This window comes from Pseudomonas sp. LF020, from assembly GCF_053456425.1.
In genome coordinates, this window is record NZ_JBRFIX010000009.1 from 1 (window position 1) to 54,463 (window position 54,463).

A 54,463-nucleotide genomic window follows, 5' to 3' on the forward strand; every position below is an offset into this window, starting at 1 on the left:
ACGTGACTGGTAACTGCGAGCTGCCAGAAGGCGTTGAAATGGTAATGCCAGGTGACAACATTCAGATGACTGTTACCCTGATCAAAACCATCGCGATGGAAGACGGTCTGCGTTTCGCTATCCGTGAAGGCGGTCGTACCGTCGGCGCTGGCGTCGTAGCCAAAATCATCGAGTAATTCTCTTTTATAGAGTCTGCTTGATGAATTGAAAAAGCCCCCGCTCAGCGGGGGCTTTTTTATTGGGTTGACACCTATCTGGGGCGTCTATAGAATTGCGCCTCCTTTTAACGGGCGTATTGCGCCCGGTGGGAATAGCAGCCGGAGTCTGAAATCCAATGCAAAATCAGCAAATCCGTATCAGGTTGAAGGCTTTTGACCATCGCCTGATCGACCAATCAACCCAGGAAATCGTGGAAACCGCGAAACGTACTGGTGCTCAAGTGCGTGGTCCAATTCCACTGCCTACCCGTAAAGAGCGGTTTACCGTTCTGGTTTCCCCGCACGTCAACAAAGACGCGCGTGACCAGTACGAAATCCGCACTCATAAGCGCGTTCTGGACATCGTCCAGCCAACGGATAAAACCGTTGATGCTCTTATGAAGCTTGATCTTGCGGCCGGTGTGGAAGTGCAGATCAGCCTCGGCTAAGACTCGGTCTTGGTCGTGTAACGCTCTGAAATGGGCGGCCATAGCGGGTGAAAGCCCCGTACACTCATGAGGTTTACAACATGACTATTGGTGTAGTCGGTCGTAAATGCGGTATGACCCGTATTTTCACCGAAGAAGGTGTCTCCATTCCGGTCACGGTCATTGAGATCGAGCCGAATCGCGTCACCCAGTTCAAAACTGAAGAGACCGATGGCTATCGTGCAGTGCAAGTCACTGTCGGCGAGCGTCGTGCTTCGCGTGTAACAGCAGCTCAAGCTGGCCACTTCGCTAAAGCGAACGTTGCCGCTGGTCGCACCACCATGGAATTCCGTCTTGAAGAAGGCGAGTACCAGGCAGGCGATCTGATCAACGCTGAAATCTTCGCCGCTGGCCAACTGGTTGATGTAACCGGTCAGTCCAAGGGTAAAGGCTTCCAGGGTACGATCAAGCGTTGGAATTTCCGCGGGCAAGATAACACCCACGGTAACTCCGTATCCCACCGCGTCCCAGGCTCTATCGGCCAGTGCCAGACTCCTGGTCGTGTATTCAAGGGCAAAAAAATGTCCGGTCATATGGGCGCTGAGCGCGTGACCGTGCAGTCCCTGGAAGTAGTGCGCGTGGACGCTGAACGCAATCTGTTGTTGGTCAAGGGCGCTGTTCCTGGCGCTACTGGCGGCAACCTGGTTGTACGTCCAGCAGCCAAGGCTCGCGGTTAAGGGGAAGCTGACATGCAATTAAATGTAAATGACGCTCAAGCGATCGAAGTTTCCGAACTGACATTTGGCGGCGAGTTCAACGAGACGCTGGTTCACCAAGCAGTCGTGGCCTACATGGCCGGCGGCCGTCAAGGTAGCAAGCAGCAAAAGACCCGTTCCGACGTTCGTGGTGGCGGCAAGCGCCCATGGCGTCAGAAAGGTACTGGCCGTGCTCGTGCCGGTACTATCCGTAGCCCAATCTGGCGTGGCGGCGGTACCACTTTCGCAGCTCGTCCACAGGATCACTCCCAGAAGCTGAACAAGAAGATGTATCGCGCAGCAATGCGTTCCATCCTTGCTGAGCTGGTGCGTACTGATCGTCTGGTCGTGGTTCAGGATTTCGCTGTTGAAACTCCGAAAACCAAAGATCTGCTGGGCAAACTGAACAACATGAGCCTGACCGATGTTCTCATCGTGTCGGACGCTGTTGATCAGAACCTGTACCTGGCTGCTCGTAACCTGCCACACGTAGATGTACGTGACGTGCAAGGTTCCGATCCAGTTAGTCTGATCGCATACGACAAGGTGTTGATCACCGTGTCGGCCGTGAAGAAATTCGAGGAGCTGCTGGGATGAACCAGGAACGCGTATTTAAAGTTCTGCTTGGCCCGCACGTTTCCGAGAAGGCTACGGTTCTGGCAGACAAGAAAGGCCAGTTCGTTTTCAAGGTTGCTACTGATGCAACCAAGCTGGAAATCAAGAAGGCCGTCGAAAGCCTGTTCAGCGTGAAAGTAGAGCGCGTCACTACCCTGAACGTTCTGGGTAAGAGCAAGCGCACTGCTCGCGGTCTGGGCAAGCGTAATGACTGGAAGAAGGCAGTTATCTCCCTTCAGCCAGGCCAAGATCTCGATTTCAGCAGCAGTGCTGAGTAAGGAAGGGGTGCATCATGGCAATCGTTAAATGCAAACCGACTTCCCCTGGCCGCCGTTTTGTGGTCAAGGTGGTCAACCAGGAGCTGCATAAAGGCGCTCCTCACGCACCGCTGCTCGAGAAAAAATCGAAGACTGGTGGTCGTAACAACAATGGCCGTATTACCACTCGTCACATCGGTGGTGGTCATAAGCAGCATTATCGTATGGTCGATTTCCGTCGCAACGACAAAGATGGCATCGTCGCCACTGTCGAGCGTATCGAATACGATCCAAACCGTACTGCTCACATCGCACTGCTCTGCTACGCAGACGGCGAGCGTCGCTACATCATTGCCCCTAAAGGCGTGAGTGCTGGCGACCAGCTGATCGCAGGTGCTCTGGCTCCAATCAAGCCAGGCAACGCTCTGCAACTGCGCAACATTCCAGTCGGTTCTACCGTACACGGCATCGAACTGAAGCCAGGTAAAGGCGCACAGATCGCTCGTTCCGCTGGTGCTTCGGCTCAGCTGATCGCTCGTGAAGGCGTGTACGTTACCCTGCGTCTGCGTTCCGGTGAAATGCGTAAAGTCCTGGCTGAATGCCGTGCGACCCTGGGCGAAGTCTCGAACTCCGAGCACAGCCTGCGTTCGCTGGGTAAAGCTGGTGCCAAACGCTGGCGTGGCGTTCGCCCAACCGTTCGTGGTGTTGCCATGAACCCGGTTGACCACCCACATGGTGGTGGTGAAGGTCGTACCTCTGGTGGTCGTCATCCGGTATCGCCATGGGGCTTCCCGACTAAGGGCGCGAAGACTCGTGGTAATAAGCGTACCGACAAAATGATCGTCCGTCGTCGCAAGTAAATAGAGGGATACGACAGTGCCACGTTCTCTGAAAAAAGGTCCTTTTATTGATCTTCACCTACTGAAGAAGATCGAAGTGGCGGCGGAAAAGAACGATCGCAAACCAATTAAGACTTGGTCGCGTCGTTCGATGATCCTGCCACAAATGGTCGGTCTGACCATCGCAGTACACAACGGCCGTCAGCACGTCCCAGTTCTCGTGAACGAAGACATGGTTGGCCATAAACTGGGCGAGTTCGCCGGTACCCGCACTTATCGTGGGCACGTGGCAGACAAGAAAGCCAAGCGTTAAGGGGTAAGGAAATGGAAGTAGCCGCTAAGTTGTCGGGCGCTCGAATCTCCGCCCAGAAAGCCCGCTTGGTCGCCGACCAGATCCGCGGGAAGAAGGTGGGCGAAGCGCTCAACCTGTTGGCTTTCAGCAGTAAGAAAGCCGCCGAGATCATGAAGAAAGTGCTGGAGTCGGCCGTAGCCAACGCCGAGCATAACGAAGGCGCAGACGTTGATGACCTGAAGGTCAGCACTGTTTTCGTCAACGAAGGGCGTTCGCTGAAGCGCATCATGCCACGTGCCAAAGGCCGTGCTGATCGCATCGTCAAGCGGTCTTGCCATATCACTGTCAAGGTTGCTGACAAGTAACGGAGTCGAAGAGATGGGTCAGAAAGTACATCCCATTGGCATTCGCCTGGGAATCGTCAAGGAGCACACCTCCGTCTGGTACGCAGACGGTCGGACTTATGCGGACTACTTGTTCGCAGATCTGAAAGTGCGTGAGTATCTCCAAGACAAACTAAAAAGCGCGTCCGTAAGCCGTATCGATATCCATCGTCCGGCCCAAACTGCACGCATCACCATCCACACCGCTCGTCCAGGTATCGTTATCGGGAAGAAAGGTGAAGATGTTGAGAAACTGCGTCAGGACCTGACCAAGCAAATGGGTGTGCCTGTGCACATCAATATCGAAGAGATCCGCAAGCCGGAGCTCGACGGTATGCTGGTTGCGCAGAGCGTAGCTCAGCAGCTGGAGCGTCGTGTAATGTTCCGTCGCGCTATGAAGCGCGCAGTTCAGAACGCCATGCGCATTGGTGCCAAAGGCATCAAAATCCAAGTGAGCGGTCGTCTCGGCGGTGCTGAAATCGCACGTACTGAATGGTATCGCGAAGGTCGTGTGCCACTGCACACCCTGCGTGCCGACATCGACTATGCCAACTACGAAGCTCACACCACCTACGGTGTGATCGGTGTAAAGGTTTGGATCTTCAAAGGCGAAGTAATTGGTGGTCGCCAAGAAGAGCTGAAGCCACAAGCACCAGCGCCTCGTAAAAAAGCTGCTAAGTAAGGGGTACGCCAAATGTTGCAACCAAAGCGTACGAAGTTCCGCAAGCAGATGACCGGCCACAACCGTGGTCTGGCACTGCGCGGTAGCAAAGTCAGCTTCGGCGAGTTCGCGCTGAAGTCTGTTGCTCGTGGTCGTCTCACCGCTCGTCAGATCGAGTCAGCGCGTCGTGCTCTGACCCGTCACGTAAAACGTGGTGGCAAGATCTGGATCCGTGTATTCCCGGACAAGCCGATCTCCAAAAAACCTCTCGAGGTTCGTATGGGTAAAGGTAAGGGTAACGTGGAGTACTGGGTTGCCCAGATTCAGCCAGGCAAAGTCCTGTATGAAATCGAGGGTGTTTCTGAAGAGCTGGCGCGTGAGGCTTTCGCCCTGGCTGCTGCAAAGCTGCCGCTCGCCACCTCCTTTGTTAAACGGACGGTGATGTGATGAAAGCGAATGAACTTCGTGAAAAATCCGCACAGCAGCTGAACGAGCAACTGCTCGGCTTGCTGCGCGACCAGTTCAATCTGCGCATGCAGAAAGCAACTGGCCAGTTGGGGCAGTCTCATCTGCTCTCGCAAGTTAAGCGTGACATCGCTCGCGTGAAGACTGTGCTCAACCAGCAGGCAGGTAAGTGATCATGGCTGAAGCCGAAAAAACTGTCCGTACGCTGACTGGCCGTGTTGTCAGCGACAAGATGGACAAAACCATCACCGTTCTGATCGAGCGTCGCGTTAAGCACCCGATCTACGGTAAATACGTTAAGCGTTCGACTAAGCTGCACGCGCACGACGAAACCAATCAGTGCCACATCGGCGACAAAGTCACTATTCGTGAAACTCGTCCGATGGCCAAGACCAAGTCTTGGGCGCTGGTTGATGTTCTCGAACGCGCTGTGGAAGTCTAAGGGCTAGGGGTCGGAGAAATTATATGATTCAGACTCAATCCATGCTCGATGTGGCCGATAACAGCGGCGCTCGCCGTGTTATGTGCATCAAGGTGCTGGGTGGCTCCCATCGTCGTTACGCTGGTATCGGTGACATCATCAAAGTTACCGTGAAGGAAGCAATTCCTCGCGGTAAGGTGAAAAAAGGCCAAGTGATGACTGCTGTTGTAGTCCGCACTCGTCACGGCGTACGTCGTGCTGATGGCTCCATTATCCGCTTTGATGGCAACGCTGCTGTTCTTTTGAACAACAAGCAAGAGCCGATCGGCACCCGTATCTTTGGGCCAGTGACCCGTGAACTTCGTACTGAGAAGTTCATGAAGATCGTCTCGCTCGCCCCAGAAGTGCTGTAAGGAGATCCGACATGCAAAAGATTCGTCGTGACGACGAGATCATCGTGATCGCCGGCAAAGACAAAGGTAAGCGCGGTAAGGTGCTGAAGGTTCTTGCTGACAACCGTCTGGTTGTTGGTGGTCTGAACCTGGTCAAGCGTCATACCAAGCCTAACCCGATGTCGGGCGTACAGGGCGGTATCGTCGAGAAAGAAGCGCCACTGCACGCTTCCAACGTCGCCATCTTCAACGGCGAAACCAACAAGGCTGACCGCGTTGGTTTCAAAGTAGAAGACGGTAAGAAAATTCGTGTCTTCAAGTCGACCCAAAAAGCGGTTGATGCTTGAACACTGCTAGGTAGAAGACCATGGCACGACTAAAAGAGATTTACCGGAAGGAAATCGCTCCGAAACTTAAGGAAGAACTTAAGCTTTCGAACGTGATGGAAGTTCCGCGCGTTACCAAAATCACCCTGAACATGGGTCTGGGCGAAGCGATCGGCGACAAAAAAGTCATCGAGCACGCTGTTGCTGACCTGGAAAAGATCACCGGCCAAAAAGTCGTTGTGACCTACGCTCGTAAATCCATCGCTGGCTTTAAAGTCCGTGAAGGATGGCCGATCGGCGTCAAAGTGACTCTGCGCCGTGAGCGTATGTACGAGTTCCTGGATCGTCTGCTGTCGATCTCCCTGCCTCGGGTTCGCGACTTCCGCGGCCTGAATGCCAAGTCCTTCGATGGTCGTGGCAACTACAGCATGGGCGTGAAAGAGCAGATCATTTTCCCGGAAATCGACTACGACAAGATCGATGCTCTCCGCGGTCTGGACATTACCCTGACCACCACTGCCAAGAACGATGATGAAGGCCGCGCTCTGCTGCGTGCTTTCAAATTCCCGTTCCGCAACTGATTGGAGTAGGAAAATGGCCAAGAAGAGCATGAAAAACCGTGAGCTGAAGCGTCAGCTCACTGTTGCCAAGTACGCCACCAAGCGTGCAGCGCTGAAAGCTATCATCGTTGATCTGAACGCAAGTCCAGAAGCGCGTTGGGAAGCTACCGTAGCTCTGCAGAAGCAACCACGTGACGCAAGCGCTTCGCGCATGCGTAACCGTTGCCGCCTGACTGGTCGTCCGCACGGCGTTTACCGCAAGTTCGGCCTGGGCCGTAACAAACTGCGTGAAGCGGCAATGCGTGGTGACGTTCCAGGTCTGGTTAAAGCCAGCTGGTAATCGCTGTCAAAGCCTTGATGGTCGGGATCGCAAGAACCTGACCATCGGTGGCCTTGAATCTGAATCAAGCCCCTTTTGGGGCTTGATTCATTTCTGGGGTGTGTCTAGAATGACCGGCTCGCCTGAGCCCGTGTTTTTCTGCCCGGAGTTTCTCGGCGACATGTAGTAGCCGCAAGGCTAATTTTTCTGTATTAGGAGCGTCTAGCCCATGAGTATGCAGGACCCGTTAGCGGACATGCTAACTCGAATCCGTAATGCCCAGATGGCTGAAAAGTCTGTCGTAAGCATGCCGTCTTCCACGTTGAAGGTGGCTGTAGCAAAAGTCCTGAAGGACGAAGGTTACATCGCGGATTTTCAGATCACCACCGACGCTAAGCCGTCGTTGTCCATCTCGCTGAAATACTTCGAAGGCCGTCCGGTCATCGAGGAAGTGAAGCGCGTTAGTCGTCCAGGCCTGCGTCAGTACAAGTCCGTTGAAGATCTGCCGAAAGTTCGTGGCGGTCTTGGCGTGTCTATCGTCTCCACCAACAAAGGTGTGATGACGGATCGTGCTGCGCGCGCTGCCGGTGTCGGCGGCGAAGTTCTTTGCACTGTGTTCTAAGGGGGGATAAGCATGTCTCGCGTCGCTAAGAACCCCGTTAAGCTGCCAGCCGGTGTCGAAGTAAAATTCGCAGGCCAACAGCTTTCGGTGAAGGGTGCCAAGGGTACTCTTGAACTGAACATCCATTCGTCCGTTGAGATCGTTGAAGAAGCTGGTGAGCTGCGTTTCGCTGCTCGCAATGGCGATCAACAGACTCGCGCAATGGCCGGTACCACGCGTGCGTTGGTAAACAACATGGTCCAAGGCGTTAGCCAAGGCTTCGAGCGCAAGCTCCAGCTGGTCGGTGTTGGTTACAAAGCGCAAGCAAAAGGTCAGGTGCTGAACCTGGCTCTTGGCTTCTCGCACCCAGTGGATTACGAACTGCCGCAAGGCATCACCGCTGAGACTCCTAGCCAGACCGATATCCTGATCAAGGGCATCGATAAACAGCTGGTAGGTCAAGTGGCCGCTGAGATCCGCGACTTCCGTCCACCAGAGCCGTACAAAGGCAAAGGTGTGCGCTACGCGGACGAAGTCGTCCGTCGTAAAGAAGCCAAGAAGAAGTAGGGCATAGCAAATGACCGACAAAAAAGTTACTCGACTGCGTCGCGCTCGCAAAGCACGCCTGAAAATGCACGAACTCGAAGTCGTGCGTCTCTGCGTGTTCCGCTCGTCGCAGCACATCTACGCCCAGGTCATCTCGGCCGACGGCAACAAAGTCCTGGCAAGCGCCTCGACTTTGGATAAAGAACTGCGTGATGGTGCCACTGGCAACATCGACGCGGCCACAAAGGTTGGCCAGCTGGTCGCTACGCGTGCTAAGGCCGCTGGCGTCTCGCAAGTGGCTTTCGACCGCTCTGGCTTCAAGTACCATGGCCGCGTTAAAGCGCTGGCTGATGCTGCTCGTGAAGCTGGGCTGGAGTTCTAAGTTATGTCAAATAACGACCAAAAGCGCGACGAAGGCTACATCGAGAAGCTGGTTCAAGTTAACCGCGTAGCCAAAACCGTTAAAGGCGGCCGTATCTTCACTTTCACCGCGTTGACCGTGGTTGGTGATGGTAAAGGGCGTGTTGGCTTCGGCCGTGGCAAGTCGCGTGAAGTGCCTGCTGCGATCCAGAAGGCAATGGAAGCTGCTCGCCGCAACATGATTCAAGTTGACCTGAACGGCACCACTCTGCAGTACGCAATGAAGTCCGCTCACGGCGCTTCGAAGGTGTACATGCAGCCTGCTTCTGAAGGTACCGGTATCATCGCTGGCGGCGCTATGCGTGCTGTCCTCGAAGTTGCTGGCGTTCAGAACGTTCTGGCCAAGTGCTACGGCTCGACTAACCCGGTAAACGTGGTTCACGCCACTTTCAAGGGTCTGAAAGCCATGCAATCTCCTGAGTCCATCGCTGCCAAGCGTGGCCTGACTGTCAAGGAGATCTTCTGATCATGGCTACCGTTAAAGTTACGCTGATCAAAAGCATGACCGGCCGCATCCCTAACCACAAACTGTGCGTTAAGGGTCTGGGTCTGCGTCGCATCGGTCACACTGTAGAAGTCCAGGATACTCCCGAGAATCGCGGGATGATCAACAAGGCTTACTACATGCTGCGTGTCGAGGGTTAATCGATGAAACTCAATGATCTGAGTCCAGCGCCGGGTTCCCGTCGCGAAAAGCATCGTCCGGGCCGTGGTATCGGTAGCGGTTTGGGTAAGACTGGTGGCCGTGGTCACAAAGGTCAAACCTCCCGCTCCGGTGGCACTATTGCTCCAGGCTTTGAAGGCGGTCAACAGCCGCTGCATCGTCGCCTGCCGAAGTTCGGTTTCGTTTCCCTGAAAGCCATGGATCGCGCAGAAGTGCGTCTGTCCGAGCTGGCTAAAGTGGAAGGCGACATCGTCACCGTGCAGTCCCTGAAAGATGCCAACGTGATCAACGTCAACGTACAGCGTGTGAAAATCATGTTGTCCGGTGAAGTGACTCGCGCTGTCACTATCGGCAAGGGAATCGGCGCCACCAAAGGTGCGCGTGCGGCTATCGAAGCAGCTGGCGGCAAGTTCGAGGAATAAATGGCTAAGCAAGGTGCTCTCTCTGCGCTCGGCAAAGGCGGTATGTCTGAACTTTGGGCTCGTCTGCGTTTTCTGTTCCTGGCGATTATCGTCTACCGAATAGGCGCACACATCCCGGTTCCAGGTATCAACCCGGACCGACTCGCAGACCTGTTTCGACAGAATGAGGGGACCATTCTTAGCTTGTTCAACATGTTCTCCGGCGGCGCGCTGGAACGGATGAGCATCTTTGCACTGGGGATCATGCCGTACATCTCGGCTTCGATCATCATGCAACTGATGACTGCCGTCAGTCCGCAGCTGGAGCAGTTGAAGAAGGAAGGTGAAGCTGGCCGTCGCAAGATCAGCCAGTACACCCGCTACGGCACCGTCGTCCTCGCTCTCGTTCAGGCTATTGGCATGTCCATTGGTCTGGCGGGGCAGGGCGTTGCGTTCACTGGTGACTTTGGCTTCCATTTCGTCGCGGTATCCACTTTTGTGGCTGGTGCGATGTTCATGATGTGGCTGGGTGAGCAGATTACTGAGCGTGGTGTAGGCAACGGTATCTCGATGTTGATTTTTTCGGGTATCGTCGCCGGTCTTCCGAGGGCAATCGGGCAGTCTTTCGAGTCTGCGCGTCAGGGGGATATCAATATCTTCGCCCTGGTTGCCATCGGTTTGCTGGCAGTAGCGATTATCGGTTTCGTGGTGTTCATTGAGCGTGGCCAGCGTCGTATCGCTGTTCACTACGCCAAGCGTCAGCAGGGCCGTAAGGTTTTCGCTGCGCAGACAAGCCACTTGCCGCTGAAGGTGAACATGGCCGGTGTTATTCCGGCTATTTTCGCGAGCAGCATTTTGCTGTTCCCGGCTTCGTTGGGTGCCTGGTTTGGTCAGTCTGAAGGTTTGGGCTGGTTGCAGGACATCTCGCAGTCGATCGCTCCTGGTCAGCCGTTGAATATTCTGCTGTTTAGTGCAGGGATTATTTTCTTCTGCTTCTTCTATACGGCGTTGATGTTCAATCCGAAAGACGTAGCGGAAAACCTGAAGAAGTCCGGTGCCTTTATTCCGGGTATCCGTCCAGGTGAGCAGTCTGCGCGCTATATTGATGGCGTTTTGACTCGCTTGACCATGTTCGGTGCTCTTTACATGACGGCCGTGTGCCTGTTGCCCCAGTTCCTGGTGGTTGCAGCAAACGTTCCGTTCTACCTTGGCGGGACCTCGTTGCTGATCGTGGTCGTGGTTGTGATGGACTTCATGTCCCAAGTACAATCGCACCTCGTTTCGCACCAGTACGAATCCCTGATGAAGAAAGCCAACCTGAAGGGTTACGGCAGCGGCATGTTGCGCTGAGTACCCATAAGGTTCGAGGAGTTGGTGATGAAAGTTCGTGCATCGGTGAAAAAGCTGTGCCGTAACTGCAAGATTATTCGCCGCGAAGGTGTTGTTCGAGTAATTTGCAGCGCGGAACCGCGTCACAAACAGCGCCAAGGCTGAGTGTGATTGTGCTTCAAGCCCGGCAGCTAGTGCGCTGCCGGGTTGATTATTTGTTATTACAGCGATATTATCTCGCGCCCTATTTCTTGGCTTCCGGGGCGTAGGTAGCTGTCAATTGGAGTCCCACTGAATGGCCCGTATTGCAGGCGTTAACATTCCAGATAACAAGCATACTGTTATCTCGCTGACCTACATCTATGGTGTCGGTCGCACTACTGCGCAGAAAATCTGTGCAGACACTGGGGTAAACCCAGCAGCAAAGATCAAAGATCTGAGCGACGAGCAAATTGAACAGCTGCGTGGCGAAGTGGCGAAGTTCACCACTGAAGGTGACCTGCGTCGCGAAATCAACATGAAAATCAAGCGCTTGATGGACCTCGGTTGCTATCGCGGTCTGCGTCATCGTCGCGGTCTTCCAGTGCGCGGTCAGCGTACCAAGACCAACGCGCGTACCCGTAAAGGTCCGCGTAAGCCGATCCGCAAGTAATCGCCCCAGCGAATCGACAGGAATTTAATCATGGCAAAACCTGCTGCTCGTCCTCGTAAAAAAGTTAAAAAGACAGTGGTTGATGGCATCGCCCACATCCATGCTTCTTTTAACAACACCATCGTGACCATTACCGACCGTCAAGGTAACGCTCTTTCCTGGGCTACCTCCGGTGGTTCGGGTTTCCGCGGTTCCCGCAAGTCCACCCCGTTCGCTGCTCAAGTAGCTGCTGAGCGTGCTGGTCAAGCTGCGCTGGAATACGGCCTGAAAAACCTCGACGTTAACGTCAAGGGTCCAGGTCCAGGTCGTGAATCCGCAGTCCGCGCTTTGAACGGCTGTGGCTACAAGATCGCCAGCATCACCGACGTGACGCCAATCCCGCACAACGGGTGCCGTCCGCCGAAGAAGCGCCGCGTGTAATCCAGGAGATTGTAAAGAATGGCTCGTTACATTGGTCCAAAATGCAAACTCGCTCGTCGCGAAGGCACCGATCTCTTCCTGAAGAGCGGCGTGCGCGCGATCGAATCGAAGTGCAACATTGAAGCAGCACCTGGTATCCACGGCCAACGCCGCGGTCGCCAGTCCGACTACGGCACCCAACTGCGTGAAAAGCAGAAGGTCCGTCGTATCTACGGCGTTCTCGAGCGTCAGTTCAGCGGCTACTACAAAGAAGCTGCTGGCAAGAAAGGTGCAACCGGTGAAAACCTGCTGCAACTGCTCGAATGCCGTCTGGACAACGTTGTATATCGTATGGGCTTTGGTTCGACTCGTGCCGAATCCCGTCAGCTGGTATCGCACAAGTCGATCAGCGTTAACGGTCAGACCGTAAACGTTCCGTCGTATCAGGTTCGTGCTGGTGACGTGGTCGCAGTTCGCGAGAAAGCAAAAAACCAACTTCGCATTGTCCAAGCTCTCGATCTGTGTGCCCAACGTGGCCGCGTAGAATGGGTAGAAGTAGACACTGAGAAGAAGTCGGGCGTTTTCAAGAACGTTCCTGCTCGCAGTGATCTGTCCGCCGACATCAACGAAAGCCTGATTGTCGAGCTCTACTCCAAGTAAGGGCTAGAAAATAGGTGCATCCATGCAGATTTCGGTAAATGAGTTCCTGACACCCCGCCACATTGATGTGCAGGTTGTCAGTCCAACCCGCGCCAAGATCACTCTCGAGCCTCTCGAGCGTGGTTTTGGCCACACCCTGGGCAACGCGCTGCGCCGCATCCTGTTGTCCTCAATGCCCGGCTGCGCAGTAGTCGAGGCCGAGATTGACGGTGTGCTCCACGAGTACAGCGCCATCGAAGGTGTACAGGAAGACGTAATTGAAATCCTGTTGAACCTTAAAGGTCTGGCCATCAAGCTGCACGGTCGTGACGAAGTTACGCTGACCTTGTCGAAGAAGGGTTCGGGGGTGGTTACCGCTGCCGATATTCAGCTGGATCATGATGTCGAGATCGTTAACCCCGATCACGTAATCGCTAACCTGGCGTCTAACGGCGCCCTGAACATGAAGCTCACCGTAGCTCGTGGTCGTGGTTATGAACCAGCCGACTCGCGTCAGAGCGATGAAGACGAAAGCCGCAGCATTGGTCGCTTGCAGCTCGACTCTTCGTTCAGCCCGGTTCGCCGTATCGCATACGTGGTGGAAAACGCCCGTGTCGAGCAGCGCACCAACCTGGACAAGCTGGTTATTGATCTGGAAACCAACGGTACTCTGGATCCTGAAGAGGCTATCCGCCGCGCTGCAACCATCCTGCAACAGCAGTTGGCTGCGTTCGTCGACCTCAAAGGTGACAGTGAGCCAGTGGTTGTCGAGCAGGAAGACGAGATCGATCCGATCCTGCTTCGCCCGGTTGACGATCTGGAACTGACTGTACGTTCGGCTAACTGCCTTAAGGCGGAAAACATCTACTACATCGGCGACCTGATTCAGCGTACCGAAGTAGAGCTGTTGAAGACTCCGAACCTGGGCAAGAAATCCTTGACTGAAATCAAGGACGTTCTGGCCTCCCGCGGTCTGTCCCTCGGCATGCGCCTCGACAACTGGCCGCCTGCAAGTCTTAAGAAGGACGACAAGGCGACTGCCTGATCGTCGTAATCACCGAACGTAGTGTTTGGTAAGGAATGAACCATGCGTCATCGTAAAAGTGGGCGTCACCTGAGCCGCACCAGCTCGCACCGCAAGGCCATGTTCCAGAACATGGCGGTGTCGTTGTTCGAGCACGAGCTGATCAAGACTACTCTGCCAAAAGCCAAAGAACTGCGCCGCGTTGCCGAGCCGCTGATCACTCTGGCCAAGACAGACAGCCTGGCTAACCGCCGTCTGGCTTTCGACCGTACTCGTTCGAAAGCTATCGTTGGTAAGCTCTTCAACGACCTGGGCAAGCGTTACGCTACCCGTGAGGGTGGCTACCTGCGCATCCTCAAGTGCGGTTTCCGCGCTGGCGACAACGCGCCTATGGCGTACGTCGAGTTGGTTGATCGTGCTACTGCTGGCGAAGCTGTATCCGCCGAGTAAGACGTCAGTCTGAAACAAAAAACCGGGCCTAGTGCCCGGTTTTTTGTGCCTGCAAAAAATGCGCTGTTCATACAAGCTTCTGACATTGTTCTGTTGGCACTATGTGCTGGAACGCATAATTAGTAATTATCTATCGGTGACTACAAGTTAATGAATTTGTAGGTGTCACATCGATGATCAATACTTCCCAGCAAGCCGATTAGCCGGCAGTTTCAAGACTGACAGAGGAAGAAGACCGCATGAGCCAGATCAAAACGCTTACGACCGCCAGTGGCGCACCTGTCGCTGATAACCAGAATTCTCGCTCCGCCGGCCCACGTGGCCCGCTGCTGCTCGACGATTTTCATCTGATCGAGAAGCTTGCCCATTTCAACCGTGAAAACATTCCTGAGCGCCGCGTGCACGCGAAAGGCTCGGGTGCTTACGGTACGTTCACCGTGACTCGTGATATCACCAAGTACACCAGCGCCAAACTGTTTGAATCCGTGGGCAAGCAAACCCCAACGTTCCTGCGCTTCTCCACTGTAGGCGGCGAACGCGGTTCGGCCGACACCGAACGTGATCCGCGTGGTTTCGCCCTCAAGTTCTACACCGAAGAAGGCAACTGGGACATCGTTGGCAACAACACCCCTGTGTTCTTCATTCGTGATCCGCTGAAGTTTCCCGACTTTATCCACACCCAGAAACGCCTGCCGCAGAGCAACCTGAAAAGCGCGCAAATGATGTGGGACTTCTGGTCGCATTCGCCTGAAGCGCTGCACCAGGTAACTATCCTGTTTTCGGATCGGGGCATCCCTGACGGCTACCGTCACATGCACGGCTTCGGTAGCCACACTTACAGCCTGATCAACGCACAGGGCGAACGTCACTGGGTGAAATGGCACTACAAAACCCAACAAGGGATCAAGAACCTCGCGCCGGCCGACGCTGCACGTCTGGCGGGTACCGATCCGGATTACGCTCAGCGTGATCTGTTCGAAGCCATCGAGCGTGGTGATTTCCCGAAATGGCGCGTATGCATTCAGATCATGACCGAGGCTCAGGCAGCAGCGCACTACGAAAACCCGTTCGACGTGACCAAGACCTGGTCGCAAAAGGAGTTCCCGCTGATCGAAGTCGGTGAACTGGAGCTGAACCGCAACCCGCTGAACTATTTTGCTGAGGTTGAGCAAGCGGCATTCGGTCCGAGCAACATGGTGCCGGGTGTAGGTCTGTCGCCGGATCGCATGCTACAAGGTCGTGTCTTTGCCTATGCGGATGCGCATCGCTACCGTGTTGGTACCAACCACCAGCAATTGCCGGTGAATGCTCCACGCAGCCCGGTGAACACTTACCAGCGCGACGGTTCGATGGCCTTCGGCAGCAATGGTGGTGCAGCACCTAACTACGAACCGAACAGCTATATCGAATCGCCGAAGCAAGCGCCGCACTACGCCGAGCCTGCGCTGGCCTTGAGCGGTGCCGCTGACCGTTACGACCATCGCGAAGACACCGATTACTACAGCCACGCCGGTGCGCTGTTCCGTCTGATGAGCGACGAGCAGAAAGCCTTGCTGGTCAGTAATATCGCCGGCGCCATGAGCGGTGTTTCACCTGATGTGGTTGATCGTCAGTTGCAGCATTTCTACAAAGCCGACCCGGCGTATGGAGAAGCAATCGCAAAGCTGCTCAACGTACAGCTTAACGAAGTCTAAACGAGAAGCAGAACCGCCCTCATTAGGGCGGTTTTTGCGTTATTTAGGCCGCTTTTCTCAGAATATCTTCGCTTTTATTGCGCGAAACGGGGTGACCTTCCGGTCAGCTTGGTTCAAACTACAGACTTTCAGGCAGGGAGATGTAGGGCGATGCAAGGCCACCCAGACGTTATCGATTACCTCAACACGTTGCTGACCGGCGAACTGGCCGCGCGTGACCAATATTTTGTGCACTCGCGGATGTATGAGGACTGGGGTTTCACCAAGCTCTACGAACGAATCAACCATGAGATGGAAGAAGAGGCTGGTCACGCCGACGCACTGATGCGCCGGATCCTGATGCTCGAAGGCACGCCGCGCATGCGTCCGGACGATCTGGATGTCGGCACCACCGTGCCGGAGATGCTCGAAGCCGATCTGCGTCTTGAGTACAAAGTCCGCGCCGCACTGTGCAAAGGCATTGAGTTGTGCGAGCAGCACAAGGATTACGTCAGTCGCGAAATCCTGCGTGTTCAGCTCAACGACACCGAGGAAGATCACACCTACTGGCTGGAAAAGCAGTTGGGCCTGATCAAGCTCATCGGTCTCGAGAATTACCTGCAGTCTCACACCTGATTGCCAGATACAAAAAAGCCCCTGTCACGGTTGAAGTGACAGGGGCTTTTTCATGCCTGGGGATCAGGCCCGATCGCGAATCAGCAACGGCTTGAGGTAGTGACCGGTGTGAGACTGTTTCATCTCGGCCACTTCTTCCGGCGTACCGGTGGCGATGATCTGCCCACCCTTGGAGCCGCCCTCCGGCCCCAGATCCACCAGCCAGTCGGCAGTCTTGATCACGTCCAGATTGTGCTCGATTACTACCACGGTATTGCCGTGGTCGCGCAGGCGATGCAGCACGTCGAGCAGTTGCTGGATATCCGCAAAGTGCAAGCCGGTGGTCGGCTCATCGAGGATATACAGAGTTTTGCCGGTGTCGCGCTTGGACAGCTCGCGTGACAGCTTGACCCGCTGCGCTTCACCACCGGAGAGCGTGGTTGCCGACTGCCCGAGCTTGATGTACGACAGGCCCACATCCATCAACGTCTGCAGCTTGCGCGCCAGCGCCGGTACCGCGTCGAAGAACTCCCGGGCTTCCTCGATGGTCATCTCGAGGGTTTCGTGGATGCTCTTGCCCTTGTATTTGATCTCAAGGGTTTCGCGGTTGTAGCGCTTGCTCTTGCACACATCGCACGGCACGTAAATGTCCGGCAGGAAGTGCATTTCCACTTTGATCAGGCCGTCGCCCTGACACGCCTCACAGCGCCCGCCCTTGACGTTGAACGAGAAGCGCCCCGGGCCGTAACCACGGGAGCGCGACTCAGGCACACCGGCAAACAGTTCGCGGATCGGTGTGAACAGCCCGGTGTAGGTCGCCGGGTTGGAACGCGGCGTACGGCCGATCGGGCTCTGGTCGATGTCGACGACCTTGTCGAGATGCTCCAAGCCCTTGATGCTGTCATGTGCGGCCGCTTCCAGCGTGGTCGCACCATTGAGTGCAGTAGCGCTCAATGGGAACAGCGTGTTGTTGATCAGCGTCGACTTGCCGGAGCCGGAAACGCCGGTCACGCAGGTCAGCAAGCCGATCGGAATTTCCAGATCGACGTTGCGCAGGTTGTTGCCGCGCGCGCCCTTGAGCGACAGCGTCAGCTTCTTGTTGCGCGGCGTGCGTTTGGCCGGCACTTCGATCTTCACCCGGCCCGACAGGTATTTGCCGGTCAGGGAGTCCGGGTGTGCCATGACTTCGTCCGGCGTACCTTCAGCGACGATCTGCCCGCCGTGCACCCCGGCGCCAGGCCCGATATCCACCACATAGTCGGCCAGACGAATAGCGTCTTCGTCGTGCTCGACCACGATCACCGTGTTGCCGATGTCGCGCAGGTGCTTGAGGGTGCCAAGCAAGCGGTCGTTATCGCGCTGGTGCAGGCCAATGGACGGTTCGTCGAGGATGTACAAAACCCCGACCAGACCGGCGCCGATCTGGCTCGCCAGACGAATACGCTGCGCTTCACCGCCGGACAGGGTGTCGGCGCTGCGATCCAGCGACAGATAATCGAGGCCGACGTTGACCAGAAATTGCAGACGCTCGCGGATCTCCTTGAGGATCTTGTCAGCGATCTCGCCGCGACGTCCGGTCATCTTCAGCTCGCCGAAGTATTCACAGGCATCGCCGATCGGCAGGTTGGTCACCGCCGGCAGGGTTTTCTCACCCACCCACACGTGCCGCGCTTCACGTCGCAGACGGGTGCCACGGCAATCCGGGCAGGCCTGGGTACTGAGGAATTTGGCCAGTTCTTCGCGCACGCTGGCCGATTCGGTTTCGCGGTAGCGGCGCTCAAGGTTCGGCACGATACCTTCGAAGGGATGCGAACGTTTGACGATATCTCCGCGATCGTTGAGGTACTTGAAGTCGACATTCTGTGAGCCGCTGCCGTGCAGGATTTGCTTCTGCTGTTCGGGAGTCAGTTCGTTGAACGGCTTCTCAAGGCTGAACTTGTAGTGCGAGGCCAGTGAGCCGAGCATCTGGAAGTAATAGACGTTACGCCGGTCCCAGCCACGAATCGCGCCCTCGGCCAGGGTCAGTTCACCATTGACCAGGCGCTTGATGTCGAAGAACTGCTTCACGCCCAGGCCATCGCAGGTCGGGCAGGCGCCGGCCGGGTTGTTGAAGGAGAACAGCTTCGGCTCAAGCTCGCTGATCGCGTGGCCGCAGATCGGGCAGGCGAAGCGCGCGGAGAAGATCATCTCTTCACCCGGCTCGTCGTCCATCGGCGCCACCAGGGCAATGCCGTCCGCCAGTTTCAGTGCGGTTTCGAACGATTCGGCCAGACGCTGCTGCAGGTCGGCACGGACCTTGAAACGGTCGACGATCACATCGATCGAATGCTTTTTCTGTTTATCCAGTTTCGGCAGTTCATCGAGTTCGCAGATGCGGCCGTTGACCCGCGCACGGACGAAGCCTTGGGCGCGCAGTTCTTCGAACACCGACAGGTGCTCGCCCTTGCGCTCGCGGATCACCGGCGCCAGCAACATCAGCTTGCTGCCTTCCGGTTGCGCCAACACCAGATCAACCATCTGGCTGACGGTCTGCGCTTCCAGCGGAATATCGTGATCCGGGCAGCGCGGCGTACCGACGCGCGCATACAGCAGACGCAGGTAATCGTAGATTTCGGTGATGGTGCCGACCGTGGAACGCGGGTTGTGCGAGGTCGACTTCTGTTCGATGGAAATCGCCGGCGACAAACCTTCAATGGTGTCGACGTCGGGCTTTTCCATCATCGACAGAAACTGTCGGGCGTAGGCCGACAGGGATTCGACATAGCGGCGCTGACCTTCGGCGTACAGCGTGTCGAAGGCCAGGGACGACTTGCCGGATCCGGACAGGCCGGTGATGACGATCAGTTTGTCCCGTGGCAGGGTCAGGTCGATGTTCTTCAGGTTGTGGGTACGGGCCCCACGTATCAGGATCTTGTCCAAAGTGGCCTCGCTCGGCGGGCGTCGAAAACGTAGGAGTATACGGGCAAATACTGGATGGATGCACACTATCAAACGAAGGGTTTTTTACCTTGCGTGAAGAGAGTTTCATCTATACGCGTCATAGCGTCGCGATATACCCCGTCTTTCGATGGGACTGGTAGAATCGCCGCCGGTTCACACGAGGTTTTTCCATGCACGATCCCCACAGCGAACGCATGAGTGGCAGCGAGACCCGCGCAGCGAGCGGTCTGGCCTTGGTGTTCGCCTTCCGTATGCTTGGCATGTTCATGGTGTTGCCGGTGCTGGCGACCTACGGCATGGACCTGGCGGGAGCGACCCCGGCCCTGATCGGGCTGGCGATTGGCGCTTACGGCCTGACCCAGGCGATTTTCCAGATTCCGTTCGGGATCATTTCCGACCGTATCGGCCGGCGTCCGGTGATTTTCCTCGGGCTGGTGGTCTTCGCCCTCGGCAGTGTGCTGGCGGCTCAGGCCGATTCGATCTGGGGCGTGATCGCCGGACGCATCCTGCAAGGTGCCGGGGCAATTTCCGCGGCGGTGATGGCGTTGCTTTCCGACCTGACTCGCGAACAGCACCGCACCAAAGCCATGGCCATGATCGGCATGACCATCGGTCTGTCGTTCGCCGTGGCCATGGTGGTCGGGCCGTTGCTGACTCGTGCGTTCGGCCTGTCCGGGCTGTTCCTCGCCACGGGCGGCATGGCCCTGTTCGGGATCGTCATCGTGATGTTCATGGTGCCGAAATCCACCGGGCCGTTGAGTCATCGTGAATCCGGCGTGGCGCGTCAGGCCTTGATGCCGACGCTCAAACATCCCGATCTGCTGCGCCTGGACCTGGGCATTTTCGTGCTGCACGCGATGCTGATGTCGAGCTTCGTCGCACTGCCGCTGGCGCTGGTGGAAAAAGCCGGTTTGCCCAAGGAGCAGCACTGGTGGGTTTACCTGACCGCGCTGCTGATTTCTTTCTTCGCCATGATCCCGTTCATCATCTACGGCGAGAAGAAACGCAAAATGAAACGAATTTTGCTCGGCGCCGTCCTGACGCTGATGCTCACTGAGCTATTCTTCTGGCAGTTCGGTGACAGCTTGCGGGCTCTGGTGATCGGTACGGTGGTGTTCTTCACCGCGTTCAATCTGCTGGAAGCTTCGTTGCCGTCGCTGATCAGCAAGGTTTCACCGGCAGGCGGGAAGGGCACGGCGATGGGCGTGTACTCCACCAGTCAGTTCCTCGGTTCGGCACTCGGCGGGATACTCGGCGGCTGGCTGTTTCAGCATGGCGGTCTGTCGGTTGTGTTCCTTGGATGTGCGGGTCTGGCTGCCATCTGGCTGGCCTTTGCTGTTACCATGCGCGAACCTCCCTACGTGACGAGTCTGCGCTTGCCGTTGTCGCCCGAGGCGATCCGCGAAGCGGGTCTGGTCGAGCGCCTCAAGGCCCTCGTAGGGGTAACAGATGCAGTGATAGTTGCTGATGAAGCGGCTGTTTACATCAAACTGGACAAAGAATTAGTGGATCGCGACACCCTCGAACGCCTGGTGAACAACCCGGCCGAGGCTGCTTGCGAAGCCTAGGAGAACGTTATGGCCCGTGGGGTTAACAAAGTCATATTGGTCGGCACTTGCGGCCAGGATCCCGAAGTTCGCTACCTGCCTAACGGTAACGCCGTGACCAACCTGAGTCTGGCAACCAGCGAACAGTGGACCGACAAGCAAACCGGTCAGAAGGTCGAGAAGACCGAATGGCACCGTGTTTCGATGTTCGGCAAGGTTGCGGAAATCGCCGGCGAATACCTGCGTAAAGGTTCGCAGGTATACATCGAAGGCAAGCTGCAGACCCGCGAGTGGGAAAAAGACGGTATCAAGCGTTACACCACTGAAATCGTGGTCGACATGCAAGGCACCATGCAGCTGCTCGGCGGCCGTCCACAACAGGGCGACCAACAAGGCGGTGGCAACAACTACCAGCAGCAGGCGCCACGTCAACAGGCTCCGCGTCCGCAGCAGTCGGCTCCGCAACAGCGTCCGGCCCCGGCTCCACAGCAGGCTGCACCGCAACCGGCCCCGGATTTCGACAGCTTCGATGACGACATTCCGTTCTGATTCGACGCTGCATCCGCGCTGAATAAAAAAGGCCCGTCGTTCAACACGACGGGCCTTTTTTGTGGCGCGCGATTTTACGGTCATCACCTGTAGGAGCTGCCGAAGGCTGCGATCTTTCGATCTTTTAAATCAAAGTCAAAAGATCGCAGCGTGCCGCAGCTCCTACAAGTGCACGTGTTTCAGTCGAGGATCAGGTGCGGCAGAAACCGGCTCGAATCTTTGGTGATCAGACTGTTGTCTTCCCGCACACCGATCCCCGCCGCCTGATCACCAATCACCCAAGAGCCGACTAGCGTGTAGCTGTCGTCGAACTTCGGCAATGGCGCAAATTCCTGCAGGATGAATGGCGCATCGGTGTAGGGCCCGTCCTCTTTGACGATCAGACCTTCTGCCGTTTGCAGCTCGATATTCGCGCCTTCGCGGGAGAAGTACGGTTTGCGTACCCAGCCCTTGGGCACTGCACTGGCAGGATTCGGATCAAGATGCGCCGCGAGCAGATTCGGATGGCCCTTGTGCAGTTCCCACAGCAGCGGCAGTACACCTTTGTTCGACAGGATCGATTTCCACGCCGGTTCAAAGAACTGCGTATCGCTCTCGGCGATTGCTGCGCCGAACGGCTCGTGGAAGATGAATTCCCAGGCGTGCAGTTTGAACAGGTGCGGGATCCAGCGATCCTGCAGATCGACAAAGCGACCCTCAGCGGTCAGGCCGATGTCCTCGATGTCGATATGCCTTGATTCGATGCCGACCTTTTCCGCGATCAGGCGCAGGTAGTCGGTGGTGCCCTTGTCTTCGACCGAGTCTTTCATCGAAGCAAAGTAGAACGGCCGCTTGAGCTGCAATTCGGCAAACGCTTGATGCAGCTTGGTGTCGATGCTGTTGAACTGGTCGGCGTGGCGCGGCAGCATTCGGCGCTCGATGCACTGCTCCAGCCAGCCCCATTGAAACGCCGCCGCTTCATAGAGACTGGTCGGCGTGTCGTAGTTGAGTTCCAGCAACTTGGCGGGGCCGTTACCACTGTAGGAAAAGTCCATGCGCCCGTACAGATGGGGATGACCTTCCAGCCAGGAAGTGCGAATCATGTCGTAGTACGGCGCCGGGATGCTCAGGCGATCCAGCAGCTCTTCGCTGTGCACCACGCGGTCGACCAGGTCCATGCACATCTCGTGCAGTTCGGTGGTCGGATCCTCCAGGTCGTTTTCAATCTGCGCGAGGGTGAACTGGTAGTAGGCGCTTTCGTCCCAGTACGGCTCGTCGTCGATAGTGTGGAACAGAAAGCCGAGGCTTTCGGCCGTCTGTTTCCAGTCGGGGCGCTCGGCGCAGTGGATCTTCTTCATGGTCAGCTGCTCGAACGACCGGAGCTGCTGCCCCATCCGCCCCAACCGCTACGGGCGGATGACTGGCTGCCAAAGCCACCCCGGGAGGTCGACGAAGCGACGTTCACCGGTTTGCTTTTGCTGCTCTCGTAGTCTGGTTGACTGCGTGGCGCCGATTCGATTTTGCGGTACTGCGTCGACGTGTTGTAGGTCTGGCGCGTGTCGCGGTCGCGATAGACCGTGCGGTTGGCGTTGTTGCTCATCGCATTGCCGATCAACCAGCCCGAGAGCCAACCGTTGCCGCTACCGGAAGCGTGTGAAGTGCTTTGTACGTTTTGCGCGGCCGTCGCTTCACCGGCAGGCAACTGCGCATTGGCAATCGCATCCAGATCCTGCGGTGCCTCGCCATTCTGCGGCACTTTGAAGCCGCCGAGTTTCGGCACGAAACGGCCGTCGGAATTTTTCTGACACCAGTCGGCGGCGAAGTCGGCGTCGCACTTGGCCTTGTCGTCGTAAGCCGGCGCAATGCGTCGGTGTTCAGTGAGTGCCGCGACGTAGGCGTTCGAGCAAACGTCGGCCGCGACCGAGGCATCGACGCACTGTTCGACCGTTTGAAAGCGTTGCGGATCCAGCGCTGCCGCTTCGCCGGAAATGGCCATGGCCACCGAGGCGGCGAGAGACAGTTGGACGTACTTGCTGCGTTTCATCGAAGGCTTCCTGCCGATCAGTTGGACGGGGTCATGCACGCGGCGTTGAGCATGCCGACGCTGATGGCCACTGCGGCCACATAGATACCCGAAGCGATTTCACCGTTGGCGATACGCTGCGACGTGCCCTTGAGCACCATCCCCGTGGCGAGGAAGGCCAGCAGTTGCACCACGGCTGCAATCACCGCCCACAGCACGAAATCGAGAACGTTGACCGAAAACGCGATCACATTGCTGGCCGGAATCGCAAAGCCAATGATCGCGCCAGCCAAAGCAATGGCGGCGGCAATGTTGCCGGAGCGGATCAATTCGAACTCTTTGTGCGGCGTGATGCGGGTGTAGACGAACTGGAACAGCATGAACAGCAGCACGGCGCCGATCAGGTAGACGACGAAACCGACCAGCGCGGTCTTGTTCAGGGAAACGGCCAGCACTTCCAGCATGGAAAACTTCCTTTTTTAAATGGTGCTCAAATCAGTCGTGTACAGCGAAATACCCAGCGAAGTGCTCAGGCTGACGGTGCCTTCCTCGTCCTGTTCGACGGAGAACAGCAGCAGTTCGCGGCGATCGGTCAGGCCGGTCTCGCGCGCGTAAAGCATCGAGTGGTGTTCGATGGTGTAGCTCTCGTCCGGGTTGACCACGTGTTCGGTCAGCGGCACCAGTTCGGTCTGGCCTTGCTCGGTACCCCATTCACGGCTGTACTGGATGCCGCCATGGGTGTAGGTCGGCAGACCGATCGGGCTTGCCGGGCCGGCCAGGCGCTGCAGTTCGGCGTCACTGTTGACGGTCACGTAACTGAGGTAGTTGAACAGGGTGACCGACTCGATCTGATCGTCACCGGTGACGTGGATCTGCAGCCAGAAGTCCTCATTATTGAGGTAGTAGCGATGCAGTTTGTTGGATTGGCCGAGATCGATCCAGCCGGCGCTCCAGATTGCCTCTGCCGCCGGAACCTGTACCGAGGTGCTGCCATCGAGCAGCAGCGCCAGAGTCGAATCGAAACGCACGCCTTTGCCTTGTGCCATTCCGAGTGGGCCGCCGGCCACTGGAGCGGGCGCGGCAGTCTGCCAGTTGCTGGTGCCCAGCAAGTCTTTGAACCATCCCATGGGTACATTCCTTGAGGCGGGTGGAGGTGTTCGTCGTAAAAAGCGCCGCTAGTGTACCGGGCCGGGCGACGAACGAGCAGGCAAAATGCAAATGTTGTGGGTGCGAAAAACTGCAGGAGCTGCCGCAGGCTGCGATCTTTTGATCTGGGTTCAAGATCAAAAGATCGCAGCCTGCGGCAGCTCCTGCAGGAGGGCGGTTTTACTGAGCTGATTTTTGCTTCAGGCGCTCAAGGATCGCATTGGCGCTGCCTTCGTTCGGCGTGATGCCGGCGTCGCGCAGTTTGCGTTCCAGATCGTTGCCGGCCGACGCGTCAGCCAACTCGTCCGCCGCGCTCAGCTCGGCAGCGCGTTGCTGCTGCTTGGCCTGCAGGCGGTTCAGGGTGCCGACGGCGGTTTCCAGCTTGCCGTTGGCGCCGCCGCTGGCGATGGATGCGCTGACTTGTGCTTTCTGCACGCTTTCACGGGCCTTGGCCATGTCCACCTGCTGGCGCAGGCTCTTGATCCGCGACTCGGCCTTGCTGATGTCCTTGCGCATGTTTTCGGCGTAGGTGCCGAACTCGTCGCTCTGGGCTTTCTCGGCGGTCAGGTCGTTGGTCAGGGTCGAAATCGCTTCGGCCACTTCCATGGCCAGGTCTTCGCGGCCAGCGTTCAGCGCGGAAACCGCCTTGGCTTCCAGATCCTTGATCTTGGCGTCGTACTCGCTTACGCGGTCAGCGGCCAGTTTGTGCTTGGCCATGATGGTGACCAGCTCACGGCGGGCGTTGGACAGCGCGGTGTCGGCGTCGCGGATTTCCTGGTCGAGGATGCGCAGGGCCTGTTGGTCGACGATCGCTTCGCCGACTTCATTGGCGCCGCCGCGCAGAGCGGTGAACAACTTGCTCCAGATGGACTGAGTCATTGGATATTCCCTGTTGATTACTTGAAGAAGTGTTCGAAGGCTTCGCTCGCGCGCTGCACGTTGTCGACCAGGGTTTTCACCTCGGTGACGACGTTGGTCAGGCTCGAGTCGGCGCTGAGGGCGCCAAACATGTTGTAAACGGTCTGGCCGTTTGGCATCGACTCGATGCCGATCGACGACAGCGGGAACATTTCCCGGCTGCGCAGCACGGCGTCGTTGAAGGCGCGCACATCAGTGATCGAATCGATATCCACCAGCACGGTGTCGACGATGATCTGTGCACCGGCCAGGGCAATGTGAATCGGCAGACCGCCGAATTCGTTCATTTCCAGCTTGATGCTGGGTTCGGAGCTCTGGATCAGCGACAGCGTGATCTCCTGCGAAGCCACCTCGTCCAGTGCCTTGAGGGCGTTGAAGAGGCTATCGATGTTCCAGTTGTTGCCTGCGCTCATGTAATTCTCCGACATGAATGAGCCAGCCAGAATCGGTTGGCGTAGCTGTTGCTCCATTTGCTTGAGCAAGCTTCGGTTTTCCGGAAGCACCCAAGTTTCGTGTTTCACATAACCGGCAGCAGCCAGGCCCGCGCGCATCTGCTTCATATAGAAGCTCGACGGTTTTTTCGCGGACGGTTTCGAGCGCTCTCCCTGTGGGCTCTCTGACGCAACAGTGGGGGAGCGGCTTTTCATGGCAATGACTCCGTTATGAACATCTCACGCGTGAGCCACACTACAACCAATTCAAAATGCCATCAATGGCTCACGCGTGAGATTTTTTCGGCCTGTGGAAATCGCTGATGAGGTGTGGTCGCAAGCGTTGTCCCGGGTGGAGAGTGTGTTTCTGATTAATCACTGATGTTTATTGTCTGGCAGGCGAATTTATTTTCAATTCTCCCGCTGTGAATCTTCACTGTTTAAATATTGAAGATAATTCCTACATTGTTTTTGCATGTTTCCGTAAGAAGTAATAGCGATACTTCTTAAGATCGTAGGAAGTGTATTTGGTGTGAGTAATATTAAGAAACAAGCTCGGTTCGCAACCACTGAAAACTTATTCTAGTTTTGGGGGTGTGCACACCTTCACCCCGGTGGAAAATAGCTTGGACTACCGGCCCTTCAACTTTTGAGGAAATCATTATGACTTTCGAAAAAACATCTTCCGCTGGCGATTCTCAGATCGGCTGATCTGATCAGTAAGAACCGGGGCCTTAATGGCCCTGGTTCTTTATCAAGTTGTTTTAATAGCGATTGAGGCTCGAATATGAAGCTTTTTCTTAAACCGACGATTATTCCGTTCAAACTTGATGGTCAGGTAGTTCTGCGTTTTAACGGTCAATACGCAAAAATCCCCGACCCCCATGGTGCTGTCTGGGAGTTCGTCAGGGCACTTGATGGCCATACACCCTACGAAGCGTTGATTACCCAGGTGGCAGGCCGTTATCCCGGGGTGGATCAGGACGAAATCCGAAGCGTCGCGCAAGATCTGATCAAATACCGGTTGGTCGAGAGTCCGGATGCTTTTGAAATGACTTCTCTTTCGGATCATGATCGCATCAGATTTTCCCGCAACATCGACTTTTTCGGGTCGATGGCGGCTGTGGGCGAGAACAAGTTCACCCACCAGGAAAAACTGCGCGCGGCCAGGGTCTGTGTCCTGGGCTGCGGCGGTCTGGGCACCCATATCCTGTTCGACCTGGTGGCGCTGGGCGTCCACCACTTGACGATCCTCGATTTTGACACGATCGAGTTGAGCAATTTGAACCGGCAGATCCTTTACAAGGAAACCGACGTCGGCATGCCGAAGGTTGCAACGGCCAGGCGCAGGTTGCTTGAATTCAACAGTCACCTCGACATTACTGCTCACGAAACCCGCCTCCAGTCGGCGCAAGACGTCGCCGGCATCGTACGCGGTCACGATATTGTGATTTGTGTCGCCGATAAACCCGCGAACTACATGGCCGACTGGCTGAATGAGGCCTGCGTTGAACAGGGCGTACCCTTCATTTCAGGCGGGCTTGATGTACGCCGCTCGGTGTTTTATTCGGTGGTGCCTGGGTCCTCAGGCTGCGGTGCTTGCTGGCTGACGTCGGCGCGTAACAAGAGCAGCCTGGTGAACAGTGTTTCGACCCTGGCCAAACAGCACGACATCACTTATGAGCATCCCGGCCCGGCTCTTGTGACTTTGGTGGCCGTCACCGCTGGGATGATGGTCAGCGAAACGGTCAAGATCATCACCGGCTGCCAACCGCCACAATTGACCAACAAACTCAAGGAATTCACATTCGACGACCTGGACGTCAGCGTTGCTGAAGTCTGGCAGCAGAATCCGGACTGCACGGTGTGTGGACATCTCGCGAACGGGCAACGGTCGCGGCAGGCGGAGACTGTCTAGATGTTCAAACTCCTGGCGTCCTATGCCATCACGTCCATCTGTTCATGGGCCATCGCGTTTCTGATCCCGCTTTATGTTTATGAGCAGACCGGCTCCCCAGTCTGGACGTCGCTGGCTTTTTTCGCCGCGATGGCGCCCTACATACTGGTCACGCCCTTCGCCGGTGTGTGGAGTGATCGCTACAGCAAACGGCGTTTTCTGATCGGTGGTGATCTGATCAACATCGTCACCGGCTGCCTTATATATGCTGCTGTGAGTACGCTGTCCGGGAACAGCTTGAATATCACCCTGTTATTGCTGAGCTTTCTGCTGGCAAGCGTCGGTGCCACTCACCACCCGGTTTTCCAGAGTATCGCGCCAGCGCTGATTGAAGGCCCCAAACTTCATCGGTTCAATGCGATCGTCAACGCCAGTGACAACATCATTCGCATCGTTGCGCCAATCGGTGTTGCGGCCTTGCTCGCCGTCAGTACCAAGGAGCAGTTGCTGATTGGCAGCATTGTCGGATTTACGCTATCCCTGCCGCTTTGCTTCTTGCTGAAAGAGCTGGGTAAGCCTCCGCCCGCCACGACGCGGGTGTTCACGGAAATCAAAGCCGGATTGCTGTATGTCATCCAGCATCGAGAACTGCGTTCGTTCGTCATGCTGTTCTTTTTCTGCAATTTCGGTTTTGCCTTGATCGGTGCAAGCCTTGTCTATGTCTACACCACGCTACTGGCCGTGCCATTGAGTGATGTCGGCTATTACTACGGGCTCATTGGTGCAGGTGCCGTCGCCGGATCAGCTGTGGGGGCGTTTCTGGTGAAGAGATACCCGGCCGGCATTCTCATCCGTCGAAGCTGCTTGCTGGCTGGGGTGTTCACCCTGATGGGGGCGATGGCCGCCGATCCATGGTCACTTTCGGCACTGTGGGCGCTTTCTACCGCTTGCCAATCCGTGGTGGTCATCGCTTTTTTCACCTATCGCCAGCAGGTGGTTCCGCAAATCATTCTTGGGCGAACGGTCGGAGTTACACGGCTTATTGCCTACCTCGCGATTCCGCCGGCGAGCCTGCTGAGTGGATGGCTGTTACTGCATTTCTCAAGCAGCGCTCTGCTTCTTGCGTCAGGCGGTCTCTGCATCATTTTCGCCTCTCTATGCGCTTATTTTCTGGCCAGGTCTGAGCCCCGCGTCATTTGTAGCGACTCACGATGAATACGGCTCTTGTAGGTTTGCCAGGGTTTTCGGAATAACTGGAAAGTTGCGATCGGCTGGATGGCTGATAATAGTTAAAAGGAATTTAAAGTTGGAACAAGACAAAGAGTTGAATGACGGCAATGTGGCAAAGGTTATTGAATTCAGGGCCGGAGGCACATTGTGGGACGAATGGCTGGACACTGATGCGTTAGAAGGATTGGTTAATCATGAGCTGTTGCGAGCAATGCAAAACGGCCATGTTTCCCTGAGGGGGATGCAGTACTTTCTGATTCAGCATCATTACTACTCGCGAAACTTTACCCGTTTTCTGTGCGCAATCCTCAATCGCCTCGAGTCCCTTGGCGACATCAAATTGCTGTTGGAAAACATGCAAGAGGAAATGGGCATAGATGGTGATAACAAGCTCACGCATGCCGAGCTGTTTCAAAGGTCGCTGCGGATCCTGGGCACCCATCCCTTGGCTGAATCGCCTTTACCTCAGACCGTGGATTTTACCCGATGCATCCTGCAGCTTTGCTGCAGTGAAAATCCTGTCGAGGGCCTCGCAGCGCTCTGCCTGGGAGCCGAAGCCATTGTGCCACTGATTTACAAACCGATTCTGCTCGCACTGGAGGGACTGAATGTCAGTGAGGAAGGCCTGGAGTTCTTTCGCTTGCATATCGAAGAGGATGAAGATCACGCGATTACCATGCTGGGAATTCTGCAACGACTGACTCATCAGACTTCTGAAGCAAAGCGGCTTGCGATTCAAATCGGACGTCAGGCTATCCTCAAACGTTGTGTCATGTTCGATGCCATCTGGAAGGAAATCAGTCAGCAGTAGCCGGCGTCCCGTTTCGTGCAAATTGCCGCGGATTCCCTGGCAGTCGTGCAGATTGAAACAGGCCTGATGCCACTATGCTTGTTCCAAGCGATTGATTCATTTTGGCATTCCCGGCGCCAGGCGATTGGCCTGATCTCTGCACTTCTCTCATTACATTCATCAATTGGCTTGAAGGGGGACGTATGACCCCGATGTCGAGCAGGAAAGTGGTCGTCGCCCATTCGGTTCGGGCCGGGGCGCCGCAACATGAAGTGCAGACCAACAAGGCACTTGCCCGCTGGCTGGCGCAGATTCTCGGACTCAACTTCGGCGGAAGTTTTGACCCGCAGAAGCATCGCGGTCGCGATTTGTATTGGCTGCCGACCCAGACCATTGTTGGCCCGGCCAGCGCGCGCAATCTGGGGATCAAAGGCCCGGGCGACTTATGGGGCGGGTACGTCGAACACGATTTCATTTGCACCAAAGCCATCAGCCACGGCTTGCGCAGTCATCTGGCTCACGCGCCACAAGGCTGGGCGCCGCAATTCTCCGAGCGTGTGCGTGATGTGGTGCTCAACGGCTTGACGGTGTTTGCCGTGGAAGACGCGCGACCCGCTGCCGAGCATCTGCTGTACAGCGGACCGATCCGCCTGAAGCCGATTCACGCTTGCGCTGGTCGTGGCCAGGAAGTTATCAACAGCCTCGACAGGTTCGATGAAGTACTGGCCCGTGCAGACGCGAAAACGTTGTTTCGCGATGGCGTGGTGCTCGAACAGGACTTGAGCAAGGTCTTCACCCACAGCGTTGGCCAGTCATTCATCGGCGACAAAGTGCTGAGCTACTGCGGTGATCAATACTTGACCAGAGATGCCCATGGCGAAGACGTCTATGGTGGTTCGAATCTGTTGGTCGTGCAGGGCGGCTACGAAGATCTGCTGGCGCTGGATTTGCCGGATGACGTGCGACTGGCCATCAAGCAGGCGCAGATTTTCGACCGGGCGGCGGATGAGGCTTATCCAGATTTCTACGCCTCGCGGCGCAACTACGACATTGCCCAAGGCCTGGACAGCAATGGCAAGCCCCGTAGCGGGGTGCTCGAACAATCCTGGCGCATGGGCGGTGCCAGCAGCGCTGAACTGGCCGCGCTGCAAAGCTTCGTCAACGATCCAGATATGCCGGCGATCCGTGTGTCGACGGTGGAGACCTACAACGTTCAGACCCTGCCGGCCGACGCCATCGAAATCTATCGCGGGCCGGCGGAGAACAGCGAATTCCTTCTCAAATACGTAACGGTCAAATCCTATGACGGCTAGAAGCGAAAGCATTCAGATCGACATTGATGATGAACAGATGAGCGGGACGTTTCTCAGTCCCAAATCGAAAGTCCCGGGCGTATTGTTTGTGCATGGTTGGGGTGGCAGCCAGGAGCGCGACCTTGAGCGTGCCAAGGGCATCGCCGGTCTGGGTTGTGTCTGCCTGACCTTCGACTTGCGCGGCCACACCGGTGGTACCGGCATTCCGCTGACCCGGGTCACGCGCGAGGACAACCTGCGCGACTTGCTCGCCGCCTACGATCGCCTGCTGGCGCATCCGGCGCTCGATACCTCGGCGATTGCGGTGGTTGGCACCAGTTATGGCGGTTACCTGGCTTCGATTCTCACCTCGTTGCGTCCGGTGCGCTGGCTGGCGTTGAGGGTGCCGGCGCTGTATCGCGACGAGCAATGGCACACGCCCAAGCGTGATTTGGACAAGGCTGACCTGCGTGACTATCGAGCGACGTTGGTCCGTGCCGACAACAATCGTGCGCTGCACGCCTGTTCGCAATTCACCGGGGATGTGTTGCTGGTGGAATCGGAAACTGACGACTACGTGCCCCACGCAACGATCATGAGTTACCGCGCGGCTTGTCAGCAGACGCATTCGCTGACCCACCGGATTATCGACGGCGCCGACCATGCCTTGAGCGAACCGGTTTCGCAGCAGGCCTACACCTCGATTCTGGTGGACTGGATTACCGAGATGGTGGTCGGTGAGCGCTTGAGCATTATTCAGTCCGGCTGAGCACATCCCCCTGTGGCGAGGGAGCTTGCTCCCGTTGGGCTGCGAAGAGGCCAGGATACCTTTCACCTTCGATTCTGAAGGAGAACGAGGTCGCCGGTATTACGACTGCTGCGTAGCTGAGCGGGAGCAAGCTCCCTCGCCACAAAAACGGGCTCATCCGGGTTTCTTCTCGATCCGCAACGCTTTGGCCTTGGCCTCCACCAACAGATACATCACCACCGTAATCAACAACGGCAGCAGAAAATAAATCGCCCGATACGCCAGCAACCCGGCCACCAGACTCCCGCGTGAAGCTTCGTGTTGCAGCAGCGCGACAAACACCGCTTCCAGCACGCCGAGTCCCGCCGGGATATGCGTGATGACCCCGGCAATCGCACTGATCAACAGCACGCCGAGCACCAGCGGGTAATCCAGTTTGCCCGGCAGCAACGTGAAAATCACCGCTGCCATCAGCGACCAGTTCAGCGCACCGAGCAGCAATTGCAGGACGGCCATGCGCAGGGATGGCAGGTTGATTTCCACCCCGCGAATCGACCACTCGCGGCGCTTCGAGAACTGGCACGCGGCGAGGTAACCGGCACTCAACAGCAGCAACAGCACGCCGATGCCTTGCAACGCGGCGCTGCTGATTTTCCAGCCCGGCGGCATGCTCACCAGGCCGCTGCTGAACACCACGCCGGCAATCGTCATGTAGCCGAACCAGTTTGTCGCCAGGCTCAGACCGAGGATCTTGGCGATGTTGCTTTTGCTCACCCCCAGGCGCGAATACAGCCGATAGCGCATGGCGATCCCGCCGACCCAGGCGCTGAGATTGAGGTTGAACGCATAACTGATGATCCCCACCGGCAGGATCTGTTTCCAGGTAAGGTCCTGACGAATGTAGGTGCGGCCGATCAGGTCGAAACTGGCGTAGGTGAGAAAACTCAGCAGGGTCAGGCTGGCGGCAATGATCAGCGTGCGCACCTTGAAGTCGGCCAGGGTTTGCAGGACTTCCGCCCATTCGATACGGGTGGCGAACATCGTCAGCAACACGATCAGCGCGAGGAAGAACAGCAGGGTCAGCGGGCGTTTCCAGCGACTCCATCGAGAGTGCGCGGCTGGCGCCGATTGCGCGTGTGAATGGCTCATGACGTACGACCTCGAAACGGCTTGAGCCGCGGTTTGTGCGCCGGCAACCAGCCGGCCATCGACGGGAAATGCCGCAGGAAGTGAAACACCAGAAACCCTACGGTCATGTGCCAGATCCGCCCGCGCGGGGACATGCTGGCGTCCATCGCCTTGCAGTGGTTCTGGCTCAGGTCTTCAAGGCGCTGGAACAAGTGCTGATTGAACGCGCGGTCGCGGATTAGCACGTTGGCTTCCAGGTTCAGCGACAGGCTCAGCGGGTCGAGATTGCTCGAGCCAACGGTGCTCCATTCATCATCCACCAGGGCGACTTTGCCGTGCAGCGGGCGCTGGCAATATTCGTGAATTTGCACCCCGGCCTTGAGCAGATAGTCGTAGGTCATGCGCGCCGCCAGTTTGGCTACCAGCATGTCCGGCTGGCCCTGCAGGATCAGTCGCACCTGAACGCCACGGCGCGCTGCATTGCGGATTTCGCGCAGCAGGCGATAACCGGGGAAGAAGTAGGCATTGGCGATCACCACTCGGCGTTTGGCCCGGCGCAGTGCCTGCAAATATACGTCTTCGATGTCGGTGTGATGCTGATCGTTATCACGAAACACCAGGCGTACCTGCCCATCGTGGTCGCTGAAGGCCATGTCTGCCCGGCGCTGGCGGCGCCGTTGCCACCAGAACCGTGCGCGGCCCGGCCGACCGCTTTGCAACAGGGCGAAGTGATGGATGTCAGCGACCGCCGGCCCCTGAATCTGCACCGCATAATCCTGTTTCGCCTCGGGGCCGAAATCGGCCAGGTGATCGCCGGAGAAGTTGATCCCGCCAATGAACGCGATCAGTCCGTCGACCACCACGATCTTGCGGTGCAAGCGGCGGAACCAGTTGGTGCGAATGCCCAAGTGCTTGGGCGCCGGGTCAAACATTTGCAGATGCACGCCCGCTTCGCTCAGTGCCGCGAGATAACCGGTGGTCAACTCGCCGCAACCAAAACCGTCGAGGCTGACAGTGGTGCGCACGCCACGCCGCGCGGCGTCGATCAGGATCTGCTGCAACTCTGCGCCGACCTTGTCTTCGAAAACGATGAAAGTCTCCAGCAGAATTTCACTCTTCGCCGCACGCATGGCGTCGAACACCCGGGGGAAATATTCCTCGCCGTTTTCCAGCAACTCGACGCGGTTGTTGCCCTGCCAGCCGTACTCGACATCGACATGCCCAGGCTCGCGCACCGGCGGGTTGATGCTGATCGGTTCCACGGCGGATTTCTCCAGCGGTGCGCTGCTCATAGTTCGATCTCCACCGATAACGGGACGTGGTCGGAAAGGTGTGACCAGGGCCGGTTGGCCAGGACTTTCGGTTGGCTGGCCTTGAGGTTGCGTACATAAATACGATCGAGCCGCAGCGTCGGCAGCCGCGCCGGAAAGCTGCGCGCCGGTTTGCCGTGATGCTCGGCGAACACCTCGCGCAGGCCGCAGGGTTCAAGCAACGCGTCGGCGCGCTGGCGCCAGTCGTTGAAGTCACCGGCGACGATCACCGGCGCATCAACCGGCAGCTCCGCCAGACGCTCGCCGAGCAAATTCAATTGCGCATTGCGATGACTTTCGCGCAGACCCAGATGCACGCAGATCGCATGCACCTCGACGCCATCCCCGGGCAGGCGCAGCACGCAATGCAGCAAGCCACGGTTTTCGTGGCCGCTGATCGACACGTCGAGGTTGTCGTGGCGGATGATCTGGAATTTCGACAGCAGCGCATTGCCGTGATCGCCCTCCGGGTACACCGCGTTGCGCCCATAGGCGAACTGCGGCCACAGGCTGTCGGCGAGGAACTCGTATTGCGGCATCGTCGGCCAGTTGCTGTAGCGCTTGGGATGGTGTTCGTGGGTGCCGTGGACTTCCTGCAAAAACACCACGTCGGCGGCCACGCTGCGCACCGCTTCGCGCAACTCCGGGAGGATGAAACGTCGATTCAGCGCAGTGAAACCTTTGTGGGTGTTGACCGTCAGCACGGTGAAACGGCGCACCGACACTTCGATGCTGGTCTGCTCGTCGGTGAACCCGACCGGCTCTGGAATACTCATGCCAGCACCCCTTCGGCAGCCGGTTCGCCGGGGGTGGTGGCGAGCGTTTTATCCAGCTCGAATCGGTGGAGCAAGCTGCGCGCGTCGTAGGGTGCGCGGACTTTGATGTCGTTGTCGAAATAGCAGAACACTTCGCGGGATTTACGCGCCCGCGGCTTGAGGCGCGGCGCGATCAGGTGCGCATCGCCAGGCTGTCGGCCGTGATGCCAGGCGTCGATGCGTTCGGCCCAGTTTTTGAGCGCCGACTCGGTGTAGCCGCTGGCGTACAGCTCTTCGGCGCCGTGCAGACGCAGGTAAACGAAGTCGCTGGTGAGGTCTTCGCGGTACGGCCATTTGCCGGCGGTGTCGGCGATCACCAGGGCGGTGTTGTAGCGTTTCAACAAGCGCACGAAGTCGGGGTCGATGAAGCTGTCGTTGCGCACTTCCACGGCATGGCGCAGCGGTTTTTTGCGCCAGGCTTTGAGGCTGGCGTGGCCGTGCAAGTGTGAGTCGTGCTGGCGGGCGAGGGCGGCTGCGGCCTCGGTGTCGTGGGGCAACAGTGACAGAAAGTGCTCGAAGCGCTCGGGGTCGAATTTGAAGTTCGGCGGAAACTGCCAGAGGATCGGCCCGAGCTTTTCCTTGAGTTCCAGCACCCCGGAGGCGAAGAAGTTCGCCAACGGTTTTTCGATCTCGCGCAAGCGTCGGACGTGGGTGATGAATCGCGGTGCCTTGACGCTGAACACGAAGTCGTCCGGCGTTTCGGCGTACCACTGGGCGTAACGTTCGGGCCGTTGCAGCGCATAGAACGATCCATTGATTTCGATGCTGTTGACCGCCCGCGAAGCGAACTGCAATTCGTGCTTCTGCGTCAGTCCTTTCGGGTAGAAATCCCCGCGCCACGGAACGTAGCGCCAGCCAGAAATACCGATATGAATCGTTGCCATGCCGCCCTCCCGTTGTCAGTCCTCGTACAGCCTGTGTCTGTTGATGACTGTGGGCGGTTCGGGAAAGTTTCGGTGGCGTTACGGACGGTAGCCTGTAGGAGCTGCCGCAGGCTGCGATCTTTTGATGTTGCTTTTAAAGATCAAAAGATCGCAGCCTTCGGCAGCTCCTACAGGGGGATCGTGGGATCAGTGGCCGGTGACGACTCGCGAAGTGCTTTCGGCATAGGTCGGACCGAGGCGATCCAGTCGCCCACTCCACGCTGTGAGTGCCAGCGCCAGCAACACCACCAACCCGCCGATCCACGCCGTGTGAATCAGGCCCAGATGCTCGACAATCAGTCCGCCGCCCCACGCACCACCGGCAATCCCGAGGTTGAACGCAGCAATGTTCAGCCCCGATGCCACGTCTACCGCGTGCGGCGTGTGATGTTCAGCCTGACGCACCACATACACTTGCAGCCCCGGCACGTTGCCGAACGCTACCGCGCCCCACACCAGCACCGTGGCCAGCGCCAGCCATGGATTGGCGGCGGTGAAGGTCAGCACGAACAGCACGGCGGCGAGCAGGGCAAAGATGATTTTCAAGGCACTGATCGGCCCGCGTTTGTCCGCCAGTTTGCCGCCCCAGAGGTTGCCGACCGCCACCGACACGCCGTACACCAGCAATACCAGGCTGACAGTGCCGGCGCTGAAACCGGAGATGTCCTGCAGGATCGGCGCAAGGAACGTGAAGGCGATGAACGAGCCGCCGTAACCGATCGCGGTCATTGCGTACACCAGCAGCAGACGCGGTTGTTTCAGCACTTGCAGTTGCTGCAGCAAGGACGCCGGTTTGCTGTGGGCGATGTTGTTCGGCACATACAGCAGGCTGCCGATGAAGGCGATCACACCCAGCGCCGAGACGGCGAGGAAGGTTTCTCGCCAGCCGAAATGCTGACCAATGAAGGTGCCCAGCGGCACGCCGGTCACAAGGGCCACGGTGAGGCCGGTGAACATGATCGCAATTGCGCTGGCAGCCTTTTCCTTGGGCACCAGGCTGGTGGCGATGGTCGAGCCGATGGAGAAGAACACCCCGTGCGCCAGACCGGTGACGATCCGCGCCAGCACCAGCGATTCATAACTCGGCGCCAGCCACGCCAGCAGGTTGCCGAGGGTGAACAGCACCATCAGCGACAGCAGCAACAGTTTGCGCGGGACTTTGCCGGTGAGGGCGGTCAGCACCGGCGCGCCAATGGCAACGCCCAGCGCATACAGGCTGACCAGCAGCCCGGCGGACGGCAGGCTGACGCCGAGATCGGCGCCGATGGTGGGCAACAGGCCAACGATGACGAACTCGGTCGTCCCGATGGCGAATGCGCTGAGGGTCAGCGCGAGCAAGGCAATGGGCATGACAGCACTCCGGTAGAGGTTTGAATGGAGCGCAGTGTCGAGGTTTGGCTTGTGCGGAAAAATACGGGGTTGGGCATTTGATATTTGCCTTGGACGCAAAGGTCAAAAGCGCTCCCCCTCACCCCAACCCTCTCCCCCAAAGGGGCGAGGGGGAAGGGAGCTGATCTCGGTTGCACTCAATATTGAGTTCGGCTGGATATTTCAGGTCGATGTAGCTCGAGAGCACAACTCGGTCGGCTCCCTCTCCCTCGGGGAGAGGGCTGGGGTGAGGGTGCTCTTGAACTTGCCAGACAATTACCGATCAGTTCCTTACAGGTTCAGCCAACGGAGACCGGAGTTTTGATCAAGTTCAGGATCGCCATTCTGCTGGGAGCACTGCTGTTGCTCGGCGCCAACCAACTCGAAGCCGCCACGCTGCCGGGCGTTCCAGCCGCTGCTGAAGAGCCGGCCAAACCCGAGCCCATCGTCCAGGGCGGTCTGCTCGGCGCAATCAGTTCGAGCATCGACGACGTGCAGGACAAACTCGATCTCAATGAACATCTGGTCGACGCCTGGCGCCTGCGTGCCGACCGTGCGGCGGACGAAGTCGACAGACTGGTCAACCAGCCGTCGAACCGCTCCGGCTGGAGTGTCGCCGGGGATTTCCTGATGTTGTCCGGCGTGTGGCTTGGCGCCTTCGCGCTGCTCACGGTGCTCGGCAGCCTGCTGGCCAGGCGGCTGAGTCAGGGCCGTTGGCTGCGCACCCGCCAGCGCAGTCAGGATCTGGCGGGTTACCTGCTGCCGTACACCGTGCCGGCGCTGATCTGCCTGCCGCTGACGCTGTACGTCAGCCACTTTCTGCAAGCCTCGGTCGGCCGGGCGCTGGCGCTGTGTTTTGCCTACGCCACCAGCAGCGGGATTTTCTCCACCTCGATGCTGTTGTGTGTGGTGGTGATGTTCAATGTCGGGCACAAACGGCCGGCCGCGCGGATCATCCGCAACTACTGCCCGAAACCGCTGTTCCTGATCGGCTTTCTCGCCGCCCTCAGTGATGCGTTGACCAGCCCACAGATCGCCCGTCAGTTGGGCGGCAATATCACCAGCAGTGTCGCGGTGTTCACCGGGCTGATCGCCTCGATCATCTTCGGTCTGCTGGTGATTCGCCTGCGTCGGCCAGTGGCGCATCTGATTCGCAACCGACCGCTGGCGCAACGTCTGAAACAGCCGTCGTTGCAGGAGTCGCTGCGGATTTTCTCCGGGCTCTGGTACTGGCCGATCGTGCTGATGGTGCTGGTTTCGGCGGTCAATCTGATCGGCATCGGTGAGGACAATCAGAAGGCCCTGCGCTGTGCGCTGTTCACCACGGTGCTGCTGATCGGCACGGTGTTCCTCAGCACCATCCTCCAGCACCTGTTCAAGTCACGAAAAGCCGAAGCGATCCAGCGCAGCAGCGCCTACAAGGAGCGCTTTCTCAGCCTGTTGCACGCGTTGCTGCGGATCGTCATTGCGATTGCCTTCATCGATATTCTCGGGCGGATCTGGGGCGTCTCACTGCTCGATTTCGCCCAGAGCAGCACGATCGGCCGGGCGATCAGCAACGCGTTGAGCAGCATCGGCCTGATCTTCCTCGTCACCTGGCTGTTGTGGGTGGTGCTCGACACGGCGATTCAGGAAGCGTTGAAACCACCGGTGAGCAAACGCTCGTCGCGCCAGCCCAGCACCCGGGTGAAAACCATCCTGCCGCTGCTGCGCAACGCGATCAAAATCATCCTGGTGGTGATCTGCGCGATCACCACCATGGCCAACCTCGGCATCAACGTTGCGCCGCTGTTGGCCGGTGCCGGGGTGGTCGGTCTGGCGATCGGTTTCGGTTCGCAGCAACTGGTGCAGGACGTGATCACCGGGCTGTTCATTATCATCGAAGACACCCTGTCGATCGGCGACTGGGTGGTGCTCGATTCCGGGCATGCCGGCACCGTCGAGGGCCTGACCATCCGCACCCTGCGCCTGCGTGACGGCAAGGGGTTTGTGCACTCGGTGCCGTTCGGCCAGATCAAGGCTGTGACCAATCAATCACGGCAGTTTGCCTATGCGTTTTTCTCGGTGCAGTTCACTTACGACACCGATGTCGACAAGGCCATCGAGCTGATCCGCGAGACTGGCGATTCGATCCGTGAAGACCCGTTCCTCAAGTACAACCTGCAAGGGCCGCTGGATGTGTTCGGGGTGGACCGGATGGACTTGAACGGGGTGGTGCTGACGGCGCAGTTCCGTACCGTATCGGGTGGGCAATATGCAGTGAGCCGGGCGTTCAACCAGCGTTTGAAAAAGCTTGTGGATAACAGCGCCGAGGTGCATTTCGCGCAGACTTATCCACAGCAGGTTTTGTTGCCCAAGCGGCAGGGCGAGGGGGAATTGGTAGCGAGCGAGGTGCCGCAGAAGTCGAGTACTTGATTGCCGGATTTTGTGCTGGGATTGCCGGCCTCTTCGCGGGCAAGCCCGCTCCCACATTGGATTTGTGAACGACGCAGATCCCCTGTGGGAGCGAGCTTGCTCGCGAAAGGGCCAGACCTGTCGACATCAATGCCGGATCAGCTTGCTGCGCACCTGTTCCATGGTGATCTGATCCAGCTCGGTCCAGAACACCTGCTTGCCGGCAATCTCGGCAGCCACCGGCAAACCATCCCGATACACCAGCCGATTACTTACCAACGCCGGCAACTTCGCTCCCGGTAACAATGTCCCCGCCAGGTTCAATGGATCCACCCCGCACACCGCGATCAAACTGCCGTCATGCGCCCGCCGCCGTACCTCCCGCAGCAACGGAATCGCCTCCGGCAAGGCAAACTGTTCCCCCGCCAGACCACTGACAAAGCGCCCGCCGCGAATCTCGCCCCGGGCCTCCAGCCGATGAAACGTGCGCAGCAATTCGCGCCAGCTCGGCAGCCAATCCGCCTCGCGCTCCAGCAGGCGCCAGAACACTACGCCATAGCGGCGCAGCAACGTCATGGCGACATGTTCGAGAGTTTCGGGTGACGCCATCTGACCGCTTTCCACCTGTGGCCCGCGCCGCAACAACGCCCAGCGCCCGGCATCGTCCATGCCGCCGACAAATGCCCCGCGCCCGCGTCGACTGCTGCGTTGCTGGCGCTTGCTCGCCGGGGTGATCAGGGCGCGCAAACCGGCGAAGCTGTCGGCGTTCACCAGGCCGGCGCCGACCAGTTCCTGCAAGGCGATCTCCAGCTCGGTGCGCAACAGGTGCGCTTCGTGGATCAACTCATCGAAAAACAGCGCGCCGTGCTGACTCAGCGCCTCATAAACCTTTTGCGTTTTTGGCGACAGTTCGCTGACCGGCGTCTGCTCGGCCAGCGCACTCCACAACCCGACCTGACTGCGCGGCAGCAACACGATCGGCGTACTGCGCAACGCCGTGCCGCTGACTTTCTGCCGGGCGCTGAGGCGCGTCCACACCAGTTTGCCGTTGCGGCACAGGTCATCCAGCCAGCTCGGCGAATAGTCTTTCAGGCGTGCCGGGAGAATGTCGCTGTCCCACGCCGAAGCCGCTGCCGGGTAACCTTCGAACTGGCCGACAATCGCCGGCAATACCGCGCTGCCCTGACCGCGCGTAGCGCTGGACAAGTGCTGCCAGTCGAACAGAAAACGCATGAAATCCTGCAACGCCACCGGCTCGATTTCCCGGCGCAAGCGCTTGACGGTGTAGCGATGAATGCGCGCCAGCAGATGCCGTTCGCACCATTCTTCAACGACCACACCCGGAGTGAAATGACCGCGCAGTACATAGCCTTCACGCTCCAGTTGCGCGAGGGTTTGTGCGACTTGTGCAGCGGGCAGCGCCAGCGGTTCGGCAATAGCCAGGAGCGGCAGCGGGCCGAACGCGCCGAGCCGCGCGCGGACCACCTCGACCAGTGCTTCCTCGAACGTCCAAGGTTCGTTGAAACCAGGCAAGGCCTGCTGCTGCGGTTGCAGCGTGGCCTGTGGATAAAGCGCCAACAGGCACGTCAGGCGTTCACGTGCCAACCACAACGAATGTTGAGGATTGATCATCAGGCGACAGGCTCGACCACTTTCGGTCAACGTATCCAGCCATTCACGCCAATTCCCGTTGGCCTGAACTTCAGCCTCGTCGACGCATGCCAGACTCATCAGTGCCTCGTGCATTTCATCGACATTGGCCGGCGTCGGCCATGCTTCCTCGCGCACCGCGTTGATGGCGTCGGGGTCCAGCGCACCGAGATCGTCGGTGGATTGCGGATCGCTCCAGCGGCGGTTGATCACCGCTTGGGTGCGGCGTTCTTCCAGTGGTGCATCGTCGAGAAAGCTGTACGGCCGCGCGCTGAGAATTTCTGCCGCCAGCGGTGACGGTGCCGGCAGATCGCGGCTGATCAACCGCACCTCGCCACGCTCCATGCGCCGCAGCAGATTGAGCCAGCCGTCGCTGTCCATGGCTTCGTGCAGGCAGTCGTCGAGGGTTTGCTCCACCAGCGGGTGTTCAGGGACTTCGCGCTCGCCGGCGAGGTTTTCCAGACAGGCGATCTGATCAGGGAACACGCTGGCAATCAGGTCTTCGCTTTTCATTCGCTGCAGCTGCGGCGCGACTTTGCGCCCGCCGGTAAAACGCGGCAACGCCAGCGCTACCCCGGCATTCCAGCGCCAGCGCACGCCGAACAACGGCGCGTCGAGAATCGCCTGAATCAGGATGTGCTCGGCGCTGTTGCTGTGCAGGTAGCGCCAGACGTCGTCCAGTTCGAAACTGTGGCTGGTGGACAGCGACAGGACAATCGCGTCCTCACTGGCAGCAGCCTGCAACTCGAAATTGAAGGTGCGGCAGAAACGCTTGCGCAACGCGAGGCCCCAGGCGCGGTTGATACGGCTGCCGAACGGTGAATGGATGATCAACTGGGTGCCGCCGGACTCATCGAAAAACCGCTCCATCAGCAGCGTGTCCTGTGAGGGCAGGGCGCCGAGGGTCAGGCGTGCGCGGGCGAGATAGTCCACCAGTTGTTCGGCGCTGGCGCGGTTCAGGCCGAGGGTTGCGGTCAGCCAGTCGAGCGTCGGTTGCAAGTCGCCCGGGCTGGCGCCGAGCAGTTCGTCGAGGGTCGCTTGCAGGCGCGCCACCGCCGCAGACAATTCATCGCTGCGCCCCGGTGCTTCGCCGAGCCAGAACGGAATGGTCGGCGGCTGACCCTGGGCGTCCTCGACCCGCACCTTGCCGGTTTCCACCCGCAGGATGCGGTAGGAGGTGTTGCCGAGCTGGAAAATGTCGCCCGCGATACTTTCCACGGCAAAGTCTTCGTTGACGCTGCCGATATTCAGGCTTTGCGGTTCGAGCAGCACGCTGTAGTCGGCGTTGTCGGGGATGGTGCCTCCGCTGGTCACGGCGGTCAGTTGCGCGCCACGGCGACCACGGAGGGTGCGGCTGACGGCGTCGCGGTGCAGGTAAGCGCTGCGGATGCCCTGACGACCGTTGTAGCCTTCGGCGAGCATCGTCAGCAGCGCCTGATAGTGTTTTTCGTCGAGATCGCGATACGGCGAGGCTTGGCGGAACAGCGCCAGCAGCGCGTCTTCCGCCCATTCCCGGCAACTGACTTCGGCGATGATCTGCTGCGCGAGTACATCCAGCGGCGCTTGGGGAATGTGCAGGGTGTCGAGTTCGCCACGGCGCACGCAGTCGAGCAGGGCGGCGCATTCGATCAGGTCGTCGCGGGTGGTGGCGAACAAGCGGCCCTTGGGCGTGCCGCCGACCTGGTGCCCGGAGCGCCCGACCCTTTGCAGAAACCCGGCAATCGAGCGCGGCGAGGATATTTGGCAGACCAGATCGACTTCGCCGATATCGATGCCTAATTCCAGTGAGGCGGTGGCGATCAGCACTTGCAGTTCGCCACGCTTGAGCCGTTGTTCGGCGTCGAGGCGGAATTCTTTGGCCAGGCTGCCGTGATGCGCGGCCACCGCGTGTTTGCCCAGACGTTCGCTGAGGTGTCGGCTAAGGCGTTCGGCCAGGCGCCGGGTGTTGACGAAAATCAGCGTGGTGCGGTGTTCGCGGGCCAGTTCGGCGAGCCGGTCATAAACCAGTTCCCAGACGTCGTTGGCCATCACTGCCGACAACGGCACCGGCGGCACTTCAATGCCCAGATCCCGTGGCCGGGCGTGGCCGATATCGATGATTTCGCAGGGGCGATCAGTGCCGACCAGAAACCGTGCCACGGCATCGATCGGCTTTTGCGTGGCGGACAAGCCGATGCGGGTCAAGGGTTCGGCACACAGCGCCTGCAGGCGTTCGAGGCTCAGCGCCAGATGACTGCCGCGTTTGCCGGCAGCGATGGCGTGAATCTCGTCGATGATCACCGTGCGTGTACTGCCGAGCATTTTGCGTCCGGACTCGGAGCCAAGCAGCACGTACAGCGATTCCGGAGTGGTCACCAGAATGTGCGGCGCACTTTTGCGCATGGCGACGCGGTCTTTCTGTGGAGTGTCGCCGGTGCGCACCGCCGTGGTGATCTGCAGTTCGGGCAGGCCCATCTGGCGCAACTGCTCGGTGATTCCCGCCAGCGGGTTCTGCAGGTTGATGCGGATGTCGTTGGACAGCGCCTTGAGCGGCGAAACGTAGACCACCAGGGTTTCGTGCGGCAGGCCGTCAGGATTTTCCAGGCCACGGTGGACGAGGTCGTCGAGCACCGCGAGAAACGCGGTGAGGGTTTTACCGGAGCCGGTGGGCGCGGCGATCAGTGTCGAGCGGCGCTGGCGGATCAACGGCCATGCGCGGGCCTGGGCGGCGGTCACCGTCGGGAAGGTGTTGCTGAACCAGGCGCTGACGGCGGGGTGAAAGCCCGCCAGGGCCGCGTCCTTGGGGATGGGCAGATTCATGCTCAAGTTATGCGGGTGAGGGCGGCAAGATGCAAGTACCGCTCGGGATCTGCGCTGTTCATCAGGGCCTCATCGCTGGCAAGCCAGCTCCCACAGTAATTTTTGTTGTTCAAAAGTCTGGCAATCAACTCTGAACCCTGTGGGAGCTGGCTTGCCAGCGATGGGGCCAGTTGATTCGGCACAATTCCCGGCGATCTGCACTTTACGGGTGACGGTTGCGCACTAAACCCGCAAAATGCAACGATTCCGGCAATTATCGACGACGGGTGTCACCAGCACCGTCGCTAAAGCCATCGTTCCAATCAGACTGGGCCTGCTGACTCTATGCGAATGCGCCTTATGTTACTGGGCGGCGGAAATGCCCTTGGGCAGGCGCTGATTCGCCTCGGTGCAGAGGAAGACATCGGTTTCCTCGCCCCCCGCCCGCCCGAAGACGGCTGGGATGCCGCGAGCCTGACGCAACTGCTCGACGACACCCGTCCGGATGCGTTGATCAATCTCGCCTACTATTTCGACTGGTTCCAGGCCGAGACTGTCAGCGAAAGCCGTCTGGCCGGCCAGGAACGCGCCATCGAGCGACTGGCCGAGCTGTGCCAGCACCACAACATCATCCTCGTGCAGCCTTCCAGCTATCGGGTGTTCGACGGTTCGCGGGCGACCGCCTACAGCGAAAAGGACGAGCCGGTGCCGTTGGGCCTGCGCGGTCAGGCGCTGTGGCGCATCGAGCAAAGCGTCCGCGCCACTTGCCCGCAGCACGTGCTGCTGCGCTTCGGCTGGCTGCTCGATGACAGCCCTGAAGGTACCCTCGGACGTTTCCTCGCCCGCGCCGAACAGCCGGACGAATTGCTCATGGCCGATGACCGCCGGGGCAATCCGACCCCGGTGGATGACGCGGCACGGGTGATCATTTCGGTGCTCAAGCAACTCGATTGCGCGGCGCCGCTGTGGGGCACTTACCATTACGCCGGCCACGAAGCGACCACGCCGCTGGCGCTCGGTCAGGCGATTCTGACCGAGGCGCGCAGCCTGCATCCGCTGGCGATCGAAGCGCCGACCGCTCAGGCCCATGCCGCGCGGCCGGACGCCGCCGAAGAACCGCAACACGCGGTACTCGCCTGCAAGAAAATTCTGCACACTTTCGGGATCAAGCCCCGCGCCTGGCGCGCCGCGCTCCCGGCTTTACTGGATAGGTTTTATCGTCATGGCTGAAGGCCCTGTTTTAATCACCGGCGGTGCCGGTTTCATCGGCTCGCACCTGACGGATGCGTTGCTTGCGACCGGCCATTCGGTGCGGATTCTCGATGATCTGTCGACCGGCAAACGCGCCAACCTGCCACTGGATAACCCGCAGGTCGAACTGATCGTCGGTGACGTCGCCGATGCCGCGCTGGTTGCGCAGGCGATGCAGGGCTGCAGCGCGGTAGCGCATCTGGCGGCGGTGGCCTCGGTGCAGGCGTCGGTGGACGATCCGGTGAAGACGCACCAGAGCAATTTCATCGGCACCCTGAATGTCTGCGAAGCCATGCGCCAGGCCGGGGTCAAGCGCGTGCTCTACGCATCGAGCGCAGCGGTGTACGGCAACAACGGCGAAGGCGAGTCGATCGACGAGGACACGCCAAAAGCCCCGCTGACCCCTTACGCCTCGGACAAACTGGCCGGTGAGCACTACTTCGATTTCTACCGTCGCCAGCATGGCCTGGAACCGGTGATCTTCCGCTTCTTCAACATCTTCGGCCCGCGCCAGGATCCGTCCTCGCCGTACTCCGGAGTCATCAGTATTTTCAGCGAGCGGGCACAGAAAGGCCTGCCGATCACCGTGTTCGGCGATGGCGAGCAGACGCGTGATTTCCTCTATGTCGAGGATCTGGTCGATGTGCTGGTGCAGGCAATCGACAAGCCTGAAGTGGAAGTGGGTGCGATGAACGTCGGCTGGAATCAGGCGATGAACCTCAAGCAGATGCTGCAGGCGCTGCAAGACGTGGTCGGCGAGCTGCCTCCGATCAGCTACGGCCCGGCGCGCTCCGGCGACATCCGTCACTCGCGGGCGAACAACGCGCGTTTGCTGCAACGCTTCAAGCTGCCGGAGCCGACGCCGATGCGCGTGGGGCTGGCGCGGCTGCTGGGACGCTAAATCGAAAAAACAAAAAAGGCGCCTTTGCAGGCGCCTTTTTTGTGGGCGGGGTATCGCTTTGACGCTCGGTGCAATCCCTGTGGCGAGGGAGCTTGCTCCCGCTCGACTGCGCAGCAGTCGCAAATTCAGTCAACGCGGTTTTTCTGAAGCACCGCTTTTGCCTTGTTCAGGGCTGCTTCGCAGCCCAGCGGGAGCAAGCTCCCTCGCCACATTAGCCCGCATTCACCACCACGCGAATGTTCGACTGTTGCTTAGAACTTGTAGCCCAGACCCACCATGTACACAAACGGATCGACATCAACATTCACCTTGGCACGGGTGCCCGGTGCCACCGCGGTGTTCTCGACAGTCGCGCGGGTGTCGATGTCGATGTAGCGCACCTGGGCGTTGAGCATGATGTTGTCGGTCAGCATGTAGTCGGCGCCGACCTGCCAGGCCAGGCCCCAGGAGTTTTTCGCCTTGAAGTTGCCGAAGCCGTTGGATTGGGCTTCGCTGCCGACGTGCTCGTCGTAGATCCAGGTGTAGTTGATGCCGCCGCCGATGTATGGCTGAAATGGCGACTTCGCATCCAGCGGGTAGTACACGACGCTGAGGGTGGGCGGCAGGTGTTTCAGGGTGCCGAGTTTGCCGTTGGCGGCTGGCAGCGCGGTGCCTTTGATTTTTACGTCATGCTCGAACGGCGAGGCCGCCAGCAACTCGATCCCGATGTTGTTGGTCAGCATGTAGGCGAAGTTCAGACCCAGTTGGGTGTCGCTGCTCATGGTCGCCTTGCCGCCCAGGTTGGTGCCGCTCAACGGACCCTGATCGACCTTGACGCTTGAGCTGTCGGCCTTCGGGTTGACGGTGATCGCACCGGCGCGAACGATGATGTCGCCGGCTTCGTGGGCGTGGGCGAGCGGGGCTGCGAGCGCGAGGGCAAACAGCGAGGCGCTGAGCAAGGACTTGTTCATGGGGGCTCCAAAAGGACGTTAAAAGCTTCTGATGTCCTATGGTATGAAGCCAACTGATACGGTCTTTTGACTCAGCTCAATGAAACAGTGAAGGGATGGTTTTTTGTGGAACCTTGGCCGGCCCCATCGCTGGCAAGCCAGCTCCCACAGGTTTCGTTGGTGATCACAAAATGGGTGAACGACTCGATCACTGTGGGAGCTGGCTTGCCAGCGATGGGGCCATTGAAAACAACACAGAGCCGCCGGAATTTACTCCGGCAGCTCATACACATAAATCTTGTCCGCTGCCATCTGATACCCGGCATCCGCCAGTTCGCTGGTGGACGCCTTGACCTGCAACGGTCCCTCGACCCAGTACGGTTGATACAGTTCGTCGAGCTTCACGCCCAGCTCGCTTTTCACATGCACGATCTGGTTCGACGGCGGTGGCGGCACGTGGATGCAGGCGCCGAAGTACGGCACCAGCAGAAAGTCGGTGGTGCGTCCTTCTTCGTTGACTTCCAGCGGCACGATGTAGCCCGGCAGGCGGATGTTCTGCCCGTCCAGGCTCTGCACCACCGGCGCGTTGGGCATGTCCTGTTTCGCTGCGGGCGCCGATTCGGCGGATAGCGCATCGCTCATCTTCGACATGTCGTGCAACGGCGTCATGTTCGGCACTTCCGGCGCGGCGTCCGGCGGGATCATCTCCGACCAGGTCAGGTCTTTCGGCGCCGCTGCCCACACGGGCAGGGCAACCAGCAACAGCAGCGCGAGTACGGCGCGGGGCATGGTGAACATCCTCATAAACGGATCGACAGGCCATCGGCCAATGATTGGCGATACGCGCGCCAGGCCGGCACGCTGCCCATCAGCAGCGCGGCCGCCAGAATGCCACCGAGCAGCGTCCATTCATACTCGCTGGGCCACGCCAACGGCAGATACAAACCGTAATTGGCCTGCACATAACCCTGCGCGGCGGCGATGCCGATGTACAGCAAGGCCAGTCCTGCGATCACTCCGGTCAGCGCCAGCGCGAAAGCTTCCAGCACCAGCAGGCTTGCGATGTGCCACGGCCGCGCACCGACCGAACGCAGAATCGCCATCTCGCGGCGACGCTCGTTGAGGCTGGTGAGAATCGCCGTGAGCATGCCGATCAGCCCGGTCAGCACCACGAACAGCGATACCACGAACAGCGCCTTTTCAGCGGTACTCATCAGGCTCCACAACTCCTGCAACGCCACGCCCGGCAGGATCGCCAGCATCGGCTCGCCTCGGTATTCGTTGATCTCGCGTTGCAGGGCGAAAGTGGAAATCTTGCTGTTGAGGCCGAGCATGAACGCGGTGATCGCTTGCGGCGTCAGGTCCATGTTGCGTGCCTGATCCGCCGTGATCCGCCCGTTGCCACGCGCCGGCACACCGTTGTGCCAGTCGATGTGAATCGCCTCCATACCGCCGAGGCTGATGTGCAGCGTGCGATCCACCGGGGTGCCGGTGCGCTTGAGAATGCCGACCACGGTGAACGGTTTGTCGTCGTGCTTGACCAGACTGATCGCCGCCACGCCGTGCGCCAGCACCAGTTGATCGCCGAGCTTGTAATGCAGGGCTTCGGCGACTTCGGCGCCGAGCACCACTTCGAACGGATCGCTGGCAAACGCCCGGCCATCAGCCAGTTCCAGGTGCTGCTGGCGACCGTATTGGTAATGCTCGAAATAGGCTTCGGTGGTGCCCATCACCCGGTAGCCGCGATGGGAGTCGCCGAGGGACATCGGGATCGCCCACTTCACTTTCGGATTGCTGGCAAAGTGTTCGAAGCTGTCCCAACGAATATTGTTGGTGGCATTGCCGATGCGGAACACCGAGTAGAGCAGCAGGTTCACCGAACCGGAGCGGGCGCCGACGATCAGGTCGGTGCCGCTGATGGTGCTGGCGAAACTGGCCTTGGCCTCGGTGCGCACGCGCTCGACGGCGAGCAACAGGCACACCGACAGGGCAATCGCGAACGCGGTGAGCAGGGCGGTAAAGCGGCGGTTGGCCAGGCTGGCCATGGCCAGACGAAACAGATACATCTCAGACCTCGGCAGACGTGGCGGCGCGATTGAGCTCGGCCAGGGACAGGTGACGGTCGAACAGCGGCGCGAGGCTCTGGTCGTGGCTGACGAACAACAGGCTCGATCCGGCCTCGCGGCATTCGGCGAACAGCAGGCGAATGAAGTTTTCCCGGGCATCGTAATCCAGCGCCGAGGTCGGTTCGTCGGCGATCACCAGTTCCGGCTGACCGATCAAGGCGCGCGCGGCGGCGACCCGTTGCTGCTGACCGATCGACAGCGAATCGGCGCGGCGACCGAGGATGCTTTCGTCCTTCAGGCCCAGGTGGGCGAGCAGGGTGGCGGCGGCTTGATCGACGCTGCCGTGCCGCTGTTTCGCCCGCTCTGCACGCAGCTTCGAAAAGTGGCATGGCAACTCGACGTTCTCGCGCACCGAGAGAAACGGCAGCAGGTTGAACTGCTGGAAGATGTAGCCGGTGTGATCGACACGAAAGCGGTCGCGGGCGCCGGCACCCAGTTCGGTCAGTTCCTGGCCGAGCAGGCGAATGCTGCCGCGCCCGGGTTTCTGCACGCCACCGAGCAGGCCGAGCAGGGTGGTCTTGCCACTGCCGCTGGGACCTTTGAGGAACAGGGTTTCGCCCGGTTCCAGGCGAAACGCCGGGATGTCCAGCAGCGGCGGGTGACCGGGCCAGTTGAAGCCCAGGTCGGACAGTTCGATGAGTGCTTGGGTCATGGCACCAGTTTCATGGTTGATCACGGGCCTGTGTAGGAGCTGCCGAAGGCTGCGATCTTTTGATCCTGTTTTTAAAGGCAAAATCAAAAGATCGCAGCCTTCGGCAGCTCCTACAGGGGATTTTTTCAGGCAATCAGAATTTCAGGGCGGCAGCCTTGGCGGTCACTTCGGTACCCTGCTGGCCGCTCGGGCCGATCAGTTGTACCTGAATTTTCTGGGTCGCCGGGAAGGTATTGAAGATGTTCGCCAGATCCAGGGTCTTCAAGGCGCCTGGGGTGGCGCAAGTGAATTGGTAGTGGGCGTGGATTTCGCTGTGATCGTGGTGATGCGCTTCAGCGCCCTTGGCATCTTCGTCGTGGTCGTCATCGTCATGCTCGTCAGCATCCGGCTTGTCGCCGAACAGCGGGCTTTGCAGTTCCTGGCTGGCCACTTTGCAACCGGCGGCGGCTGGCAGGCTGAACAGCGCCAGCGGGTTTTCCAGTTTGGTGCGCGCGGCCACGACTTTGGCTTTGTCGGTGTCGCTGGTGGCGGCGTGTTCGAAGCCCACCAGATTCATCGCCGGGCTGTCCAGTTCCAGTTCCAGGGTCTGGCCGTCGAGCGCGGCGTTCAAACGACCGACGCCGTGTTCATGGGCGCCGAGGCTGCCGTGCTCATGGTCATGATCGTGCTCATCGGCAGCGTGGGCGATGGCCAGCGGCAACAGGGCAAACGGCAAAGCGAGCAGCAGACGACGCATGGCGGTCTCCGGAAAGTAAAGTGAAGAGTTTGTTATGTAATCTTATAACGAAAGTTCGCAGAGTTTGCCCGCCTGCTTGGCGTTGCACAAGTCCCGTGGGAGCATGCAGGTCAGAAATGTGCAGGAGCGAAGCAGATGTTGCGGATACGCGGAACCGTTGGCGCGACGCCGGTGGATTTGACGGTGGAGCTGGATGACAGCGATTGGGTGAAGCTCGGCTCGGCTCTGAATGTGCAGTCGCCGATTCAGCCGGAGATGGCGGTTGCCCCAGCAGCCAAACCGCTGAATCAGGACGAGGCGTTGTGGCAGGTGGCGAAAGATCTGTTGCGCAAGGCCGGGCAACTCAGCGGGCCGGATTTGCTTGAACAGCTGGAAGGGCTGACCGGTAGTGCAGCGGCGGGCAAACGCTTGCTGGTGCGCTTGCGCCACAGTTCACAGGTGAAAGTGGCGAGCGGCGGCGATACGCCGCTCTACAGCTGGGTCGAGTGAGCCGCAAAAGATCGCAGCCTTCGGCAGCTCCTACAGGTTCATCCGCAAAACATGGTGAACCTGTAGGAGCTGCCGCAGGTTCGGGCCGCGATCGGACGATCTTTTGATCTTAATAAAGCGCTGCGAACACTTTACGGCGGTACATAGTCACCAGCGGATGATCATTGCCCAGCAACTCAAACACCTGCAGCAAGGTCTTGTGCGGCAACCCTTCGCCATAACTGCGATTACGGATGAACAGCTTGAGCAAGGCCTCCAGCGCCGCTTCGTATTGCTGACGCGCCAGTTGCTGGATCGCCAGTTGATACACCGCTTCGTCGTCCTGCGGATTCTGCGCAAGGCGCGCCTTGAGGTCGGCGGCATCCGGCAGGTCGCGGGCCAGGCCGAGGAACTTGATCTGTGCCTTGGCGCCGGCCAGTGCGGCCTTGTGTTCATCACTCTTGACCGCGTCGAGCATGGTTTGCGCTTCGTCCAGTTCACCGCGCTCGGTCAGGCAGCGGGCGTAGAGGATCAGCGCCTTGGCGTTGCTGTTGTCTTCGGTGAGCATCACCACCAGCGCCGCTTCGGCATCGGCGAAGCGTCCTTCATCGAACAGCGCCTGAGCCTGTTCGAACGGATCGGCGGCGGCTGGCGTTGGCATCTGCACATGCGGCTCAAGCAGTGCACGCACCGCGGATTCCGGTTGCGCACCGGCAAAACCGTCCACCGGCTGACCGTCCTTGAACAGCACCACGGTCGGCAGGCTGCGGATACCGAAGCGGGCCACGATGTCCTGCTCGATGTCGCAGTTGACCTTGGCCAGCAGCAGTTCGCCCTGATAGCTCTCGGCAATGCCTTGCAGCATCGGCATCAACGCCTTGCACGGCGCACACCATTCGGCCCAGAAATCCACCAGCACCGGTTTGTTGAAGGAAGCTTCGATCACCGACTGGTCGAAATCGGCAGTCGTGGCGTCGAAGATGTACGGCGTTTGCTGACTCATGGGGGATCTCGTAAAAGCGTGAATGGGGCAACTATACGGCTTGGCGGGGGGTGGCCGGAAGCGGGGCAGATTTGAGAGGTGTACCGCTAGGCAGGACGCCATCGCTGGCAAGCCAGCTCCCACAGGGTTCTGTGTCGTAGACGAAATGTTGGTTCGACTCGGTCACTGTGGGAGCGGGCTTGCCCGCGATGCTTTTGGTTAGCGCCGCGCGTGGTACAGGCTCACTTGCCGAAACTCTTCCGGCTCCGCCAGATCCGGCAAGGTCATCGCCTCAAGCATTTCAATCCGCTCATACAACGGATGACGAAAATCCCGCACTCGCGAATCCGCCACCAGTGCCTCGCGGCCACGGCTGAGAAACCCATCCAGCAGCGGCAGGTTTTCGCGGTCGTACAACACGTCGGCGACCAGAATCAGATCGAAGCGATCGGCCTCGGTAAAGAAGTCCGTCGAATAACTCATCTGCACATCATTGAGTTGAGCATTGGCCCGGCACGCAGCAATCGCCAGCGGATCCAGATCACAGGCCACCACCTCCAAAGCCCCGGCCTTGACCGCAGCAATCGCGGCGATCCCAGAGCCGGCGCCGAAATCCAGCACCCGCTTGCCACGAACCCACTCGGGGAACTGCGCCAGATAGCGCGCCACTGCCAGACCGCTGGCCCAGCAGAAACTCCAATACGGCGGTTCGTGGAGGATGCGCCGGGTTTCGTCGGGGCTGAATTCACGATCCATGTTGTCGCCGTCGATCAGCCACAGCTGCAAATCGGTGCCGGGCAATGCGCAGGCCTTGAGCCGCGCATCACCGAGCAATTCACCCAGCGCCTGTTGCAGGTCGAGCGGTGCCGTCATGGTGCTTTGACAAATTGCAGCTGGCCCAGCGCCTGAGTGGTCGGCTGGGTGATGGTTTGCGACGGCAGATGCAGGATCAACTGGCCCGACTGCGTGGCGCGCCCGCGCAGCTCGACCCGCGCGCCGGCCGGAAAGGCTTCCGGATTGAAGCGCAGGCGAAACGGCAGGATCTGGTTGTTGCCGATCAGGCTGGAACTGGCCAGCAGTTGTTGTGGGCGCGACTTGTCATCGATCACCAGCAGTGCCAGTTCGACTTCAGCCCCGGCCGGCACGCCTTGCAGGGTGCCGCTCAGTTCCCGTTGATAGGCCGGCAGCGGGCCGAGGTCGGCTGCTTCTCTGGCTTTTTTCTGCGCCTGCTGCGGCGCAGGTCCCGGTGTCGGCGGTTGCGGCTTGGGCTTGTCGCTGCCGCAAGCCACCAGCAGGGCGAAAAGACTGAGCAAAACGAGCGGTCGTAGCGACATTGGCAGCTCCAGAAAATGAAATCCGTGGATCAAACGATCATGGCAGTCTGTATACCGCAAACCCTATGGCTTGTCTTGCCACCGGGATGCGCTACCATGGCCCTCCCTTTTTTTGTTGCCAGCCACCATGCACTGTCCCTTCTGCGGTGCCAACGACACCAAGGTCATCGACTCGCGTCTGGTCGCCGAGGGCGAACAGGTGCGCCGCCGGCGTGAATGCCTGGCCTGCGGCGAACGTTTCACGACATTCGAGACGGCCGAACTGGTGTTGCCGCGCCTGATCAAAACCGACGGCAGCCGCCAACCGTTCGACGAAGAAAAACTCCGCGCCGGCATGCAGCGCGCCCTGGAGAAACGTCCGGTGAGCGTCGAGCGCCTCGAATCCTCTCTGGTTCACATCAAGCACAAGCTGCGCGCCACCGGCGAGCGCGAGGTCAAATCCCTCGTGGTCGGCGAACTGGTGATGGCCGAGCTGCAAAAGCTCGATGAAGTGGCCTACATCCGTTTCGCTTCGGTGTACCGGCGCTTCCAGGACCTCAACGAGTTCCGTGAAGAGATCGACCGCCTCGCCCGCGAACCGGTGAAAGAATGACCAGCACCGCCGAGCAGGCGATCCTCGACGCCCACTTCATGGCGCGCGCATTGGAACTGGCGCGCAAAGGCCACTACACCACCCATCCCAATCCACGGGTTGGCTGCGTGATCGTGCGTGACGGGCAGATTGTCGGCGAAGGCTTTCACGAGCGTGCCGGCGAGCCCCACGCCGAAGTCCACGCCTTGCGCGCAGCCGGTGAGCAGGCCCGGGGCGCCACCGCTTACGTGACCCTTGAGCCGTGCAGCCACCATGGGCGCACGCCGCCGTGCGCCGATGCGCTGGTGAATGCCGGGGTTGCTCGCGTTGTGGC

The 54,463-nt window shown here is 58.9% G+C and carries 65 protein-coding genes (1 of these 65 cut by a window edge); 44 read left to right on the forward strand and 21 right to left on the reverse strand.

Going from position 1 to position 54,463, the window contains the following annotated elements; all coding sequences use genetic code 11:
• The 31 genes from ACU680_RS20440 to bfr all read left to right on the forward strand — a co-directional run.
• Window positions 1-176, forward strand: a 176-nt coding sequence (locus tag ACU680_RS20440) for an EF-Tu C-terminal domain-related protein (RefSeq protein WP_448180506.1), incomplete at its 5' end; no start/stop codon positions are given.
• 158 nt (window positions 177-334) lie between these two features.
• Window positions 335-646: a 30S ribosomal protein S10 gene (rpsJ, locus tag ACU680_RS20445; RefSeq protein ID WP_003186070.1), complete on the forward strand. Its 312-nt coding sequence runs from the start codon at window positions 335-337 to the stop codon at window positions 644-646.
• Between the two features lie 80 nt (window positions 647-726).
• A complete protein-coding gene (rplC, locus tag ACU680_RS20450; RefSeq protein WP_003228738.1) occupies window positions 727-1,362 on the forward strand; it encodes a 50S ribosomal protein L3 in 636 nt (211 codons plus the stop codon).
• A 12-nt stretch (window positions 1,363-1,374) separates the two neighbouring features.
• Window positions 1,375-1,977, forward strand: a complete 603-nt coding sequence (rplD, locus tag ACU680_RS20455) for a 50S ribosomal protein L4 (protein WP_003228735.1) — start codon at window positions 1,375-1,377, stop codon at window positions 1,975-1,977.
• Window positions 1,974-2,273, forward strand: coding sequence for a 50S ribosomal protein L23 (gene rplW, locus ACU680_RS20460; protein ID WP_002555488.1), 300 nt, complete (start codon window positions 1,974-1,976; stop codon window positions 2,271-2,273). The genes rplD and rplW overlap by 4 nt, the downstream gene beginning before the upstream one ends.
• Before the next feature lie 14 nt (window positions 2,274-2,287).
• Window positions 2,288-3,112, forward strand: coding sequence for a 50S ribosomal protein L2 (rplB, locus tag ACU680_RS20465; protein ID WP_003228734.1), 825 nt, complete (start codon window positions 2,288-2,290; stop codon window positions 3,110-3,112).
• 16 nt (window positions 3,113-3,128) lie between these two features.
• A complete protein-coding gene (gene rpsS, locus ACU680_RS20470; protein WP_003228731.1) occupies window positions 3,129-3,404 on the forward strand; it encodes a 30S ribosomal protein S19 in 276 nt (91 codons plus the stop codon).
• 11 nt (window positions 3,405-3,415) lie between these two features.
• A complete protein-coding gene (rplV, locus tag ACU680_RS20475; RefSeq protein ID WP_003103908.1) occupies window positions 3,416-3,748 on the forward strand; it encodes a 50S ribosomal protein L22 in 333 nt (110 codons plus the stop codon).
• A gap of 13 nt (window positions 3,749-3,761) precedes the next feature.
• Window positions 3,762-4,448: a 30S ribosomal protein S3 gene (rpsC, locus tag ACU680_RS20480; protein ID WP_003176422.1), complete on the forward strand. Its 687-nt coding sequence runs from the start codon at window positions 3,762-3,764 to the stop codon at window positions 4,446-4,448.
• Window positions 4,449-4,460: 12 nt separating this feature from the next.
• Window positions 4,461-4,874 carry a 50S ribosomal protein L16 gene (rplP, locus tag ACU680_RS20485; protein ID WP_003228729.1) on the forward strand — a complete coding sequence of 138 codons (414 nt, stop codon included), beginning with the start codon at window positions 4,461-4,463 and terminating at the stop codon, window positions 4,872-4,874.
• Window positions 4,874-5,065 (forward strand): 50S ribosomal protein L29, encoded by a 192-nt coding sequence (gene rpmC / locus ACU680_RS20490; protein ID WP_002555481.1) that lies wholly within the window; start codon window positions 4,874-4,876, stop codon window positions 5,063-5,065. The genes rplP and rpmC overlap by 1 nt, the downstream gene beginning before the upstream one ends.
• A gap of 2 nt (window positions 5,066-5,067) precedes the next feature.
• Window positions 5,068-5,334 (forward strand): 30S ribosomal protein S17, encoded by a 267-nt coding sequence (rpsQ, locus tag ACU680_RS20495; protein WP_003194644.1) that lies wholly within the window; start codon window positions 5,068-5,070, stop codon window positions 5,332-5,334.
• A 23-nt stretch (window positions 5,335-5,357) separates the two neighbouring features.
• Window positions 5,358-5,726, forward strand: coding sequence for a 50S ribosomal protein L14 (gene rplN, locus ACU680_RS20500; protein ID WP_002555479.1), 369 nt, complete (start codon window positions 5,358-5,360; stop codon window positions 5,724-5,726).
• An 11-nt stretch (window positions 5,727-5,737) separates the two neighbouring features.
• The gene (rplX, locus tag ACU680_RS20505; protein WP_003186046.1) at window positions 5,738-6,052 is read left to right on the forward strand and encodes a 50S ribosomal protein L24; all 315 of its coding nucleotides are present in this window, start codon (window positions 5,738-5,740) and stop codon (window positions 6,050-6,052) included.
• A 20-nt stretch (window positions 6,053-6,072) separates the two neighbouring features.
• On the forward strand, window positions 6,073-6,612 hold the full coding sequence (rplE, locus tag ACU680_RS20510) for a 50S ribosomal protein L5 (RefSeq protein ID WP_003210069.1): 540 nt from the start codon (window positions 6,073-6,075) through the stop codon (window positions 6,610-6,612).
• A gap of 13 nt (window positions 6,613-6,625) precedes the next feature.
• Window positions 6,626-6,931, forward strand: a complete 306-nt coding sequence (gene rpsN, locus ACU680_RS20515) for a 30S ribosomal protein S14 (RefSeq protein ID WP_003228726.1) — start codon at window positions 6,626-6,628, stop codon at window positions 6,929-6,931.
• 208 nt (window positions 6,932-7,139) lie between these two features.
• Window positions 7,140-7,532: a 30S ribosomal protein S8 gene (rpsH, locus tag ACU680_RS20520; protein ID WP_007966178.1), complete on the forward strand. Its 393-nt coding sequence runs from the start codon at window positions 7,140-7,142 to the stop codon at window positions 7,530-7,532.
• 12 nt (window positions 7,533-7,544) lie between these two features.
• Window positions 7,545-8,078: a 50S ribosomal protein L6 gene (rplF, locus tag ACU680_RS20525; protein ID WP_007966176.1), complete on the forward strand. Its 534-nt coding sequence runs from the start codon at window positions 7,545-7,547 to the stop codon at window positions 8,076-8,078.
• Between the two features lie 10 nt (window positions 8,079-8,088).
• Window positions 8,089-8,439, forward strand: coding sequence for a 50S ribosomal protein L18 (rplR, locus tag ACU680_RS20530; RefSeq protein WP_003186037.1), 351 nt, complete (start codon window positions 8,089-8,091; stop codon window positions 8,437-8,439).
• A 3-nt stretch (window positions 8,440-8,442) separates the two neighbouring features.
• Window positions 8,443-8,943: a 30S ribosomal protein S5 gene (rpsE, locus tag ACU680_RS20535; protein WP_003176409.1), complete on the forward strand. Its 501-nt coding sequence runs from the start codon at window positions 8,443-8,445 to the stop codon at window positions 8,941-8,943.
• 2 nt (window positions 8,944-8,945) lie between these two features.
• On the forward strand, window positions 8,946-9,122 hold the full coding sequence (gene rpmD, locus ACU680_RS20540; RefSeq protein WP_003176408.1) for a 50S ribosomal protein L30: 177 nt from the start codon (window positions 8,946-8,948) through the stop codon (window positions 9,120-9,122).
• A gap of 3 nt (window positions 9,123-9,125) precedes the next feature.
• Window positions 9,126-9,563, forward strand: a complete 438-nt coding sequence (gene rplO / locus ACU680_RS20545; RefSeq protein ID WP_003228720.1) for a 50S ribosomal protein L15 — start codon at window positions 9,126-9,128, stop codon at window positions 9,561-9,563.
• Window positions 9,564-10,892, forward strand: coding sequence for a preprotein translocase subunit SecY (gene secY / locus ACU680_RS20550; RefSeq protein WP_007966172.1), 1,329 nt, complete (start codon window positions 9,564-9,566; stop codon window positions 10,890-10,892).
• Window positions 10,893-10,919: 27 nt separating this feature from the next.
• Entirely contained in the window at window positions 10,920-11,036 is a 117-nt protein-coding gene (gene rpmJ, locus ACU680_RS20555) for a 50S ribosomal protein L36 (RefSeq protein ID WP_002555468.1), read from the forward strand.
• 130 nt (window positions 11,037-11,166) lie between these two features.
• Window positions 11,167-11,523 carry a 30S ribosomal protein S13 gene (gene rpsM, locus ACU680_RS20560; RefSeq protein ID WP_008374135.1) on the forward strand — a complete coding sequence of 119 codons (357 nt, stop codon included), beginning with the start codon at window positions 11,167-11,169 and terminating at the stop codon, window positions 11,521-11,523.
• Between the two features lie 30 nt (window positions 11,524-11,553).
• On the forward strand, window positions 11,554-11,943 hold the full coding sequence (gene rpsK / locus ACU680_RS20565; RefSeq protein WP_002555466.1) for a 30S ribosomal protein S11: 390 nt from the start codon (window positions 11,554-11,556) through the stop codon (window positions 11,941-11,943).
• Between the two features lie 18 nt (window positions 11,944-11,961).
• Window positions 11,962-12,582 (forward strand): 30S ribosomal protein S4, encoded by a 621-nt coding sequence (gene rpsD / locus ACU680_RS20570; RefSeq protein ID WP_003176404.1) that lies wholly within the window; start codon window positions 11,962-11,964, stop codon window positions 12,580-12,582.
• A gap of 22 nt (window positions 12,583-12,604) precedes the next feature.
• A complete protein-coding gene (locus tag ACU680_RS20575; protein WP_003186012.1) occupies window positions 12,605-13,606 on the forward strand; it encodes a DNA-directed RNA polymerase subunit alpha in 1,002 nt (333 codons plus the stop codon).
• Between the two features lie 42 nt (window positions 13,607-13,648).
• The gene (gene rplQ / locus ACU680_RS20580; RefSeq protein WP_003176402.1) at window positions 13,649-14,035 is read left to right on the forward strand and encodes a 50S ribosomal protein L17; all 387 of its coding nucleotides are present in this window, start codon (window positions 13,649-13,651) and stop codon (window positions 14,033-14,035) included.
• 239 nt (window positions 14,036-14,274) lie between these two features.
• Window positions 14,275-15,729, forward strand: a complete 1,455-nt coding sequence (locus tag ACU680_RS20585; protein ID WP_448180375.1) for a catalase — start codon at window positions 14,275-14,277, stop codon at window positions 15,727-15,729.
• Window positions 15,730-15,879: 150 nt separating this feature from the next.
• Window positions 15,880-16,344 carry a bacterioferritin gene (gene bfr, locus ACU680_RS20590; RefSeq protein ID WP_003228714.1) on the forward strand — a complete coding sequence of 155 codons (465 nt, stop codon included), beginning with the start codon at window positions 15,880-15,882 and terminating at the stop codon, window positions 16,342-16,344.
• Between the two features lie 63 nt (window positions 16,345-16,407).
• On the opposite strand, the gene uvrA is transcribed toward bfr, so the two are convergent.
• Window positions 16,408-19,242 (reverse strand): excinuclease ABC subunit UvrA, encoded by a 2,835-nt coding sequence (gene uvrA, locus ACU680_RS20595; RefSeq protein WP_448180376.1) that lies wholly within the window; start codon window positions 19,240-19,242, stop codon window positions 16,408-16,410.
• Between the two features lie 191 nt (window positions 19,243-19,433).
• On the opposite strand from uvrA, the gene ACU680_RS20600 reads away from it, so the two are divergent.
• Window positions 19,434-20,831, forward strand: a complete 1,398-nt coding sequence (locus ACU680_RS20600; protein ID WP_003228711.1) for an MFS transporter — start codon at window positions 19,434-19,436, stop codon at window positions 20,829-20,831.
• Window positions 20,832-20,840: 9 nt separating this feature from the next.
• Window positions 20,841-21,359: a single-stranded DNA-binding protein gene (locus tag ACU680_RS20605; protein WP_007966163.1), complete on the forward strand. Its 519-nt coding sequence runs from the start codon at window positions 20,841-20,843 to the stop codon at window positions 21,357-21,359.
• Between the two features lie 179 nt (window positions 21,360-21,538).
• On the opposite strand, the gene ACU680_RS20610 is transcribed toward ACU680_RS20605, so the two are convergent.
• From ACU680_RS20610 to ACU680_RS20635, 6 genes are all read right to left on the reverse strand, one after another.
• A complete protein-coding gene (locus tag ACU680_RS20610; protein ID WP_448180377.1) occupies window positions 21,539-22,696 on the reverse strand; it encodes a glutathionylspermidine synthase family protein in 1,158 nt (385 codons plus the stop codon).
• Window positions 22,697-22,698: 2 nt separating this feature from the next.
• On the reverse strand, window positions 22,699-23,382 hold the full coding sequence (locus tag ACU680_RS20615; RefSeq protein WP_448180378.1) for a DUF1190 domain-containing protein: 684 nt from the start codon (window positions 23,380-23,382) through the stop codon (window positions 22,699-22,701).
• A gap of 17 nt (window positions 23,383-23,399) precedes the next feature.
• A complete protein-coding gene (locus tag ACU680_RS20620; RefSeq protein WP_007966157.1) occupies window positions 23,400-23,825 on the reverse strand; it encodes a DUF350 domain-containing protein in 426 nt (141 codons plus the stop codon).
• A gap of 15 nt (window positions 23,826-23,840) precedes the next feature.
• Window positions 23,841-24,488, reverse strand: coding sequence for a DUF2491 family protein (locus ACU680_RS20625; RefSeq protein ID WP_448180379.1), 648 nt, complete (start codon window positions 24,486-24,488; stop codon window positions 23,841-23,843).
• Window positions 24,489-24,687: 199 nt separating this feature from the next.
• On the reverse strand, window positions 24,688-25,386 hold the full coding sequence (locus tag ACU680_RS20630; protein WP_202370647.1) for a PspA/IM30 family protein: 699 nt from the start codon (window positions 25,384-25,386) through the stop codon (window positions 24,688-24,690).
• Window positions 25,387-25,403: 17 nt separating this feature from the next.
• On the reverse strand, window positions 25,404-26,072 hold the full coding sequence (locus ACU680_RS20635) for a YjfI family protein (RefSeq protein WP_007966152.1): 669 nt from the start codon (window positions 26,070-26,072) through the stop codon (window positions 25,404-25,406).
• A gap of 571 nt (window positions 26,073-26,643) precedes the next feature.
• Here ACU680_RS20635 and ACU680_RS20640 point away from each other — a divergent pair.
• The 5 genes from ACU680_RS20640 (at window position 26,644) to ACU680_RS20660 (ending at window position 31,834) form a co-directional block, all read left to right on the forward strand.
• Entirely contained in the window at window positions 26,644-27,774 is a 1,131-nt protein-coding gene (locus tag ACU680_RS20640; RefSeq protein ID WP_448180380.1) for a HesA/MoeB/ThiF family protein, read from the forward strand.
• Entirely contained in the window at window positions 27,775-28,968 is a 1,194-nt protein-coding gene (locus ACU680_RS20645; RefSeq protein WP_448180381.1) for an MFS transporter, read from the forward strand. It abuts the gene before it with no gap.
• 91 nt (window positions 28,969-29,059) lie between these two features.
• Window positions 29,060-29,794, forward strand: a complete 735-nt coding sequence (locus tag ACU680_RS20650; protein WP_448180382.1) for an iron-containing redox enzyme family protein — start codon at window positions 29,060-29,062, stop codon at window positions 29,792-29,794.
• Window positions 29,795-29,976: 182 nt separating this feature from the next.
• A complete protein-coding gene (locus ACU680_RS20655) occupies window positions 29,977-31,086 on the forward strand; it encodes a DUF3182 family protein (RefSeq protein WP_448180383.1) in 1,110 nt (369 codons plus the stop codon).
• On the forward strand, window positions 31,076-31,834 hold the full coding sequence (locus ACU680_RS20660) for an alpha/beta hydrolase family protein (RefSeq protein ID WP_367085900.1): 759 nt from the start codon (window positions 31,076-31,078) through the stop codon (window positions 31,832-31,834). Before ACU680_RS20655 ends, ACU680_RS20660 begins: the two co-directional genes overlap by 11 nt.
• A gap of 153 nt (window positions 31,835-31,987) precedes the next feature.
• Here the strand turns inward: ACU680_RS20660 and ACU680_RS20665 are convergent, their stop codons facing one another.
• From ACU680_RS20665 to ACU680_RS20685, 5 genes are all read right to left on the reverse strand, one after another.
• A complete protein-coding gene (locus ACU680_RS20665) occupies window positions 31,988-32,962 on the reverse strand; it encodes a lysylphosphatidylglycerol synthase domain-containing protein (protein WP_367085899.1) in 975 nt (324 codons plus the stop codon).
• On the reverse strand, window positions 32,959-34,233 hold the full coding sequence (clsB, locus tag ACU680_RS20670; RefSeq protein WP_448180384.1) for a cardiolipin synthase ClsB: 1,275 nt from the start codon (window positions 34,231-34,233) through the stop codon (window positions 32,959-32,961). The genes ACU680_RS20665 and clsB overlap by 4 nt, the downstream gene beginning before the upstream one ends.
• On the reverse strand, window positions 34,230-35,027 hold the full coding sequence (locus tag ACU680_RS20675) for an endonuclease/exonuclease/phosphatase family protein (RefSeq protein ID WP_448180385.1): 798 nt from the start codon (window positions 35,025-35,027) through the stop codon (window positions 34,230-34,232). Before ACU680_RS20675 ends, clsB begins: the two co-directional genes overlap by 4 nt.
• Window positions 35,024-35,950, reverse strand: a complete 927-nt coding sequence (locus ACU680_RS20680; protein ID WP_448180386.1) for a DUF72 domain-containing protein — start codon at window positions 35,948-35,950, stop codon at window positions 35,024-35,026. Before ACU680_RS20680 ends, ACU680_RS20675 begins: the two co-directional genes overlap by 4 nt.
• A 186-nt stretch (window positions 35,951-36,136) precedes the next feature.
• The gene (locus ACU680_RS20685; RefSeq protein ID WP_448180387.1) at window positions 36,137-37,339 is read right to left on the reverse strand and encodes an MFS transporter; all 1,203 of its coding nucleotides are present in this window, start codon (window positions 37,337-37,339) and stop codon (window positions 36,137-36,139) included.
• A 339-nt stretch (window positions 37,340-37,678) separates the two neighbouring features.
• On the opposite strand from ACU680_RS20685, the gene ACU680_RS20690 reads away from it, so the two are divergent.
• Window positions 37,679-39,772, forward strand: a complete 2,094-nt coding sequence (locus ACU680_RS20690; RefSeq protein WP_448180388.1) for a mechanosensitive ion channel domain-containing protein — start codon at window positions 37,679-37,681, stop codon at window positions 39,770-39,772.
• Between the two features lie 126 nt (window positions 39,773-39,898).
• On the opposite strand, the gene ACU680_RS20695 is transcribed toward ACU680_RS20690, so the two are convergent.
• Complete coding sequence (locus tag ACU680_RS20695; RefSeq protein ID WP_448180389.1) at window positions 39,899-44,200, reverse strand: DEAD/DEAH box helicase; 4,302 nt, start codon at window positions 44,198-44,200, stop codon at window positions 39,899-39,901.
• 324 nt (window positions 44,201-44,524) lie between these two features.
• Between ACU680_RS20695 and ACU680_RS20700 the strand changes: the two genes are divergently transcribed.
• Both ACU680_RS20700 and ACU680_RS20705 read left to right on the forward strand, forming a co-directional pair.
• The gene (locus tag ACU680_RS20700; RefSeq protein WP_041074483.1) at window positions 44,525-45,409 is read left to right on the forward strand and encodes a sugar nucleotide-binding protein; all 885 of its coding nucleotides are present in this window, start codon (window positions 44,525-44,527) and stop codon (window positions 45,407-45,409) included.
• Window positions 45,402-46,331 (forward strand): NAD-dependent epimerase/dehydratase family protein, encoded by a 930-nt coding sequence (locus ACU680_RS20705; protein WP_367085890.1) that lies wholly within the window; start codon window positions 45,402-45,404, stop codon window positions 46,329-46,331. The genes ACU680_RS20700 and ACU680_RS20705 overlap by 8 nt, the downstream gene beginning before the upstream one ends.
• A gap of 251 nt (window positions 46,332-46,582) precedes the next feature.
• Here ACU680_RS20705 and ACU680_RS20710 read toward each other — a convergent pair whose 3' ends face one another.
• The 5 genes from ACU680_RS20710 to ACU680_RS20730 form a co-directional block, all read right to left on the reverse strand.
• Window positions 46,583-47,281 carry an OmpW/AlkL family protein gene (locus tag ACU680_RS20710; protein WP_448180390.1) on the reverse strand — a complete coding sequence of 233 codons (699 nt, stop codon included), beginning with the start codon at window positions 47,279-47,281 and terminating at the stop codon, window positions 46,583-46,585.
• 249 nt (window positions 47,282-47,530) lie between these two features.
• On the reverse strand, window positions 47,531-48,049 hold the full coding sequence (locus ACU680_RS20715; protein WP_003228673.1) for a DUF3299 domain-containing protein: 519 nt from the start codon (window positions 48,047-48,049) through the stop codon (window positions 47,531-47,533).
• Between the two features lie 11 nt (window positions 48,050-48,060).
• Window positions 48,061-49,326, reverse strand: coding sequence for an ABC transporter permease (locus ACU680_RS20720; protein WP_400762682.1), 1,266 nt, complete (start codon window positions 49,324-49,326; stop codon window positions 48,061-48,063).
• 1 nt (window position 49,327) lies between these two features.
• Window positions 49,328-50,038, reverse strand: a complete 711-nt coding sequence (locus ACU680_RS20725; protein WP_007966120.1) for an ABC transporter ATP-binding protein — start codon at window positions 50,036-50,038, stop codon at window positions 49,328-49,330.
• Window positions 50,039-50,171: 133 nt separating this feature from the next.
• Entirely contained in the window at window positions 50,172-50,774 is a 603-nt protein-coding gene (locus ACU680_RS20730; protein ID WP_448180391.1) for a DUF2796 domain-containing protein, read from the reverse strand.
• A 135-nt stretch (window positions 50,775-50,909) separates the two neighbouring features.
• On the opposite strand from ACU680_RS20730, the gene ACU680_RS20735 reads away from it, so the two are divergent.
• Window positions 50,910-51,263: a hypothetical protein gene (locus ACU680_RS20735; RefSeq protein ID WP_448180392.1), complete on the forward strand. Its 354-nt coding sequence runs from the start codon at window positions 50,910-50,912 to the stop codon at window positions 51,261-51,263.
• Between the two features lie 109 nt (window positions 51,264-51,372).
• Here ACU680_RS20735 and trxA read toward each other — a convergent pair whose 3' ends face one another.
• The 3 genes from trxA to ACU680_RS20750 all read right to left on the reverse strand — a co-directional run bounded on the left by trxA (window position 51,373) and on the right by ACU680_RS20750 (window position 53,558).
• Complete coding sequence (trxA, locus tag ACU680_RS20740; protein WP_448180393.1) at window positions 51,373-52,245, reverse strand: thioredoxin; 873 nt, start codon at window positions 52,243-52,245, stop codon at window positions 51,373-51,375.
• Window positions 52,246-52,443: 198 nt separating this feature from the next.
• Window positions 52,444-53,097 carry a class I SAM-dependent methyltransferase gene (locus ACU680_RS20745; RefSeq protein ID WP_448180394.1) on the reverse strand — a complete coding sequence of 218 codons (654 nt, stop codon included), beginning with the start codon at window positions 53,095-53,097 and terminating at the stop codon, window positions 52,444-52,446.
• Entirely contained in the window at window positions 53,094-53,558 is a 465-nt protein-coding gene (locus tag ACU680_RS20750) for a YbaY family lipoprotein (RefSeq protein ID WP_108590063.1), read from the reverse strand. Before ACU680_RS20750 ends, ACU680_RS20745 begins: the two co-directional genes overlap by 4 nt.
• Before the next feature lie 127 nt (window positions 53,559-53,685).
• On the opposite strand from ACU680_RS20750, the gene nrdR reads away from it, so the two are divergent.
• Both nrdR and ribD read left to right on the forward strand, forming a co-directional pair.
• Window positions 53,686-54,150 carry a transcriptional regulator NrdR gene (nrdR, locus tag ACU680_RS20755; protein WP_003228656.1) on the forward strand — a complete coding sequence of 155 codons (465 nt, stop codon included), beginning with the start codon at window positions 53,686-53,688 and terminating at the stop codon, window positions 54,148-54,150.
• Window positions 54,147-54,463, forward strand: partial view of a bifunctional diaminohydroxyphosphoribosylaminopyrimidine deaminase/5-amino-6-(5-phosphoribosylamino)uracil reductase RibD gene (gene ribD / locus ACU680_RS20760; RefSeq protein ID WP_448180395.1) — the start only. 817 nt of this gene lie beyond the right edge of the window; 317 of the gene's 1,134 nt are visible here — the first part of the coding sequence; it begins with the start codon at window positions 54,147-54,149; its stop codon lies beyond the right edge, outside the window. Before nrdR ends, ribD begins: the two co-directional genes overlap by 4 nt.

Coding starts and splice junctions, on each gene's coding strand:
- rpsJ (WP_003186070.1), top strand. CDS start 335: ATGCAAAATCAGCAAATCCGTATCAGGTTGAAGGCTTTTGACCATCGC.
- rplC (WP_003228738.1), top strand. CDS start 727: ATGACTATTGGTGTAGTCGGTCGTAAATGCGGTATGACCCGTATTTTC.
- rplD (WP_003228735.1), top strand. CDS start 1,375: ATGCAATTAAATGTAAATGACGCTCAAGCGATCGAAGTTTCCGAACTG.
- rplW (WP_002555488.1), top strand. CDS start 1,974: ATGAACCAGGAACGCGTATTTAAAGTTCTGCTTGGCCCGCACGTTTCC.
- rplB (WP_003228734.1), top strand. CDS start 2,288: ATGGCAATCGTTAAATGCAAACCGACTTCCCCTGGCCGCCGTTTTGTG.
- rplV (WP_003103908.1), top strand. CDS start 3,416: ATGGAAGTAGCCGCTAAGTTGTCGGGCGCTCGAATCTCCGCCCAGAAA.
- rpsC (WP_003176422.1), top strand. CDS start 3,762: ATGGGTCAGAAAGTACATCCCATTGGCATTCGCCTGGGAATCGTCAAG.
- rplP (WP_003228729.1), top strand. CDS start 4,461: ATGTTGCAACCAAAGCGTACGAAGTTCCGCAAGCAGATGACCGGCCAC.
- rpmC (WP_002555481.1), top strand. CDS start 4,874: ATGAAAGCGAATGAACTTCGTGAAAAATCCGCACAGCAGCTGAACGAG.
- rpsQ (WP_003194644.1), top strand. CDS start 5,068: ATGGCTGAAGCCGAAAAAACTGTCCGTACGCTGACTGGCCGTGTTGTC.
- rplN (WP_002555479.1), top strand. CDS start 5,358: ATGATTCAGACTCAATCCATGCTCGATGTGGCCGATAACAGCGGCGCT.
- rplX (WP_003186046.1), top strand. CDS start 5,738: ATGCAAAAGATTCGTCGTGACGACGAGATCATCGTGATCGCCGGCAAA.
- rplE (WP_003210069.1), top strand. CDS start 6,073: ATGGCACGACTAAAAGAGATTTACCGGAAGGAAATCGCTCCGAAACTT.
- rpsN (WP_003228726.1), top strand. CDS start 6,626: ATGGCCAAGAAGAGCATGAAAAACCGTGAGCTGAAGCGTCAGCTCACT.
- rpsH (WP_007966178.1), top strand. CDS start 7,140: ATGAGTATGCAGGACCCGTTAGCGGACATGCTAACTCGAATCCGTAAT.
- rplF (WP_007966176.1), top strand. CDS start 7,545: ATGTCTCGCGTCGCTAAGAACCCCGTTAAGCTGCCAGCCGGTGTCGAA.
- rplR (WP_003186037.1), top strand. CDS start 8,089: ATGACCGACAAAAAAGTTACTCGACTGCGTCGCGCTCGCAAAGCACGC.
- rpsE (WP_003176409.1), top strand. CDS start 8,443: ATGTCAAATAACGACCAAAAGCGCGACGAAGGCTACATCGAGAAGCTG.
- rpmD (WP_003176408.1), top strand. CDS start 8,946: ATGGCTACCGTTAAAGTTACGCTGATCAAAAGCATGACCGGCCGCATC.
- rplO (WP_003228720.1), top strand. CDS start 9,126: ATGAAACTCAATGATCTGAGTCCAGCGCCGGGTTCCCGTCGCGAAAAG.
- secY (WP_007966172.1), top strand. CDS start 9,564: ATGGCTAAGCAAGGTGCTCTCTCTGCGCTCGGCAAAGGCGGTATGTCT.
- rpmJ (WP_002555468.1), top strand. CDS start 10,920: ATGAAAGTTCGTGCATCGGTGAAAAAGCTGTGCCGTAACTGCAAGATT.
- rpsM (WP_008374135.1), top strand. CDS start 11,167: ATGGCCCGTATTGCAGGCGTTAACATTCCAGATAACAAGCATACTGTT.
- rpsK (WP_002555466.1), top strand. CDS start 11,554: ATGGCAAAACCTGCTGCTCGTCCTCGTAAAAAAGTTAAAAAGACAGTG.
- rpsD (WP_003176404.1), top strand. CDS start 11,962: ATGGCTCGTTACATTGGTCCAAAATGCAAACTCGCTCGTCGCGAAGGC.
- ACU680_RS20575 (WP_003186012.1), top strand. CDS start 12,605: ATGCAGATTTCGGTAAATGAGTTCCTGACACCCCGCCACATTGATGTG.
- rplQ (WP_003176402.1), top strand. CDS start 13,649: ATGCGTCATCGTAAAAGTGGGCGTCACCTGAGCCGCACCAGCTCGCAC.
- ACU680_RS20585 (WP_448180375.1), top strand. CDS start 14,275: ATGAGCCAGATCAAAACGCTTACGACCGCCAGTGGCGCACCTGTCGCT.
- bfr (WP_003228714.1), top strand. CDS start 15,880: ATGCAAGGCCACCCAGACGTTATCGATTACCTCAACACGTTGCTGACC.
- ACU680_RS20600 (WP_003228711.1), top strand. CDS start 19,434: ATGCACGATCCCCACAGCGAACGCATGAGTGGCAGCGAGACCCGCGCA.
- ACU680_RS20605 (WP_007966163.1), top strand. CDS start 20,841: ATGGCCCGTGGGGTTAACAAAGTCATATTGGTCGGCACTTGCGGCCAG.
- ACU680_RS20610 (WP_448180377.1), bottom strand. CDS start 22,696: ATGAAGAAGATCCACTGCGCCGAGCGCCCCGACTGGAAACAGACGGCC.
- ACU680_RS20615 (WP_448180378.1), bottom strand. CDS start 23,382: ATGAAACGCAGCAAGTACGTCCAACTGTCTCTCGCCGCCTCGGTGGCC.
- ACU680_RS20620 (WP_007966157.1), bottom strand. CDS start 23,825: ATGCTGGAAGTGCTGGCCGTTTCCCTGAACAAGACCGCGCTGGTCGGT.
- ACU680_RS20625 (WP_448180379.1), bottom strand. CDS start 24,488: ATGGGATGGTTCAAAGACTTGCTGGGCACCAGCAACTGGCAGACTGCC.
- ACU680_RS20630 (WP_202370647.1), bottom strand. CDS start 25,386: ATGACTCAGTCCATCTGGAGCAAGTTGTTCACCGCTCTGCGCGGCGGC.
- ACU680_RS20635 (WP_007966152.1), bottom strand. CDS start 26,072: ATGAAAAGCCGCTCCCCCACTGTTGCGTCAGAGAGCCCACAGGGAGAG.
- ACU680_RS20640 (WP_448180380.1), top strand. CDS start 26,644: ATGAAGCTTTTTCTTAAACCGACGATTATTCCGTTCAAACTTGATGGT.
- ACU680_RS20645 (WP_448180381.1), top strand. CDS start 27,775: ATGTTCAAACTCCTGGCGTCCTATGCCATCACGTCCATCTGTTCATGG.
- ACU680_RS20655 (WP_448180383.1), top strand. CDS start 29,977: ATGACCCCGATGTCGAGCAGGAAAGTGGTCGTCGCCCATTCGGTTCGG.
- ACU680_RS20660 (WP_367085900.1), top strand. CDS start 31,076: ATGACGGCTAGAAGCGAAAGCATTCAGATCGACATTGATGATGAACAG.
- ACU680_RS20665 (WP_367085899.1), bottom strand. CDS start 32,962: ATGAGCCATTCACACGCGCAATCGGCGCCAGCCGCGCACTCTCGATGG.
- clsB (WP_448180384.1), bottom strand. CDS start 34,233: ATGAGCAGCGCACCGCTGGAGAAATCCGCCGTGGAACCGATCAGCATC.
- ACU680_RS20675 (WP_448180385.1), bottom strand. CDS start 35,027: ATGAGTATTCCAGAGCCGGTCGGGTTCACCGACGAGCAGACCAGCATC.
- ACU680_RS20680 (WP_448180386.1), bottom strand. CDS start 35,950: ATGGCAACGATTCATATCGGTATTTCTGGCTGGCGCTACGTTCCGTGG.
- ACU680_RS20685 (WP_448180387.1), bottom strand. CDS start 37,339: ATGCCCATTGCCTTGCTCGCGCTGACCCTCAGCGCATTCGCCATCGGG.
- ACU680_RS20695 (WP_448180389.1), bottom strand. CDS start 44,200: ATGAATCTGCCCATCCCCAAGGACGCGGCCCTGGCGGGCTTTCACCCC.
- ACU680_RS20700 (WP_041074483.1), top strand. CDS start 44,525: ATGCGAATGCGCCTTATGTTACTGGGCGGCGGAAATGCCCTTGGGCAG.
- ACU680_RS20705 (WP_367085890.1), top strand. CDS start 45,402: ATGGCTGAAGGCCCTGTTTTAATCACCGGCGGTGCCGGTTTCATCGGC.
- ACU680_RS20710 (WP_448180390.1), bottom strand. CDS start 47,281: ATGAACAAGTCCTTGCTCAGCGCCTCGCTGTTTGCCCTCGCGCTCGCA.
- ACU680_RS20715 (WP_003228673.1), bottom strand. CDS start 48,049: ATGCCCCGCGCCGTACTCGCGCTGCTGTTGCTGGTTGCCCTGCCCGTG.
- ACU680_RS20720 (WP_400762682.1), bottom strand. CDS start 49,326: ATGTATCTGTTTCGTCTGGCCATGGCCAGCCTGGCCAACCGCCGCTTT.
- ACU680_RS20725 (WP_007966120.1), bottom strand. CDS start 50,038: ATGACCCAAGCACTCATCGAACTGTCCGACCTGGGCTTCAACTGGCCC.
- ACU680_RS20730 (WP_448180391.1), bottom strand. CDS start 50,774: ATGCGTCGTCTGCTGCTCGCTTTGCCGTTTGCCCTGTTGCCGCTGGCC.
- ACU680_RS20735 (WP_448180392.1), top strand. CDS start 50,910: ATGTTGCGGATACGCGGAACCGTTGGCGCGACGCCGGTGGATTTGACG.
- trxA (WP_448180393.1), bottom strand. CDS start 52,245: ATGAGTCAGCAAACGCCGTACATCTTCGACGCCACGACTGCCGATTTC.
- ACU680_RS20745 (WP_448180394.1), bottom strand. CDS start 53,097: ATGACGGCACCGCTCGACCTGCAACAGGCGCTGGGTGAATTGCTCGGT.
- ACU680_RS20750 (WP_108590063.1), bottom strand. CDS start 53,558: ATGTCGCTACGACCGCTCGTTTTGCTCAGTCTTTTCGCCCTGCTGGTG.
- nrdR (WP_003228656.1), top strand. CDS start 53,686: ATGCACTGTCCCTTCTGCGGTGCCAACGACACCAAGGTCATCGACTCG.